Here is a 57,671-nt window from a genome sequence, read left to right as displayed (position 1 = left end):
TTCGTTTCACCGTTCGCTTACATTATTAGATGGTGCCCTGCTCGTTATCGGTTCTATGATCGGGTCGGGCATTTTCATTGTAAGTGCTGATATTTCCCGTACTGTCGGTAGCGCAGGCTGGCTCGTTTTCGTATGGCTGCTGTCCGGTTTTATTACGCTTTCCGCAGCATTGAGCTATGGTGAGCTGAGTGGCATGTATCCGCAAGCCGGCGGGCAATATGTTTATTTGCGCGAAGCTTATGGTAAGCTGTATGGTTTTTTGTATGGCTGGTCATTCTTCGGGGTGATTCAAACGGGTACGATCGCCGCAGTAGGCGTAGCTTTCGCTAAATTCACCGGCTATATTGTGCCGAGTCTTGGAGAAAATAATGTGCTGCTCGAAATAGGCAAATTTCATATAACAGCTGCGCAATTGCTGGCTATAGCGATGATTACGCTGCTCACCTGGATCAATTCTACGGGGGTAAAAAATGGTAAGTGGATTGGTTTCTTTTTCACTTTTGCGAAAATCGGCGCTATGGCCGCGCTGATTATTTTCGGTTTTCTCGCTGTAAAAGGCGGCTCTATGTGGCATGAAAACTGGATGAGTCCGTGGATGGCGATGAGGATTCAGGACAAAATGAACGGCGGTATCATTACACATGCGACGCTCGACACTAATCAGTTGATTATTGCTATTGGCGTTGCAATGGTGGGCGCATTGTTTTCCAGCGATGCCTGGAATAATGTTACGTTCATTGCAGCAGAAATAAAAAAACCAGAGCGCAACATTGGTTTGAGCCTGTTTATCGGTACGCTGGTGGTGACTGTTATTTATGTGTCGATGAATCTGATGTATCTCAATACGCTTTCCATCGGTGAGATTGCACACGCTCCGTCTGACCGTGTCGCACTGGCTGCCGCGCTGAAGATATTTGGCAGTTCGGGTACCTGGATGATTGCGGTGATGATTATGATCGCCACTTTTGGTTGTAATAACGGCTTGATTCTTTCCGGTGCACGCGTTTATTACACGATGGCTAATGATGGTTTGTTTTTGCCCGCAGCGAAAAAACTCAATAAAAACGGTGTGCCTGCAGTTGCATTGTGGATGCAATGTATCTGGGCGTCGTTGCTTTGCCTGAGCGGAACATATGGAAACCTGCTTGATTTCATCATTTTTACGGTATTGCTTTTTTACATACTGACTATTGCCGGTATCTTTGTGCTGCGCAAAAAAGCTCCGGATCATCCGCGTCCTTACAAGGCTTTTGGATTTCCGGTGATTCCTGTGATCTATATTGCGCTTGCGTCTTCGATCTGTGTGATCTTGCTGCTGAATAAACCTGAATATACATGGCCGGGCTTGATTATCGTGTTGCTAGGCATTCCGGTTTATTACTGGCTCAATCGCAGGCAAAATGCAGAGACGCCGAAAGCATAAGCAAAAATAAAAAGGAGTATATGGGTAGTTTGGACTTAAAGAAGATATTTGACGGCATGCAGGATATGCATGTAGTGGTAGTAGGCGATGTGATGTTGGATAATTACTGGTGGGGCGATGTAGAGCGTATTTCTCCAGAAGCGCCTGTGCCAGTGGTTACGCTGAAGCGTAGAGAGAGTCGGTTGGGTGGTGCAGCGAATGTAGCACTGAACTGCCAGGCTCTGGGTGCGAAGGTGACGCTGGCAAGTATTGTTGGAGACGATAACGAAGGTAAAATGCTGGAAGCGCTGGCAAACGACGCGGGTATTGATACGCGGCTCATCATGCATAGCAGTCAGCGTTTGACAACTACAAAAACACGCGTGATCAGTCGTAATCAGCAAATGATGCGATTGGATGAAGAAGTGAGTGAAGATTTGTACACAGAAGAAGAGCATCCGTTTATCGATCTGGTGTTACGTTTTTTGCAGCGGGAAAAACCGCAGGTACTCATTTTCGAAGATTATAACAAAGGTCTGCTGAAGGAAAACGTGATCAAGCGCATTACAGATCATTGCCGTGAAATCGGTATTGTTACTGCGGTTGATCCAAAGAAGAAAAATTTCCTGGCGTATAAAAATGTTTCCATTTTCAAACCAAATCTGAAGGAAGTCCGTGAAGGGCTCCATTTGTCTATCGCTCAGGTAAACAGTGAAGAGTTGGTTGCAGCACATGAAAAGCTGAAATCAATTTTACATCACGATATCACCTTCATTACGCTTTCGGAAAAAGGAGTGTTTTATAACAACGAAACAGAAAGCAAGATTATCCCGGCGCACTTGCGCAATATCGCAGATGTATCGGGCGCGGGTGATACAGTGATTGCAACGGCTTCTCTGGTGTACGCACTGACTAAAGATGCCCATCTGATGACTGCTATTTCTAACATTGCCGGTGGCCTGGTTTGTGAGCAGGTTGGGGTAGTGCCGATCGATAAAGATCTGCTGCTGGCAGAAACTGAAAGGCTTTTGACATTGTCTGAGGCTTTAAAGTAAATAGAAAAAACATTTGTTAAACCGGCCGGATGCGTTTGCTCCGGCCGGTTTTGTATGAGTACGAATTGGTATATTTGTTATAGATAAAACACCTCATCATGAGCTCTTATATCGTTAAGATTCTGGAGACGCACTACATCACACACGATGTAAAACAATTTGTAGTAGAAAAGCCGCAGGGCTATGTATTTAATCCCGGTCAGGCGACAGACGTGGCAATTAATGTGCCGGAGTGGAAAGACCAGTTAAGGCCGTTCACTTTTACGTCCCTGAATGTTTGGGATCATCTGGAGTTTACCATCAAAATCTATCCGGATCGTAATGGGGTGACGCATCAGTTAGGAAAAACGAATGCCGGTGCCGAGCTGATCATTCATCAGCCATTTGGTGCAATTCAATATAAAGGTCCTGGTATTTTTATTGCCGGAGGCGCAGGTATCACTCCTTTTATTGCTATCCTGAGGCAGCTTTCGCTAAATAATCAGATTGAAGGGAATGCACTTATTTTCTCTAATAAATATGCGGAAGATGTAATTCTGGACGAAGAACTGCGAAAAATGCTTGGCAACAATTATATGAGTTTGCTCACCAGAGAAAATCTGATTGGTTTCGATGAACGCCGTATCAGTCGTGATTTCCTTGTGGAAAATATCCGGGACTTTAGCCGCAATTTTTATCTCTGCGGACCCGACAAATTTGTTGAGGATATTAATGCAATGCTGGTTGATTTAGGTGCTAATCCTGAGTATCTGATTTTTGAAAAATGAACCCCCAGCGCCTGAAGGGGCGTTTCGGCGGGAGTACTTCGCACATTTTTTAGTTTTTCACGCGAAGGCGCACAAGTTTTTCTCACGGCGGCCCTACGACACGGGTATTCACCACTGACCATTCACCATTGACGAACCTATTTTTTGTTTAACCGCGCTTCTTCCAGATCGAGTTCTTGTTCGCGTTTGCGGATGAGCTCTTCCGGATAGGAGGCATCTTTTCTCATCTTAGCTAATGCTGCCCGTTTTGTAGAAACAACGCCCAGTAACATTTCGCGATAGCGTGGTAAAAATGATGCGGAGGACTGAGCGGCTTCGGTATTGGCCTGACGCTGGTTGGCGATTTCGATCATTCGGGCATAGCGTTCACGCACGCGGATATAAGCATCGTTGTCGGCTAGTTCTTTATAATTTGTGTCCATATAATCGAGCGAAGCTTCCGCCAGACAAATACGAATTGCCAGTTCCTGCGCATCCTCGTTTTCTACCACTTCAATTTTTAGCAGGCGAATAAGTAATGGCAGGCTTAGGCCCTGAAATACCAGTGTTACAAGAATTACTACGAAACTTATAAAGAGAATGAGATTACGATGCGGAAATGGTGTAATACCATCGGCAAGCGTCATTGGAATGGCTAATGCTGTCGCCAGTGAAACCACACCACGCATACCACTCCAACCGATAATAAACACGTTTTTCCAACCAGGATCAGGTTCTGTCGTTCTGATTTTTTTGCTCAGTAATCTCGGCAGGTAAGCACCTGGAAATACCCAAGTAATGCGGATCATGATCATGAATAAACTGATCAGCAAACCATAACCGATAGCTTGCCCCAGCGAGTAATCTTCCAGACCGTTTACAATTGTTTTCAGCTGCAGCCCTATGAGGATAAATACAACGCCGTTTAGCATAAAAACAATTGTGTCCCAAACATTGGAAGTTTGCAGACGCGAATTGTAAGAGAAAAAATCCTGCGACCGGAACGAAAGAAATAGTCCACCGCTTACCACCGCAAGTACACCCGAGTAATGAAAATGTTCTGCGGCGATGTACATGAGGTAAGGTGTGATTAAACTAATGGCAGTGTCAATGCTAGGCGTGGTGGGTAAAAATCGATGAATGGCATAAACGATGTGCGCGATAGCGAGGCCGATTACAATACCCATTACGCCGACAACGAGAAAATCCGTTTCTGCTTTTACCAACGCGAATTGTCCGGTAAGAATGGCGGCCAGCGCCACACGGAATATGATCAAACTCGCAGCATCATTGACGAGGCTTTCGCCTTCCAGAATGATATTAGTGCGTTTGGGCACTTTCAATCCGTGCATGATACTCGTAGCCGCAACGGCATCGGGTGGAGATATAATTCCACCTAGTAAAAAGCCTAACGCCAGCGTAAATTCAGGCAATAGATAATTGGCAAATAACGCTATGCCGCAGGCGGATACAATCACAAGACCGAAGCCCATCAGTGCAATGGGCCGCTTCTGTCGCCAGAACTCTTTCCAGGGGGTATTCCAGGCGGCTTCATAAAGCAATGGAGGCAAAAAGATCAGGAATACGAGGTCTGGTTCCAACACTATGTCTGGAACAGCGGGTACAAAACTGATGAGCAGACCGGCTACAACGAGAAAAATAGGATAGGAGATCCGAAACTTCGCACTCAGCATGGAAAGCATCGATACTCCTAAAAGCAATGAAATGATGAGAAGGATTTTGTCCTGCAGCATACCGAAAGATAGGAAAAAAAGCCTGCCTACTCTTAACTCATCCGAGGAAGGAGAAATGCTACCCGTTTCAATACGCTATAAAGAGAAAACGGTCAGACGACCTGGTGTCGTCCGACCGTTTTGTATATCCGTTATCAGGAAGTCAGCTATCGATTGCAATTATGCTTTTGACGCTGTTTTAATATTGTTTTTAGAGAGGTAATCTTCCCAGCCTTGAAGCTGCACGTTTTTCAATACACGTGGAAATTTATTCATCGCCCCTTCTTTACCGATTGAGCGCATGTAATCATAGAATACATGACTTGGCAGTACTTCGACAAATACTTCTTTCAAGGCAGATGTGCGTTCTACGGCGTAGTCGTCGTTGACTTCAGAAAGCGTTTCGTCAATGATTTTCTTCAGTGCCACTGCATCCGTTTGCGCACCTTCATCTACGCCAATATACCAGCGGTGCGCAAATAGGTTTTCGTAAGAAAAACCTGCAACTGTGAATTCGCGAATGGTAATGCCCAGTTTTTTAGAAGCGGTATCAATCGCCTTGTTCATGTTATCTACAGAAAGGTGTTCCCCACACAGGCTTAAGAACTGTTTGGTACGGCCTACGATGATAATTTCCCCTTCGGCTGCATCTGTAAAACGAACCACATCGCCGATAATATAGCGCCAGGCGCCGGAGCAGGTGCTCAGCATGACCGCATAATCGGTATTTTCGTTCACTTCATCGATCATGTAAGCTTTCGGATTCGGGCGAGGATTACCGTCTTCGTCGAAGTTTTCAGCATTGAATGGAACGAATTCGTAGAATATGCCATTATTCAAGACTAGCTTAATGCCCTGGCGGCCAGGTTTGGCCTGGAAGCCAAACGAACCTTCAGACGCCATATAAGTCTCAATAAACTGGATCGGCTTGCCCAATAGTTTCTTGAAACTTTCTCTGTATGGTTCAAACGAAACACCACCGTGAATGTACACGGAGAGGTTTGGCCAGATATCGTGGATATTATTTACGCCATGGTATTTGATGATTTGTTCAAAAACGATCTGCACCCAGGCAGGCACACCACAAACAGTGCCCACGTCCCATTGCGGCGCCTTGCGAACGATCAGTTTGATACGTTCTTCCCAATTCTGGCGTTTAGAGATTTTTTGTCCTGGTTTGTAAAAAAGCGACGACATCCAGCGAGGCATGTTTTTAGCACTGATGCCGCTCATGTCCCCTTCGTAATATTCGCCACGCTCAAATAAGCTGGTTGTACCGCCAAGCATGAGCACGCCTTTTTCGAAAGCTTTCGACGGAATGTCGAAATTGGTCATGCTGTAAAGTTGCTTAAAGCCTACTTTTTTGATCGATTTGATCATGTCCTGCGTTACAGGAATGTGTTTGCTGGCAGATTCTGAGGTGCCGGAGCTGAGCGCGAAGTATTTTACTTTTCCCGGCCAGGTTACATTTTCTTCATTGTTGAGACAACGGTACCACCATTGTTTAAACATTTCGTTATAGGTATGCACCGGTACATTGTTACGGAACGCCGTCACAAAATCAACCTGTTCACTGAGGATTTTATTAAAGCCGTAATGTTTTCCAAAAGCAGTGTATTGTCCGCGTTCCAGCAAATGGCGCAGTACATGGCGTTGGTATATCCGCGGTGCAGCCACCGGCGGGTTAAATTTTTTCCTGAGTCTTAACGAACGAGCTATAAGATTACCTAACAAAGCCATTTATATACCTGCAGATTAAATGAATTGATAATATATCATCGGAATGACGCCGCAAAAATAGTTTTATCAATTGACAATTTGTGATTTGGTATGATTTCTTGCAAAGTCGCTAACGTGCAACTCTGTTGTTATCTGAATTTTTATTAAAAGAATTACAAATATAGCAGATGCCCAAACATGAAATACTTGTGGAAATTTAAAAGGAATACCATGCCATAGCAGCGAGTAGACAAAAAAAATCCCGGACGGCAAACACGCCATCCGGGAAAAATAAAATGGGGCCATTAATAATCAGAATTTTAGCGTTTTACTATTTCTGAATTATATTTTACTGTGCCTTGGTTGTCTTTAATCACTATCCAATAGATGCCATCTTGCAGGTTGGTACAGTTTACTTCAGCTGTTTCTCCTGTTGCGTTTACGCGGTATAACATCCGTCCGCTCATATCGCCTATTGTAATCACATCGCCGTCTGTTACACCGGTGACATGCAGCATGTTGTTTACCGGATTTGGCGCCACATAAATTTTGCCATCCTGTTGAACAGTGCTGATGCGCACTATTTTTACCGGAGATATATCAGAAGAACCGTCTGTATTTACCATTTGCAAACGGTAGTAATGATTACCTGTAGTTGGCTGCGCGTGTGTAAACTGATAGTTCGTTGTTACAGTACTGTTGCCTTTTGCAGTAATAGTACCCAGCTTTGTAAAATTGTTACCGTCTGTGCTGTGTTCTACGTTGTAGTAGCTCAGATCTTGTTCTGTCGCACTTTCCCATTGTAGCAAAATATCAGTCCCTTTTTGTTCTGCGTTAAATTGAATCAGTTTTACAGCGAGTGGCGTTATCCAGTTGAGCGTATAAGTAGCAGGTGTTGGATCTGCGATGCCAGCCTGGTCTACCATGGCATAGTTAAAGCTTGTATTGATACTGCCTGTGTTCAATCCTGTAAATGATAGTTTGGTCGGGTCAAAATTGGTGATATAATACCCGTTGTTCGTTACGTCAGTGCCAGTAAGGGTATGGCTGTTGTATACCAAGCTACCGTTTGTTGGTAAAGAGGTAATATTAATGCCGCTGTTGGGACTAGTGCCCGTTAGTGCACCTTGTTCCGGATCAGAACCACTAACCTGCGTCGTAATTGTGCTTACAGCAATAGTTCCGTTTTTCGGTTGCGATACAGTTTGTCCCGCGTTATTGGTGTTAGGGGCCTGTTCAATACCAAAGTTGATGTTTGAAATATCAGTGGTATTTACAGTAAACACGTCTGACATGCCATTCGGATTACCATTGTTACCCGTATTCGGTGTACCAACGAAGCTACCTGTATTTACCCAGTTGCCTGGCAGTGCAACAGTCGGTGGCGTATTGCCAACTGCACCCTGTGTGGTGTTGATCTGTACCTGGTAATTACCCGGATAAACTTCTGTGAAATTGTAGGTGCCATCTGTATTTACCGTTGCCGTAGCTGCCACTTTATTATTGTTATCAATCAGATTGACATGGATGCCTGCCGGTATGGTATTGGCAGATCCTGTGCTGTTGTTTACATTTCCACCATCGGGGTCATGAAATACATTACCGGTCAGATTTACCGGAGCCGATAGTGATACACCTAAAGTCAAAACATCACCTGAGATCGCGGTTGTTTTTGCCCATACCAGTGAACTGGTACCAGGTGCTACAATATTACCCGAACCATCGGTAAATATACCACCGTCGCCCCGTAGGTACATACGCAATGTAAGTGTAGTAATATTAGTGCCGTTTACGACCACTGAACCTGCGGCTGCATAGCGTGTGATATAGCCATCACCGGCGCCGGCACTGCCAGCAATGGTAGCCCCTAGCAGTGTGGCGCTATTTGTTATCTCTGTTGGATTTGGTATAGTAAAATATTGACTACCAGAAAGTCGAGTAAGTGTAAGCCCTGGAGTAACGAGATCAAATTCCGTAGAATAGCCGACAGTTGCGTAGACACCTCCACTGCTATTTTGAAATGTGCCACCAAGGCCTGCTATTTGTAGCACAGGATTGTTTACCGGCCGGCTAAATGTGATTACCAAATCCGAATATTGTATTCGGCTATTAAACGGATAAAGATTCACACCACTATTATCAATAAGGGCGTCTGAACAATTATATACAAGAACGCTATGGTTGGCTGTTACATCTATACCGGTGCTCGCAGTACCGGTTGGAGTGGCAGAAAAGTAGCTGTTAACAGGCCCCCCCGCTGCATTCATAGCCGGAAAGAGCGGTTGTGGTTGAAATGCCGTGTTTGAGGCAGTGTTAGAGCCACTTCCAAACATGCTACCTGGCGAAGATGGTATCCCTTCTATGCTGGTAAATTGTTGGTTGGTGAGGCTGTATGTAACTGTTAATGGATTAGTCATAGCCGTACCGACATTATCGCTTGGATTGTTTTGATTTCGCGTAAAAGTTACCACCTGAGCCGATATCGAAGGTCCATTTCCTACCGGTCCATTGGTAAACATTTCAAGACTTGGCGTCTGAGCAACGGCAGTGCCTGTAATTGCTGCAACAGCTAAAGTTGTTATTAGATTTTTTTTTCATTTCTATCTACTTTATATTTTAGAATCTTCAATGCGTGACTCGCGTTTTCGCATTGATCTTATGGTGCAAAATTGTTATAGAACTGAAACTTGGACGAGTTTAAACGGACGAAAGAATAATCCAATAAGACATAGATTGAAAAATGTAAGATGGAATAAGTGTCTATAATGCCAACAAACACCTTGCTGGTTTCATCGATCATCATGCCTAAGGCATATTTTCTTATGACGGATATGCCTGCACATTAGCCTAATTAACTATTTAACCATTTAACCATGTAAGTATTTGATCAAAAAACTAACTTTGCCCGCATTTATGGCAATTCAAGTTCAGATAATAAACAAATCATCGCACGCGCTGCCTGAATATCAGACAGCAGGTTCAGCAGGTATGGATCTTCGTGCGTGGCTAAAAGAGCCGGTAGTATTACAGCCGCTCGAGCGCAGACTGATTCCTACGGGTCTTTATATCGCATTGCCGGAGGGCTTTGAGGCGCAGATTCGTCCGCGTAGCGGCCTGGCGATCAAACGTGGCCTGAGCCTGGTAAACACGCCTGGTACTGTTGATGCAGATTATCGCGGAGAAATTATGGTGCCGATGATCAACCTGTCGAATGAACCGCAGGAGATCAGCGACGGTGAACGTATTGCGCAGATGGTCATTGCCCGTTATGAACAGATCGACTGGGAACCGGTAGAAACACTGGAAGAAACTTTACGTGGCGCTGGCGGCTTCGGTCATTCCGGGACGCACTAAAAACTGGCAGATTTGTTGCCTTAATTAATAAAACCTGCTAATCATCAATTGCAAATCATTTTTATAAATCATAAGTAATGAACATCATTATTCCAATGGCTGGTATGGGCAAGCGCATGCGCCCACATACGCTCACTACTGCCAAGCCGCTGATTCCTATTGCTGGTAAACCGATTGTGCAACGACTGGTTGAAGACATTATCGCCACTAGTAATGAAAAAGTAGAGGAAATCGCATTTGTGATCGGACCTTCATTTGGTAAAGAAGTAGAAAAACATCTTTGTGAAGTAGCTGCTTCCCTGGGTGCAAAAGGTAAAATCTGCTACCAGGAAACGCCGCTTGGCACTGCGCACGCTATTCTTTGTGCAGCGGAGTCTCTGAAAGGAAATGTGTTTATCGCTTTTGCAGATACGCTGTTCAAAGCTACTTTCAGCATTGATGCTTCTAAAGATGCCATTGTGTGGACGCAGAAAGTAGCCGATCCTTCGGCTTTCGGTGTAGTAAAGCTGAATGGTGCCAATGAGATTGAAGCTTTCGTTGAAAAGCCAAAAGAATTCGTTTCTGATCTCGCCATCATCGGCGTTTATTATTTCAGAGATGGAGAATTCCTGCGTCAGCAACTGCAACGCCTGATTGACAACAACATTGTACAAAAAGGTGAATACCAGATTACTGATGCCATGGATCATATGCTGCAGAATGGTACTAAATTCTATACCGATCAGGTAGAAGAATGGCTGGATTGCGGTAATAAAGATGCAACCGTTTATACCAATCAACGCATTCTGGAAATCAAAAACGGCAAAGAAACATTACAGGCGGCCTCTGCAAAAATTGAAAACAGTATTATCATTCAGCCTTGTTTCATCGGCGAAAATGTAGTGGTACGCAACTCAGTTGTCGGTCCGCACGTGTCATTGGAAGCTGGAGTAGAGGTGATTGATTCCCGTATAGAAAACAGTATGATTCTGACAGATACAGTTGTAAAAAATGTACAGCTGGAAAACTCCTTATTGGGGAAAAACGTAACTTACATAGAGAAGCCAAAGCAATTAAGCCTTGGTGATTTTTCTACCCAATTATGAATTTTATAACCAGGATCTCTATAGTAGCTGTGGTGTGTTTGAGTGCCACAGCTACATCTTTTTATCGGGCTACCGCACAGCAGAGTAAAATGCCAGTGGTAACACCTGATGCTACAGACAGAGCGGACCAGGTATACTTTGACGCAGTAAAAGCGTTGATGTTGGGCGATGACAAACAGGAAGAAGATCTGATGTTGCAATTTGCCAAACTGAAACCGGATGAACCTGCTTCCTACTATAATCTTTCCCGTATCTATATTCGCCAGAATCGTCCGGACAAAGCACTTGAATACATAAAGAAAGCAATTGCGCTCGATGATGAAAACAAGTGGTACCGGGAACAATATGGCAATATTCTCGCCTTTAAAAATCAGTTTCTCGAAGCCGCAGATGTATTCGCAAGGCTGGCAAAAACTGAAAAACAGAATACCGATTATCTGCTGAAGGCCGCTTTGTTATATCAACGTGGTGGCAACAACAAAGAAGCGCTGGCTTTACTCGATAAGTTAATTGAACGTACTGGCGAGTCCGAAGATTATTTGTTGCAGAAACAGCAGATTTACCTGAAGATGAACGACGTGGAAGGTGCCGCACGCACCATCCAGCAATTGATCGATCAGAATCCGAAAGAAGCTAAGTATTATACATTGCTTGCGGAAGTTTACGACAACAATAAGCAACCGGAAAAAGCCACCGCGATTTACGAGAAGGCAGAAAAAATGTTCCCCGATGATCCTGCGGTGCAACTTTCTTTGGCGTCACACTACCATAAGCTGAAAAATATGGTGAAGTATGATGAATATGTGAAGAAAGTAATTACCAACAAGACGCTCGATGCGGAAACGCAACTAGGTTTATTGCTGCCTTATCTGCACGAACTGAATGATGATACGGCTCGCCGTGCGGAAGGTGTAGAGCTGGCAAGACAGCTGACTTTACAGCATCCGGATAACGTACAGGTAATTTCATTTTACGGAGATGTACTTTCCCTGAACGGTCAGCGTGATAAGGCAACGGAACAGTATAAGAAAGCGATTGATCTTGATCCTTCGAAGTATACAACCTGGCAGCAATTACTGTACAGCTATACAGACAAAAGCGGCGCAGATTCTCTAATCGCCTACAGTGAAAAAGCTGCCCGGCTTTTCCCGAACCAGGCTATTATTTACTATCTCAATGGCATCGGCTATTTCAACAAGCGTGAATATAAAACTGCAATAAAATCCATCAACCGGGCGGTAGATATGCAGCCGGATGATAATGGCGAATTGCTTGCGGAAATGTACTCTACATTGGGAGATATTTATTTTCTGCTAAAAGAAAATACGCTTTCGGACAGCAGTTATGAAAAAGCCGTGCGTGCTGATCCGAAGAATGCTTCGGTGCTTAATAATTATGCCTACTATTTATCAGTAAGGGGACAACGTCTGGAAGACGCAGAGCGGATGTCGAAACAATCGCTGGATCTACGTCCGGATGAAGCTACATTCTTAGATACTTACGGCTGGATTTTGTACAAAGAAGGTAAATACGATAAAGCCAGAGAATATATTCAGCAAGCTGTAGACAAGTCGGGCCCGAATGCTGATGGCACGCTTTTGGATCATTTAGGAGACGTTTATTACAAACTAAAAAATACCGAAAAGGCTGTAGAATACTGGAGAAAGGCGAAGGAGAAAGGGGCGGACAATAATTTGATAGACAAAAAAATTCAAGACCAGAAACTATATGAATAGACTAATTGCCGGAATAACGATGATGATGGTGCTGAGCGGAATGGCGGCATGTAAGATTGGTAAGAAACCGGTTAGAAAACAAGTAATGCAAGATACCGCGGTGGTGCAAAATCCGCCGCTGGCCGATACAACGGTGAAGCGTGGTGATTCGATTGCCGCAGCAAATCCGGCCAAACAATTATTGATCGACAGTTTGCAATCTGTATGGAAACAGGAAATCAATTTCTCGACTTTTAGCGGAAAAGCGAAAATGCATTTCGAAATCAAGGATGAAAAGCAAGATGTTGTTGCCAATTTCCGTATCAAAAAAGATAGTGCCATCTGGGTGGCTGTAAATGCAACGGTATTGTCGGTACAGGTAGCGAGAGTCTATGTTACGCCAGATAGCTTCAAACTGATCAATTACCTGCAGAAATATTCAATGGTCATGGCTATTTCGGATGCCAAAAAGTTCCTCCCTGCTGACGTAGATTTTAGTACACTACAGAATCTGATCATTGGCAACGCATTAAAAAGCTTGTCACAACCAACTGATGCGACTGATTTCGGTGGAACCTGGTCGGTGCAAATGGAAGGAGCGGATTATGTGCAGCAGCTGACTTACAATAAGTCGGACAGCACGATGCGCAGCAGCCAGCTTCGCACCAAAGCAGCAAATGGTCCGCAAGCAATGATTCAGTATGGCAACTATGAAAAAAAGGATGAACGAAAGTTTGCGAACAGCCGCGCCATTAACACAATAAACGGGCAGGAGCAATATTATATAGACATGAATTTCAGCAATGCCGTGTTTGATCAACCGGTCGACATGCCATTTACGATTCCTGCAAAATACACCGTTAAATAACAATCGTTGATTAAATAACTAAGCTTGGGCAGTAACTTTGTGTTGCTGCCTTTTTCTTTATCCGATGAAACGATCCCCACTCATATTCGCACTGTTGTTGTTCCCGCTTTGCGCTGTACTGGCGCAAAAGAAGAAGAAAAGTAAAGAGCCGGAGCTTCATATGATGACGCTCGATTCGCTAGGCAGCGAATACAAAGGACAGCCTTACCCCGACTTTAGTTTTACGACGCTCGACGGTAAAAGATATAATGCAGGAAATACCAGAGGTAAGGTGGTCTACCTGAATTTCTGGTTTGAAGCCTGTGTGCCTTGTCATATTGAGTTTGACGCACTCAATCACCTTTATGATAGTTTGAAAAATGATACCAGCGTGATATTTGCAGCGCTCACTTTTGAAACACAGGATCAGTTGCCTGCCATTGTTGCAAAAGAAAAGCTACGTTATCCGGTCGCTTCACTTTCAAAAGAAGAATGTTCCCGATTAATCTTTGATGTGGGCTATCCAACCAGTATTGTAATTGATAAAACGGGAAAGATCGCATTGTATGAAACCGGTGGTTTTTTGCAGAAAGAGAAAGCAGAAGATTTTGTTTTTAATAAGTTGTTGCCGACGATCAGACAAAACCCCTAGCCCCTGAAGGGGGATTCCAACGCGAAGGCCTCCTCTAGCTCCTCCAAAGGAGGAGAACTTTCGGCGCGAGGGGGGCGCGATTGCTTGTACCTCGCAAGCATAAGGAGCAAAGAAGCAAAGTTTTTCCGGCAACGCGCAGGATATTTCTCACGGCGGCACTACGGCACTATATTTTTGATCAGTTTCCGCGATTGCTGGTACCTCGCAAGCACAAGTAGTAAAGACGCACTCACCACTCACCACTCACCACTCACATCCTTCGACTCCGCTCAGGCATGACAATATATGTTGACGTTTGACCTTTCACGTTTCACGATCATTCACCCCTTAAAATCCCGGATTCGGAACATTATTTACGCCTTGTTGCGGTGCATAAGGATCTTCCAATTCAGGTAACTCAGAAAAATGTCTTTGTTCTATGGCGTCGATGGCAGCCTTGCGGTTGAGGTGCTGGCCAACGAGCGTTTTCATATGTTTTGCGGAAACCTGGATTACAGAATTTTTTAAGCGGATACGACGAACAGCACGTGCAAGGAAATAGAACAGTATGGACGCCAGTCCGATAAGTCCGATCACGACCCAGTAAAGCGCTTCCGTTTCGTAGCGGTCAAAATTTATTTTGTCGTAGCGAATACGTAGCTGACTGAGGAGATAAAAAGGGTAGAGCTTGTTGAAAAAAACAATAACCGCGATACCGCCGAGGGCAATCAGATAGTTGAGGATTTCTAAAAAGATGAGTGAGCCCTTGTGGACCAGCCTTTGCGCAGCGGGCTTGCGTAAAGAATCAGAAAGCGGATCAAATAGCTCCAGTTGGGTATAGATCAGATTTTTCTCTTCTTTAAATTCCTGTAACAGATCGTCTTGCAGACGCGAGAGTGCCATGAGGGGTGTGTGATTTAAGGCAAAAATAAGGTGTAAGATATACACATCAACCTTGTTTTAGACATTTTGTATCCACATTTTGCCAATATTTTTCCTTTAAATGCCTGAGTTTTCGCAATTTTGCGACTCAAACGCCAATGTGGTAATCCGATAAGGTGATGATGCGGAAATGTCTGGATTATTAAATTTTCCTCCATTATCGCATTTCCAGATTATCACATTGCCGAATTATTGAATTATGTACGAAAAAGAAATCGGAATACGCCGCACGTTTGCTATTATCTCGCACCCCGATGCCGGTAAGACTACACTGACAGAAAAACTGCTTCTGTTTGGGGGCGCCATTCAGGTAGCGGGTGCAGTGAAAAGCAATAAAATCAAGAAACATGCTACGTCAGACTTTATGGAGATTGAGCGTCAGCGTGGTATCTCGGTGGCAACGTCCGTAATGAGTTTTGAATATAAAAACACATTGATCAACTTGCTGGATACGCCGGGTCACAAGGACTTTGCGGAAGATACTTACCGTACGCTCACAGCAGTGGACAGTGTAATCCTGGTGATCGATAGTGTGAACGGGGTAGAAGAACAGACGCGCAAACTGATGGAAGTTTGCCGTATGCGCGATACTCCGGTGATTGTGTTTGTGAATAAACTCGATCGCGATGGTAAATATCCATTCGATCTGCTGGATGAAATTGAGAAAGAACTGAAGATTTCTCTGCACCCGCTCTCATGGCCCATCAACATGGGTAAAGAGTTTAAAGGGGTGTACAATCTGTACGATAAAAGTCTGAACATTTTTACTGCCAGCCAAAAAGCAACGGACGAAAATACTATTCCAATCCCGGATCTGAATAATGGTAAATTGGATGAAATCGTGGGTGATCGCGATGCCAATCAGCTGCGTGAAGACGTAGAATTGCTGGAAGGTGTGTACGGTGATCTGGATACAGAAGCTTATCTGGCTGGTCTGGTAGCTCCGGTTTTCTTCGGTTCTGCGGTAAATAATTTTGGGGTAAAAGAACTGCTCGATACATTCATTCAGGTAGCGCCAACGCCGCTGGGCCGCATGACCGACAAGCGTTATGTAACACCCGATGAGGCGAAATTCACTGGCTTTATCTTTAAGATTCACGCCAATCTTGATCCGCGCCACCGCGACCGTATTGCGTTCTTACGCGTATGTTCCGGCAAATTTGAAAGAAATACTTTTTATAAACACACTCGTCTTGAAAAAGACGTTCGCTTCAGCAATCCTTATTCCTTCCTGGCGCGTGAAAAAGATGTGATCGAGGAAGCGTATCCGGGTGATGTCGTTGGTCTGTTTGATACTGGTAACTTCAAGATCGGCGATACGCTCACACAAGGCGAGGTGATGCAGTTTACTGGCATTCCTACTTTTTCTCCGGAACTCTTTAAGGAATTGGTGAATAAAGATCCAATGAAAACGAAGCAATTGGAGAAAGGTATTCGTCAGCTGACGGATGAAGGGGTAGCGCAGTTGTTTACCCAGCACAATGGTAACCGCAAGGTGATTGGTTGTGTGGGCGAACTCCAGTTTGAAGTAATCCAATATCGTTTGTTGCAGGAATATGGTGCATCATGTGCGTTCGTTCCATTGAGTTTTTACAAGGCCTGCTGGATTACGGGTGACAAAAAGAAAATCGAAGATTTCGCGCGTTTCAAAACAGCGAATATCATGGAAGATAAAGACGGTAATCTGGTTTACCTGGCGCAAAGCGAATGGTTCCTCAATACGGAACGTCAGAATAATCCGGACATTGAATTCCACTTTACTAGTGAGTTTAAGACAGCGAAGGTTTAATTCAAAGTCAAAATTCAAAAAAATTCAGGAATACTGATAAAAAAAGCGAGCTAGATTTTCAGCTCGCTTTTCTTTTGTTTATGTTATGAAACATCTGATGTTTACTTCTTCGCGAAATCAGATGGCGACGTTCCTCGCCATGACCGTGTTTTTATATAACGTGATGGCTGCGCCGCTGTGTCGCCGCGAGAAAAATCAGACATCAGCGTTCGGCAAATCAGCGATTCTAGTTCTTCACTCCGTGATGAGTAATACTCCCGCAGGTCATGGCGATGACGAGGTACGAGGAAGTGGCCATCTGATTTCACGAAAGGATTTTCTCGCGGAGGGCACAACGGCACAAAGGTTTTTATTACTCGCGTCATCGCGAGGAACGAAGCGAGCTGCGCATGATAGGATTTCTCTCGCAACGAACACGATGTCACAACGGTTTTTATAGAAAGAAAAGCGAGCTGAATTCAGCTCGCTTTTCTTTTGTTTATGTTATGAAACATCTGATGTTTACTTCTTCGCGAAATCAGATGGCCACGTTTCCTCGCCATGACCGTGTTTTTATATAACGTGATGGCTGCGCCGCTGTGTCGCCGCGAGAAAAATCAGAAATCAGCGTTCGGCAAATCAGCGATCTAGTTCTTCGCTGCTGCTTCTGCCAATTCTTCTGCCAGATCTTTTTCTACACGCAGGTTGTCAATGATAAATGACTGACGTGCCGGCGTGTTTTTCCCCATATAGTATTCCAGCAGTTTCTGAATCTGCGCATCCTGACTCAGTAATACCGGATCTTTTCGCATATCGTCGCCGATAAACTGTGCAAATTCTTCCGGAGAAATTTCACCTAAACCTTTGAATCGTGTAATCTCAGGTTTGTTGCCGAGTTCTGCAATTGCACGCTGGCGTTCTTCGTCGGTATAACAATAAATAGTTTTCTGCTTGTTTCGTACCCGGAACAATGGTGTCTCGAGAATGTACACGTGACCATTTTTCACGAGATCGGGGAAGAATTGCAGGAAGAAAGTCATAATCAACAAACGGATGTGCATACCGTCCACATCGGCATCGGTGGCGATTACGATATTGTTGTAACGCAGACCCTCCAGACCTTCTTCTATATTCAGTGCGTGTTGCAGCAGGTTGAATTCTTCATTTTCGTATACCACTTTTTTCGTGAGTCCGTAACAGTTCAACGGTTTACCACGCAGGGAGAATACCGCCTGAGATTCTACGTTACGACTCTTAGTGATACTTCCGCTCGCAGAGTCACCCTCGGTAATGAAGATGGTAGATTCTAACTGGCGTTGTTGATAATCTTCTTTATTCTTTGCCGGCGGCTCGCTGTTCAGGTGAATGCGACAATCGCGTAGCTTTTTATTGTGCAGGTTTGCTTTTTTGGCACGTTCGTTGGCCAGTTTGCGGATACCCGACAGTTCTTTACGTTCGCGTTCACTCTGCTCGATACGCTTTTTCAGCGAGTCGGCAACAGCGGGATTTTTATGCAGGAAATTATCCAGCTCTTTGGCCATAAAGTCAAGCACAAAAGATTTCATGCTCGGACCATTTTCCCAAACTATCTGAGAACCAAGTTTAGTCTTGGTCTGGCTTTCGAAGACCGGCTCTTGTACGCGCACCGAAACAGCAGCACAAATGCTTTGACGTACGTCGGCAGCGTCATAGTCTTTTTTGAAGAAATCACGGATCACTTTTACATAAGCCTCGCGGAAAGCAGCCTGGTGTGTACCACCTTGCGTTGTATGCTGACCGTTGACGAAACTGTATAAATCTTCACCATAATCACTAGTGTGTGTGATCGCCAGTTCTATATCATTTCCTTTCAGGTGAATGATCGGGTAGCGCAGTTCTTCGGGATTGGTTTTGCGTTGCAGCAAATCCAGCAATCCATTTTTGGAAATGAAATTGCGTCCGTTGAAATTGATCTGCAGACCCGCATTCAGGAAGCAATAGTTCCAGATCTGGTTTTCTACATATTCATGAATAAAATGGTAGTGCTTGAATATGGTATCGTCCGGTGTGAACGTTACCAGTGTACCATTATTTTCGGTTGTATCTTTTTCCTTGTGATCGTTGGTCAATATACCGCGTTCAAATTCTGCGGCTTTACTGCGACCTTCGCGGAATGCTTCTACACGGAAGGTGCTACTCAGCGCATTCACCGCTTTTGTACCCACACCATTCAGACCCACCGATTTTTGGAATGCTTTGCTGTCGTATTTCGCGCCGGTATTGATCTTGCTTACTACATCTACCACTTTACCCAACGGAATACCGCGGCCAAAGTCACGGATCGTTACTTTGCCGTCTATGATTTTCAGTTCCACACGTTTACCGAAGCCCATGGTGTATTCATCGATACAGTTATCTATTACCTCTTTTAGCAAGATATAGATACCGTCGTCCATGCTGGAACCATCGCCCAGCTTACCGATATACATACCGGGGCGGAGACGGATGTGTTCCCGCCAGTCGAGCGACTTAATACTGTCTTCGTTATACTGATTTAATACTTCTGCCATATGTCCTTCTCTTTTCCGGATTGCAAATTAAGGGAACAATTCACAATTCTGAAAACGTTAATTGGTTAATTCAGTTAAAGGGTTAATTCAGTTAAGGGTTAAAAGATTAAGGTGTGAATTCAGTCATTTTCTCTGTTGACAGTTAACAGACTTATTTAACCATACCCGACTGTAGTTTAATGACTGTTTTAACTATTTAACCACTTGACCAGTTATCCTCGCGCTGACTTCTTTGTCATTAGTTTTCGAACAGTTGCGAAGTATTGACTGATTTAACCTTTTAATTTTTTAACGATTTAACCTGGCGCTGCCAATTTGGCAAAAAAATGACCTCTGGAACGTAAGTTGATCTGTATTCTTCAGACAAACCATTAAAACAATTATATTATATGCAAGAAAAAGGAACTATTTCGATACACACGGAAAACATTTTCCCTATCATTAAAAAATTTCTCTATTCTGATAACGAAATCTTTTTGCGGGAACTCGTTTCCAATGCGGTAGATGCTACGCAGAAAGTAAAACGTCTTTCGTCGCTTGGTCAGTTTAACGGAGAACTGGGTGATCTGAAAGTTTCTGTTTCCGTAGATGCCGAAGCGAAAACCATTACCATTTCTGACATGGGTATTGGTATGACGGCTGAAGAGATTAAAAAATACATCAACCAGATTGCATTTTCCGGAGCTACTGAGTTCATGGAAAAATTCAAAGAAGCAAAAGACGCAAACGAAATCATCGGACGTTTTGGTTTGGGGTTCTATTCGGCATTCATGGTTGCCGATAAAGTAGAAATTCAAACACTTTCTTACCAGGACGGCGCCGCGCCGGCTCGCTGGATTTGCGATGGCAGCACAGAATTTGAAATTACTGAAGGAAATCGCACTGAACGCGGTTCGGATATTATTCTTTATGTTAATGCTGAATCAGAAGAATTCCTCGCAGAAGATAAACTGCAGCAGATTCTGGATAAATATGCCAAATTTCTGCCGGTGCCGGTGAAATTCGGTATGCGTACAGAACATGTGGAAGATGGCGTAGACGAAGAGGGCAAAACAAATTATAAAGAAGTAGAAGTTGACAATATTATCAACAATACGACGCCAATCTGGACAAAAGCGCCGGGCGAACTAAACGATGAGGATTATCTGAATTTCTACAGAGAGCTTTATCCGTTCGCTGAAGATCCGCTGTTCTGGATTCATCTGAACGTTGACTATCCGTTTAATCTGACCGGAGTTCTTTATTTCCCTAAACTGAAAAACGATTTTGATTTTCAACGTAACAAAATCAAATTATTCTCTCGCCAGGTATTCATCACTGACGAAGTAAAAGATATCGTTCCGGAATTCTTGATGTTGCTGCACGGTGTGATCGATTCGCCGGATATCCCGCTGAACGTATCCCGTAGCTTCCTGCAAGCAGACGGCAATGTGAAAAAAATCAATAATTACATCACTCGTAAAGTAGCTGATAAACTTTCTGAGCTGTATAAAAATGACCGTAAATCATTTGAAGAAAAATGGAGTGATATCGGTGTGTTTGTGAAATATGGCATGATCTCTGAAGAAAAATTCTACGAGAAAGCTGTTGATTTTGTGTTGTTAGAAAACACGAAAAAGGAACTGTTTACACTCGAAGAATACAAACAGAAGACTGCAGGATTGCAAACCGATAAAAACGGTACGCAGATTTATTTGTACACCAATAATCCTGACAAACAAGACGCGTTCATTCAGTCTGCGAACAAAAAAGATTATGATGTGCTGGTGATGAATCATCCGCTGGATAATCACTTCATTAGTCATCTGGAACGCAAGCTGGACAAGATTTCATTGAAACGTGTAGATGCGGATATCATTGATCGTCTGATTGAAAAAGACGATGCTCCTGCAACTGTATTGACCGAAGATCAAGTGAAGACGGTGAAAGAAATTTTTGAAGGTGCGATCAGCAAGGCTAATATGGAAGTAACTATTGAAAGCCTGCATCCGGAAGAACTGCCAGTGGCGGTAACTATGGATGAATTTATGCGTCGCATGAAAGAAATGTCGCAAATGGGCGGCGGTGGCGGTATGAACTTCTACGGAGCCATACCAGAACGTTATAAAGTAGCAGTAAACGGTAATCACAAACTGATTTCCCGCATTCTGGAGTCATCTGATGTTTCCGTTCAGAAAGAATTGGCGCGTCAGGCATTTGATCTGGCATTATTGTCGCAAGGAATGTTGACTGGTGCGGATCTGACTGCGTTTGTGAACAGAAGCGTTTCACTGATTTAATTAATAATAGAAGGATAGGATTTAGGTTTTAGAAGAAGGATTGCAAAAAAGAGAAAAGCGTAGCGAGTAATCGTTGCGCTTTTTTGTTTAGCCTCTGGCTTGGAGAACTTCCAGTACGGTCCGAGACGTAGTTCTACTGTTTTGTTACGCTTTCGACAACGGGATCCCACTCGCGTCATTGCGAGGTACGAAGCAAACTGCGTATATTTTTGAGGCATTCGCGATTGTGACGTACTTCCCGGATAGTTAAATAATCAGGCATTTTAACTTACTACATATTATCGTGCAGCTTGCTTCGTACCTCGCAATGACGTGGGTATTAACCATTCACCAACTGTTTAGACTTCCTGTTCAAAATCACCAACAATGCCAGTGTCAGATAAAACATGGCGCCGATTTTGTGATTTTCCAACAATTCGGAGAAGAAGTTATTCATAAAGCAGGCTGCAAAAGACATGGCTAAAGCAATCGTAACGGCTTTGTAGAAAGGGTCTTTGAAGCGGTGATAGATTTTTTGCGCTTGCGCGAATATCAGTACCACAAGAATGGCGTATAGTATCATTGCCGGCCATCCCTGTTCTACGAGCATGTAAAGAAAATAGTTGTGCGTGGTAGAATGTTCCGGATTCTGACTGACGTATGTTTTGAACAGTGTGAGCGTATACGGTTTGTAATAATAATAGAATGCATGCGGACCATAACCGGTTACCGGTTCGTCACGGCTCATTCTTACAGCAGCAATCCAACGGTATAAGCGCTCCATAGAAGACATGTCCTGCCCACGGAAAGTAGCGATCAAGTGGTCTGCAAAATCAGTATGCATATAAGTGCGTTCATAGTTTGGTTTAAAATCAATGAACTTATTATAGCGCACCATGTAAACCATCAGCAATGCAATTAGTCCGTAGAATACAGGCATCACAAAATTGACGAGACGAAAACGGATTGCCCCTGCAATTATCAATGAAAATATAACGGCCAGCACTGCGGCACGTGCATAGGTAAGAAAGATGACAATCAGAAAAAACAGAATAGCCAGTATTAGTATTGTCCGCATCCATTTTGGTTTGCCCTTGAGGAACGGGTAGATTACCAGCAGAAATGGAAAGAACATAGAAACCACCGTCGAATAATCCACGTGATTATCATAAAATTCAGCAACAGCTTTATTGACTGTAGGGAAGGTGAAATGGTCTTGTGAATGTTTGATTGTTGCCCAGATCATGGTGAGCAGAAGTGGTATGGAAAAAAGCAAAAGCGCTTTTACATAGTCTTTCTTTTCTCTGAAAACCCAAAGTGGGAACACGAAGAAACATGCCAACATCCATGATTTTGCAATCAGGAATTTAACCGAAAGCAACAAAACCTTTGAATAGCATACGGCAACAATCAGCCAGAGGTACTGAAGGATAACCACCCAAACAAGCGGATCGGAAAACCACCACATTGGAATAACCGTTGGGCGGTACGAAACAAAAATTAAGAAAAGCAGGAAAAACACCCACATCATCGGTTCGTCGGGAATGGAAGTGGAAAGCGTGCCGTTCAATAATCCGATTTGCGATGACAGTGGAATGCAGGCCAGCATCAGCCAATAAGCCGTGCGCCAGTCGATACCCGCGAGCACAATGTAAAAAAGTGCCAGAGGTGCAAAAAGTAAGAGTGTAGTACCTGTAAAAATATAGGCAGCTATGCCGGCCAGAAAAAACAGCGAACTTACCGGTAACAACCATTTTTCATTAATGACAGCTTGCTTTTGCATCTACATTCTTTTTGACAGAATGTTCCGGTAAAAAGCGATTACCAGCGCATAAAGTATACTGAAAAACAATCCGCCTAGCGCGCAAACCACTATCGTGAGTTTGAGGCCTGGCCCCGTTGCTTTGATCGGCAAAGGGGTTATGCTTACGATTTTCGTGAGCGGCAGTTCATTCATTTTGGTGCCTGTTGTGTACTGATTGGCCAGCGTAATATTGTGCGCACGATCAGAAACCAGTTCATCTTTTACGGATTCTATATTCTGAATTTGCTCCACACCTCTTGCGAAACCGGGTTTGCCATTAGTTTTGAGCGAGCTGAGCATCAGATTATATCGTGACGGACTGAGGATATCATAGATGCCGTATTCATCGCGCAGCCGAGTCAGTGTATCTGTAAGAACATTGATGGTGCTATCTTGTTCATGAATTTTGCTTACGATGGAAGCATGCATATTTACACGCATTTCGTTGTAGAATCCACGAAGAGAGCTATCAAGCAGTCCAACGTAGCGCACCGCTATTTTGCGCGCCAGGGTATCATTCTTATCTGCGAAATTCAGAACCACATTTCTGTTTTCTGTCCGGTAAATGCGTAAGCGGTTGTTGAATGTTTTTTTAAGTACTACAGACGCATCTTTATCCAGGGTGTCAATTTTATACCGGGAAACAAGATTCATTTCTTTGATGATCTTGTTTTGTACGCTGTCAGATTGGGCCATTGTAATCAGGCGGTCAATATCTTCTTCATTTGCGAAGTAGTCGATAAATTTAGTCTCGTTGTTGTAGAGATTATTACGATCTGCATAGATTGGGTTTTTTAGCATGAAGGTTACTTCTGCTTCATATTTCTTCGGAGTTAGAAAATGTAGTATAACACCAATTATAATTGTGAGGATTGTAATATTTCTGATAAGGCGCTTACGCTCTCTTAATGTTTGGATCACTCCCGATAAATTGTTGGGTGGCAAAGTGGTCATCGGATTGTTTTAGGTAAATAACTTACTATTTTTCAATAACGGGAAAGTGCAAATAATATTTTTAGAATATATTTTTTGCTATGCCGCAAATGTAATTGTTATTCCGCGGTAAATTCAAAAAAAGAAAAATATATAGCGGGTTGTGTAAATAAAAAAAGTTCAAATCATTGATTTGAACTTTTTTGAGCGGAAGACGCGATTCGAACGCGCGACCCTCACCTTGGCAAGGTGATGCTCTACCAGCTGAGCTACTTCCGCTTGCGTCCCGTTTGGGATTGCAAAGATAATGCCGGTTTTGTGATTTGCAAATCCTTTTTAAAAAGAGTTTGAATATTTTTTAAGTAAATGTTTAAAAGCAAATCCCCGGCCAATTACGGACCGGGGACCAAGGTATATAACTGTTAGAGGTCTTAGCCTAGTTCATCAGGAAGCGGATCACGTTTTCACCTTCTTCTGTTTTTACACGCAACAGGTAAACACCTGAAGGATATTTTGCAGGAAGGTTGATTTGTTTGTTGATCGCGCCGTTATTTATTGAAGCGTTTTCACTGTAGATAATTTGACCTACCAGATTGCTGATTTGCAATGTGGCCGTTTTGCCCGCAAGTTCAGAAGCAATAATTGTAAAGTCTCCGCTGTTTGGATTTGGATACAGATTGAATACGCCATGAGTAGCATTTACCTGACTAACGCCAGTGCTTACATGAATGATGAGTTTGTTGCTGACTACAGAATCAGGACCACAAGGCGCATTAGAATGGATCACACAATAAACAGTGTCATTATCGATCAGCGTATTGGTTGTGAACGATGCAGCACTGTTACCTACATTAGTTCCATTTTTCTTCCACTGGTAAGTTGCGTTTGTGCCGGCATTACCGGTTGTTGCATTGAATGTTACACTTTGATTGGCGGAAATATTAGTACCAGGATTTGCGCTGATGCTGATAGTTGGATTAACAACCGCATTTACGGCAAGTGTAATGTTGGCGCTGGTGTCAGCCGGTTTGGTAGCACATGCAGCGTTTGTCGTTACAAAACAATTCACGATTTCGCCGTTTGTTGGCGTACTTTCTGTGTACACGCTGTTACTGCCAACGATCAGGTTATTTCTTCTCCAGGTATAAGTTGGAGCGGTGCCTATGCCTGTTGCTGCAGCTGTAAATATCACAGCGGTGCCTGAGCAGACTGTGTCGCCAGGTGTGCTGGAAATAGTGATCGCCGGGGTTACTGCCGGATTTACGTGAATTGTATCCGGTGCACTGTTGACACTTGTGCTTGTTACACAGGCTGCACTGCTTGTCAGCTGGCAAATGATCACATCGCCATCTGTAAGACCGTTATCTGTATAAGTAGGATTGTTGCCTACTACGTTGCCGCCTTTAGTCCAGGTGTATAATGGAGTGGTACCACCATTTGTAGATGCACCCGTGAATGTAACCGCAGTACCCGGACAAATAGCTCCCGCAGGATTAGCTGTAAGGGAAACAGTTGGCGTTACTGCAGGAAGCAGGTTTACAGAAATAGAGTTACTTGTTTTCTGCGGCGGATTCGGGCAAATCTGCGTCGTATTGATGGTACAAGTAATCACATCACTTGCTGTAAGATTGCTGATCGTGAGTGTGTCCTGGAAAATAGCGGTGTGCGTAGCGATTGTGGTAGTTCCTTTTTTCCAGGTATAAGTAGAGCCTGCAGCACCGGTACCTTGAGCTGTGAATAATACAGCACTGTTAGGACACGCGCTCACCGGGCTGGTGCCGTCGTTCGTTATACTTGGGTGATCTGACGTGAGTCCCATTGAGATCAACTGGGATTGCGTCATGGTAAAGTTTACCGCGCTGCTAGTAGCTGTTGTTGGGCTTACGCAAGTAGCGTTGCTTGTCATTGTGCAAGTAACAGCGTGTGCACCTGCTGTGAAATTGGAGTAAGAGAATGTAGGTACTGTTGTGGTACCATAAGTGACGAGACCTTCTTTCCAGACGTAGCTTGGCGAAGTTCCCTCGTTAGCCGGAGTGGCATTGAAAGTGATGGTTGCACCCGGGCAGTTTGTAGTAGTGGAATTAGGGCTGGCGATAGAAACTGCAGGTATTACGTTTGGTTTTACAAATACCATTTTTACCGGAGTGGAATCAATAGCCGTTCCGGATGCGCAGCTTACAATACATTTATAGTAAGTAGTAGCACTAAGCGTACCTGTATTGATATTCGTAGCATTGTTGCCTACATTGGTAAATCCTGATGTAGCATTTGTAGAAGATTTCCACTGATAATTCACACCAACGGCAGGGGCAGAATTGTTTAGCGTCAAGGTGGTGTTAGTGCCAGCACAGATCGTGTCATTTGCTGCGCTCAGCGTACCTGGTGTAATGCTGCTACATTGTGGGCCGGCAGCGGTAACGGTACCAGTTACCATAAGATCGTCACCGGCTGTGTTGGCATTGCCAAACCAGAATGCGTAACCAACGGCGATAATATTGGTTTGACCGCTTTTGTACGGAACGATACGGAACGTAACAGAGTCGGTAACATTCTGCAGATTTGCGAAGCTGCTCAACGAATGCTGGTAGCTATAATTAGCGGCGCCGCTTCCGATAGTACTCAGTACTACGTTTTCAATAGACTGGAAAGCGCCGTTGCCTACCGCATACTGCACCAGCATATTCATGTTGGTAGTTGGGTTAAAAGTCTCAATGTGGTAGCCCAATTGTAAATTAGACAACGACATTGAGTTTCCGGTGCCAGGCTTTACAGTAAAAAGAAAGTAGTAGCCGCCATTGATAGCCGTAGTGGAGTCGGCTGAGTTGGTAGGGTTGCCTCCGAAAGCATCGGTAGAGTAACTAAAAGCACTGCCACCCACACTATTGGTAAATGATTTAAAAACCGTGTAGTTGCCATGATGCAGGTTGGTGTTCGTAACGCCACCAGCAGTAGTTGTAGCTGGCATGCCGGCTGCGCCGTATCCGTTTCCGGAACTTGTGACACCGGCAAAGTCCCATCCTGCAATGGTTGCCTGCGCCTGAGAGGTAGAAGAGCAGAGGAGGCCTGCGAATAGGGAGAGCAGACTAAAGAGCTTTGTAATTTTCATTGGTTGTTGTTTAGATTTCCTAATGGTTTTGGATATAGAGAAAAAGCAAAATTATTTTTGATGTATTACTGGTATTTTTCGTTTAGGTTACCAAATGAATAAGTCAATGTTAATTGTCGCCATCGGAAAGAGACGACGAGTATCTGTAAACATCTGATGTTTATCTGATTGGCTGGAAGCGGATAGTGTTTGCTCCGTCTGTTGTTGATAATTGGAGTAAATACGTACCATTAGTGAGGTTTTCAGGGAGTGAAATTGTTTCTTTTATCGTATTGTTTATCGGTTGCAATTTCTGTCTGTAAATCATCTGACCAATTGTATTCATGATTTCAATTTGCGCATCTTTTCCCTGAATAGTTCCTTCAAGTGTGAAATTTCCTGTGTTGGGATTTGGATAAATCGTCACATTGTTTGCTTCTTTTCCGTTGAGTAAAATGCCCGTGGTAGAAAATACAACCGGTATTGTAATCCATGGGGATTGATTACTGCTGTTGCACACCGTTCTGATGTGAAAATACCAGGTACCGCTTTTGTTGTTTTCTCTATGAAAAGTGTCGACGGTTGTGATACCCGAGGCGTTGATGATTGTACTTTGCTGATCAAAGATGTATTCGTAGCCAGTGGCGCCGTTTACAGGATTCCACACAAATTCGGTGCCATTTGCAGAAAGATTCCACATGGTCAGTCCGGCTGGTGGTAGACAATTATTAATGGTAACGAGCAGTGGATTACTCCATACAGAATCGGGAACCGAACAAACTGTAGCGCTATGCAGCATGCAGCTGATGACATCGCCATCACTCAGTTGATTTGTTGTGTATGTATTTGTTGTAGGAGCACCTGGAATATTGGTTCCGTTTTTCTTCCATTCATAAGTGGCACCGGTACCAGCATTAGTTGCCGTTGCTGTAAATGTTACTGTTTGTCCCGGATTTATATTCGTTCCTGGTGCAGCCGAAATATTGATCGTTGGCGTTACAACAGGATTTACCGTGAGTGTAAACACCGGCGTAGAATCTGCAACGGTGCCGCTCACGCAAGTTTCTATGCATTTATAATAAGTAGTTGCGGTAATCACGCCAGTGTTCAATGTCGGAGTGTTTGTTCCTGCATTGATCCATGTTGTTCCATTGGTAGAGGATTTCCATTGATAGTTCACACCATTGATCGGTGCATTACCATTTAGCGATAGAACAGCATTGCCATTACCACAGATCTGATTGCCGATATTGCTACTGATGGTTCCCGGTGCGATAGGGCTACAACCTATGCCCACTGTGCCTTTGAAAAACATGTCGCAACCGGCATTAAAAGATGCGTTGGTATTACTATTGTAAATCGCCCATACTCCAGCGCCCGCACTCGGTGCAGTAACAGGAAGAATTGTTGTGGCGGTTCCAGAATAAACAGGTACCAGCCGGAAGTAAATAGTATGCGTGTAAGCTACATTTTGCAGCGCAGCAATATTGCCGAGATTCAGGCTGAAATTTACCAGATTGCCAATCACGCCTGTATTTGGTGTCAATACATTGGTGTAGATATTGGTGAAGTTCAAACTGTCGATGCCGTACTGAAGTGTGAGTTGTCTTGGACCATAGTTCGCGGCAGAGTAGAAGTAGATTGTAAATGAATCAAGCGATAACGTGTGGCCCGTATCAGCTTTCAGCGTGAAGTAAGCGAACGCATTATTGCCGATGACATTGGCCAGCGTATTCGGGATAGGATCCGTAGCAGTGCCACAAAAACCAAATCCACCCCAGCCGGCAAATAAGTTACCTGTGGCGCTGCCCACATTTGCGGTTCGCATTAATCCTCCGGCTACAACATTTGTTGCGCTTGCAGTTGCAGCAAAATTCTGCGGTCCCAGATTATTGAGTTGTGTTGCATTAATACTCGACACATCCCATCCTGCAATCAATACATTTTGTGCGTTTGCTTTGTTGTCGTTGAGCAATAGCAAGACAAAAAACAATTGTAAAAAAGAACTTACTATATTTTTCATAAGGCGCATTTCGGTTTTTCAGATAAAGGTTTTTTAGGGTGTTAGTGCTTGTATAATCCAATACAGTAGCGGATTGTACAAGTCGTTTTGACCTTGAAAATCAAATCTGGATGCAAAAGTAGAGGGGATGTATTACGAAAAATTTAAGGCAATATTAAGTTTTGCCCGGATCGATATATTCTTGTAAAACTTAATAATTGGTTGATTATTTCGTTACGGCCGATTAATGTCTTCTTAACACCGACGTGGTAGGTTTGCAAAGTCTTATCACCAACAATATTCCTATCAGAAAACGCCCAGGTCACCAACTCAGAGTCGGCACTTTGAAGCCTGTTCTTATGAAAACAAGAACGTACCACATGCAGGTTGGAAACCTATCGCTGAAAACTGAAAGAAACATTCTTGTCTGGTAAGGCACCACTGCAATCTATCTTTTTACAAAGACTACAATCCATCATGAAAAAAAGTTTATTAACCGCAGCAACAGCTGCTCTGGTTGCGTTCGCCTCTGCAAGCCACGCCCAGTCAAATCCAGCGGGTACGCTCCTGGTAAACGAAATTTCAAACGGTACAAACAGCAACAAAGAATTCGTTGAATTGCTCGTTGGTACAACAGATTCCAATTCCACTTTCGCACCAGTAGATGTTAGCCACTGGATCATCGATGACAACAACGGCATTTTCAGCAATGGCGTTACTGCTTCTGGTCTCGGTATCTCTAAAGGCCACTTCCGCCTGTCTGATGATGTATTGTGGAAAAACATGAATGCTGGTCAACTCATCGTTATCTTCAATGGTAAAGATTATGACACAACTTTATTCGCTACAAATTTCAATCAGGCTGTAGCAAACGCTGCTACTACTGGTTATTATGCTGATGCTAACGGTTCTATCTACGTAGCTGCCGGTCTGAGCAAACTGATCGAAGCAAATTATGTATCTCCTGATTTCAGCACTGCTAACTACTGCGGCGCTACTTATGTTCAGGATACTACATGGGATCCAATTGCACTGCGCAATGCTTGCGAAGGCGACGGTATCCAAACTCGTTGCCCTGGCTGTACTGATATCGCTGGTGAACCAACTTTCTACCACGGTATTTCTTATGGTACTGCAATGGCTGCTGTTACAGGCGGTACTTTCCTGAACGGTGCACACATCAACCTGCCTGATACAAGCAAATGCGGTACTGGTGGTGATATTTACATGGATAACGCTGCTTCTCTGGCTGATGCTGGTGACGGTGCTTTCTGGAAACTCGATACAGCTTCACTGGCTACTCCGGGTGCTGCTAACTCAGTTGCTAACCAGGCTTTCATTGACGCCGTTGCAGGTAACGCCATCGTATTTGGTCGTTGCGTAAATACGCCAATCGTTGTTACACCTCCTGATACTACTTCTCAGTCTGGTAAAGGTGTACTGATGGTAACTGAAGCTTCTAACGGTCCTGCAGGTACTTGCGAATACGTAGAAATGCTGGTTGCAAACGGTGGCGGCGAACGTCTGGATTCAGTAGACGTAAGCGGTTGGATCATCGATGACAACTCTGGTAATTTCAACGTTTCTGGTTGTGTATCTGGCGTTGGTATCTCTAAAGGTCACTATCGTCTTGCATTTGACGGTTACTGGAGCAAAATTCCAGTTGGTTCTATCATCGTAGTTTACAACGTTGGTGACAACTGCTATAACCTGCCTACAGCTACTACTTTCGATGCACTGAACAACACTTACTACATTCCTGTAAGCAACACTGGTACTGCTAATGCAAATACATTCCACCTTGAGTACTACAACGGTCTGCCTGATGTTGGTAACTGTGTTTATTGCTCTGGTTCTTCTACGTACACAACTGCTGCTAACTGGGGTAACTCAGTAGGTCTGAACAACAGCACTGACGCTATGCAAGTTCGTTGCCCTGGTTGTAACAGCATGTACTCAGGTGCTCCTACTTTCTACCATGGTATCGGTTACGGCCCTGCTACAGGTACTACAGCTTACGCTACAATCGCATCTACATCAAACAGCCTGGGTGGTGCAGTAGTAACTGGTACAGGTACTGCTTCTAAATTTGAATTCGTAGGTTCAGCAGTAGCTGATCTGGGTAACCCAACTTTCTGGACTAAATCTGCTGCTGATGCCGCTGGTACACAACCTGCTTCAGTTGGTTCAGTAAATGCTACATTCAGAAATGCAGTTATCACTCACTCACTGACATTCCCTACATGTGGTTCTGGTTCACTGGCTCGTTCTACTTACAACGCGGGTGTGAGCAATCTGGCTAACGAAGCTAAAGGTATCTTCGTTTATCCTAACCCTGCTACACAAACACTGTTCGTAGAGTTCCCAGCTTCACAAAACAGCACTACAGTTAAGATCCTGGATCTGAGCGGTCGTACAGTTGCACAACAACTGGCTAACGGTTCTACTAAAGTAGAATTCAACGTGAGCAGCATCGCTCCAGGTTTCTATGTTTATCAAGTAATCAGCAACAATACCATCACTTCAGGTAAAGTACTGATCAACAAATAGCCTCAGCTATAGTTTTTATATTCAGATAAAGAGAAGCGGTGACCTTTCCAGGTCGCCGCATTTTTTCTTTCACACACATTTTTTAACCCTTCAAATCATAAATCCATGGAAACGCTTTTACGCAAGAATGTCTATGAAGAACTGAGAATGCTTACCAACAATATGGTGTATGTCAGCCAATCGGAATGCGATATCACCGTGCACAACTGGGGTGGGATGAATATGCCTGAAGTCTACGATAAGATAGCGGAGATGAGCGGCGCAGCGGTAAAGGATTTTGAACATTCCAATATTGCAGATTTTTTCGAAAATGTTATTTACACATCCGGGGAGGACGTCGACGCGAAATCCTTAACCACCAAAAAGCTGATGACCTTTCAATATTATCTTGTGCGCACATTTCGTAACGTACTTGTGATTCGTGCAGGCCGTATCTGTGTACACATTTTTATTGTTGGACAAGCGCCCGACGGTTCCAGAGCCATGTTGCACACTACTGCAATTCAATCGTTGATCAGTTGAAAATGGACAGTTACTCGCGTTTGTCACCCTGACGAAGAAAGGATCCCGCGAAATAAGTGTACGAAATAAGTGTACGAAACAGGTGAGGAAAACATACCGGAATGAGCTGCCGTTGAGGCGGCTTTTGTTTTATATTATCAACGAAGAATAACACAGGGCATCGTTAATGGTTCATTGTCAATTAAAAAAGGGCGTGCCCCTCCGGGTCGGGCTATCCGCTGCAAGTCCTCACTGCGTTGCGGGCTTTCTGTTTATCTGCTGATAGAAAGTGTAATGAAGAATAAAAGCCCAAATGATAATCGTAAGTACTATGGCTGGAATGCTTCGGAACGATCACCGCATAGTATAGTTAGCGACGGCGCTTCTAAATAAGCAATGCGCGTTTGTCCGGAAAGTCTAAAGTCCATTTGTATTGCTCGATGTAACCGAGGTAGTTTTCATTTGAAACGCATCCGTATTCTGTAATTGCATGAATGGAACCGAGCTGTTTCAGTTCTTCTTCCTCCGTTCGAATTACATAATGCGATCGTAGTTGAAGTGTTTCAAAAGTTTTTCTGTAGACAAGAAAGGAACCGGAGGTAAGAAAAATTGCACCGTCGTAGAGTTCATAGCTGACGATGCTCAAATCTTCTTGTGGGATAAAAATATATTGTTGGATTTTTTCCGAAATTTCGCGTTCCATATGACAGATGATCCCGCTGTAATGTATGTCTATAGAATAGTCTTCAACATAAATCCATCTTTTGCCCCGAACAAATCCACATAAGACATACAGGTCTTCCGGATCCTTGTTCAGTCTGATAATAGCTTCCGGTGCAGCATTGCCTTCCAACGCTTCAAGGTAATGGCTCATTGCATTAATCATAAAAACCGGGAGCGAATCATTAGATTTGACTTCTTGTAGTACTTCGTAGAGCAGCGCATAAACTTTGCGCCGCGGCCAATCCAGAGCTACGGCTGTTGTTGTGAATATATTTGTGTCAAAGTTGTCGGTTGTATGTTTAAGTAGTGCATACACCTGTTTTTTATCAGTGGGGTATGATGCTTCTTTGTGTAGTAGGTTGGTTAGTGCTGCGAGAATGTTATCCTTCATCGTCTGATGTTTCGTTTATGGTTTACATAAGTTAGGACAAAAAAATAAAAATGGTGATAAAATGTCTGCGAACAAAAATGTGCTGTCATTTTGATGGATTGTTACTCGCATCAATAGCGACGAAGGAAGCAATCAATATTAGTTTTGAGATTGAAGAATACGAAAATGGGATCATTGGTTTTATTGCGCTAAGCAAGCGGTCGCAATCGCAAATGCAATCGCCATGATTTAGGAAACGGAAATGCGAATGAGGTATGATCATATTGATGAATTGGATTACGGCTGTGGTTTAACGGACGGAGACTTTGGCTATACCTGGGATTGGTTTCGGGATTCATTGGCATTTTGGAAGGAAGCAGCTTGAGAAAGATGATTTGTATTATTCACCGCAGACCAATAATTCGACAATAGTTTTAGCATGGGATTTATAAATAGAAATGAGCCGCCTGCGGCGAATGAAATAGCACTTTTTTTAGACACCGTCTCTTTCTCCGTTCCTCAGGATTTTCTTGATTTTTATACAAGGACAAATGGTGCGGATGTAAGTTCGGAAGAATACTATGCAGTGCTTTGGCCGCTTACGGAAATGGTACAACTCAATGCGGGCTATGAGGTGGAAGTCTATGTTCCCGGATTTTTTCTGTTTGGTTCCAATGGTGGGGATGCGGCTTTCGCTATGGAGCGCACAACCGGTCGGATATTTGAAATGCCTTTTATTGATATGTGGGAGGGGGAAGGTATTTTGATCGCGGACAGCTTTGATGCTTTTTTGGAGTTAATGATGATGGAAAATAAAGAAACGGTGAAAGAAATATTGAAGAGCTTGGGAAAATAGCCATGAAATTGCGCTCCAAGTTGCAATGCAGTGTTGCCCGCTGGCGCAGGAGTTAGCGTAGCGCTCCTGTGTCTGAAAATCTTACCAATCTCATGACCGGTACACAAAAAACAGCGGCTTGATAGTAGTACCAACGCCTTATTGATAGCCCCGATGGGAACGGTTACCCCGCAGCGAGGAACGAGCGAGGAGTAATAGTGTACAGCGGGTCTGGTGCTGAAATAGTGTCTGGACGTCCGGCTGCAAATAGGAGATAAAAAAGGAAAAGACCGGCCATCGCGCCAGTCTTTCTTTTATAAAATCTTATTTAACCTTTTAACCAATTAACTAGTAGGTCCATTATCCACAGCCGCTTCGATCACCGCCTGGATAGAGGTAGGTACGTTCGACAGGAAATCATAACCAGTGGCAGATTCAATAGCATCTACAGTGGTACGGTAATAATCCCAAGTGTGGGCGTTCACCGTATTGATGTTCGGCATATCCACCGCAATTACACGCGTGCTTGTGCTTACACGGCTTGCATCACCAGTGCCGATTGGTAGGATTACAATGATTTTCCAGCAATGTGCAGCAACATTAATAGAGCCGCTTGCAATAGTATTCGTAGTGCCACCGTTGCTGCCCGTACCACCTTGGCCGTAACCACCTGCGATAATATACATTTCATAACCGGAAGAAGTCAACAAGCGGCAATAGTCTTCCAGATTTTCCCATGGTTGTTGATTCAGCATCGGTGCCTGCGGCATAATATTCGACATCAGGAACGTCGCTGAGTTGTCAGTTGCGCTGCCGTTTCTATCAGCGGAAGGGCACATATGACCTCTGTCAAAACCAGTATTTGTATAATTGGAAGTAGTTGCCTTAAAGAATGTAGAAGGCAGTGTAGCATCAGCAGTGAAACAATCGCAACGCGTTGCGCTGCCCAGCCATGCGCTGCTCAAATGCCAGCTTACCCAGTTTGCTTCACCTTTTGAATTATTATAAGAAAGCGTGTATTGCGTTTTTGCAAGCAGATAGTTGTTTGGATTGGAAGTGCTGGTGGTGGCGCCGCTGGGATTACCCATGCCCATATTATCATCACGGGTTGCAGCGCCACCAGTAGTACCACCGCCTGTGGAACCGCCGCCAGTGCCGTCGTTGCTCGTGATATCAAAATCATCGATGTTGATACGGTTTGTGCCACCGGTTAGTTTGGTTACTTTGAAACGGACATTGCCTGTTACTGTGACTGGAAAAGTTGCAGTCGTAAAAGTAGTAGTAGCGGTAAGCGCGCTGCCTGTCTGTGTCCAGCTGCTGCCGCCATCTGTAGAGTAGTACAAGGCCAGAGTACTACTGCCATCAGAGCCATAGATGCCGTATTTGAATGTTACCTGCGTAGCGCCACTGGTTACGTCAAACAGCATAGCGAGTGTGCCGGTATTGCGAATACGTACAGACTGGCTGCCATTTTTCAAATCGCCGGACAGGTTTCCGATGAGGGCATCATCCATGTTCCAGCTGCCGGAAGCGAGGCTTACGCTTGCAGCGGCATAGGCAGTTTTAGAACCTGATTCAAATGTTTCCGGAAGACCAGTATAGGTCACTTTTGCAGTGCTGTGCAGTGCATGATTGTTGGCGCTGTTTGCCTGTGGTGCATTTTGTTCATCATTTTTTTTACAGCCCGTAAAGATGCTGCCAAGCGCGATTGCGCAGAGAAGTAACGTTTGTTTTTTCATGGGTGAATTTGATTTCCGCTATGATACATGACAAATATTATCCAATGGTTAAAATGGTAATACTTCACGATAAGTTAATACAGGTAGGTACTAAAAAGTTAAGTGGTTAAGAGGTTAAAACGGTCGGTATTCAGGCAAAAAATTTGGGATGACTCGCGACGAATTAACCCTTTGTCTTTTTGACGAATTAACCTTGTGGAAACATTGAGATCATAGTGTGCGGATACTTTTGAGGTCTTTTACCGAGACTATTACCAAAAAGGAAGCAACCATGCGCAAGCAGATCTTTATCACTTTTCTGACCCTTCTCATTACATGTGTCGCTCAGGCGCAATTGGTGATTAATGAATTTTCGCAAGGCAGCGGCGGTGCCAAAGAGTATGTGGAATTAGTGGTAGTCGGCACACGTCATTGCAACGATACGGCTGCCGATCTTCGCGGCTGGATAATTGATGATAACAACGGCTGGTACGGTGCTGGTGCAGGGCAGGGGATTGCCACGGGTTGTATGCGGCTCGCTAATGTTGCAAATTGGGCGAATGTGCCTTATGGCTCTATCATTCTCATCTACAACAGTGGTGATAAAAACACCAGCATTACACAAGCAGACGATCCAACCGACAGTGATCATGATCATGTTTACATTGTTCCGTCGTCTTCTCAGATGATTGAAAAAAACGGATCGTCACCAACTTCTCCTTCTTCTTCGACCTATGTTTATCCCACAACAGGTTTCAGCGCCGGCGGTAATTGGGATTATATTGGTTTGCGTAATGACGGTGATGCAATACTTGTAGCTGCGCCGACAAATCTGACACAAGCCTATCATTCTATTTCTTATGGGGATGTTCAATCAGGAACGCCTACTATTCATCAATCTCAGGCAGGCGCCAATAAAGTATATTATCTCAATGACGCACAATATGCCGTTACGGCCAGTTGGATAACAGGCAATGCACCGGGCAACGAATCTCCGGGCGTGGCAAACAGTTCGGCAAATGCGCTTTGGATTAGCAGTATGCTGAATCCTGTTGCCGGCGGCGGTGGTGACACTAATTTATATCACTGCATGCTCGCGGGACAAACTTATGCGTTTAATGGTCAGTTGCTGACTGCGTCCGGCGTTTATCACGATACAATTGGAAATGGTACGGGCTGTGATAGCCTGGTGCATCTTCATTTGCAGGTATTGAGTCCACAAGCTGTTCATGATACATTGCGTGGTTGCAATCAGGTTAATTACAACGGACAACCGTATACTACTGCAACAGTACTTTCAGATACGATTCATAGCGTGCTGGGCTGTGACAGTGCGTATCATTTCGTGCATATTTTACTGCATCCGATAGCACCGTCATTAGTTTTTGACACAGTTTCCGGTTGTCAGGCATATGTGTATAAAGGGATGGTCTATGACAGCAGTCAGATTGTTGTGGATACATTGGTGTCTGTTTATGGTTGCGACAGCGTGTACAAAACTATTTACATTAATGTGCTCGATCGGCCGGTTATTACCACTTCTGGTGATAAGGATATTTGTTCTGGTGATTCTGTAATGCTTGCTGCGTCAAGTTCTTCGCCTGTTATCTGGATTGGTTTGTCTAATTCATCAGATGTTTCTGTCTTTCCTTCCGGAAACACAACTTATATCGCTGCTGCAACAAACGCACTCGGGTGTACGGATACTGCGTATGTAAAAGTAACAGTGCATAATTTTCTGCTGAATCTCGTATTGGATGCACCTTCTTATCTGGAAGAGGGGGTGAGTTTTGCACTGAAGACTTCTGCTTTTGAGCCATACGTAATACAGAAGTGGTTGCCTGGAAATGAATTTGCGGGAAGTACAGCACCATTACAAACAATAATGGCAGGAGAAAGCAAATGGTATTCTGTTGTTGCTGCTAACGCTATCGGCTGTGTGGATTCGCAGTCAGTTTTTGTAAATGTCAATCCGAAGTATCCCGACATATTTATGCCGTCTGCTTTTTCACCGAACGGCGATAACAGGAATGATTTCTTCCGTCCGGTATTTAGCGGTCCGTATATAATAGCAGAGTTTTCTGTGTTTAACCGATGGGGACAAATGGTCTATCATGTTTCCGGAAATGGTGCATTAAAAGACGGTTGGGATGGCACATATGGTGAAAAGCCATGTGAGGTTGATACCTATTTCTATACGCTTACTGCATCAAGTCCTTCTGGTAAGCCGGTTCATACGAAAGGCGATGTGACATTGATTCGATAGCGTTCAGCGACGAATGGTCAATGCTTAATGCCAGTGAAACGTCAATTTCGTCGAGACGTTGCATATTATGTGTCCTGATTTCGCGTCTTCACACTAACATCAGATGTTTAAGAAAACAAAGGCTTCGCTTTGCGAAGCCTTTGTTTTGTGATAAGAGGTGCGTTCTGTTGATAACTTATGATTCATATATCATAACTAATATCGTGTTCCCTGGGCTGCTTCTGCCTGTTCCTTCAATTGTTCTCTCAGTACCGCTTTTTTCTTTTTGTAAGCGGTAAATTGATCTTGGGTGAATATCTTTTGTAGTTCCGCTTCTTTGGCATGATCGTTTGCTTTCGCCTGATGCATTTTATCGGCATGCGTGCCGGCAGAGTAGGTAAGATCGTCCATCATCTGTGCATATCTTCTGTTGATCTCAGTTACAGGACCTATCTGGTCTTGGGTCAGGTGTAGTGTTTCTTTCATCCATTCGGTAATCTTAGCGGCACGTTCGTCTGCCGTTCCCACACGGTGAATTTCCTGCGCTCGCGCTGCAGTAAAAAACGATAGTGCCACAATGAATGTGCTGAGTAAAAATTTTGACATGCTGTTTTGTTTTGAGGGTGAATAATTATTGCAATTATAAATTCTTTAGTTTAAATTACGAATAATTATAATGAATGAGCTATTCTAAACATCGGCCCGGCATTTGGTTTGGTATCGCAGCGATCGGATTTGTGCTTTTAATGTTTTGCTCTACAGCGGTGTGGGCACAGGAAGACACTGCGGCGAAATCATCTGACGAATGGGAGCTAAATGGCCTTTTGCTAGTGTATATGGCTAAAGACTATGCGCTGCCGATGGGTGTTTTCAGTGCTGCTAAAGGACATCTTTTTTTGCAGGAGCGCTACAATTATGAAGATGTAAAAACGCTGTCGCAATTCGGTGGGTATCGTTTTCAGGGTGGCAATAAATTTGAGTATTCGATCATTCCGCAGATTGGATTTCTGGTGGGTCGCACAGACGCCATCGCCAACGACAATAATATTGATCTTTCCTACGGAAGCTTTGGCCTGAGTAGTGAAGTAGAATTTCTATACAATCTGAATTTTCCCAAACTCAGTTATATATACACCTGGAATGAGCTTACCTACTCACCTACAGACTGGCTGTATGTTGGGCTCACAGCACAACGTAGCCGCATTTATCTTACAGGCCTCGATCTGCAAAGGGGCGTTGTAGTTGGCGGAAGTCTGGGTAATTTCACTTTGATCGGTTATCTCTTCAATTTTCTGAGTGCAAGCCACGATATATTCGGCATTCTTGGTTTGAACTATTCTTTTCAGTAAATCAATCCCCAATCCTAAAAGGAGTCGCTGCGCGAAGTATAAGAAAAACTGAGACGGGAGACTTATAACGTCTTTTTTCAGTTTTTTACCTGCGTAAATACCGTAAAAAGCCCTCCGCCTTGGGGTTTTGCCTGAATTGGAGACGCTGCTTTTTTTGTTGTTTTTAACTCTTGAATACCGCTGTAATCAATCATTCTTATTTAAAAAGAAAAATTAATATAAAAAACATTTTGTTTATAAAACTATTATATATTTTTATCATGTGAACGACATCTCAATGTCTGCTCGTTGTGGAGAGTTATATCATCTTTTTATGTACCGAATGTTTAATCGACAATTAAGCCACCATTAATTGCACGAGGTTTTATTGTAACTGAAAGCTAACTCAATCATCATTTAATGTATGTGCGATGATTCGTACTGCTCTTGAATTTATTCAGAAAGAACTGGACGCGTATATCACGGACAGGGAACAGGATCCCTCCAATTACGCAGCTGGAGGAAATGTAGACTTAAAGTCTATTGTAAAACCGGACGGTACTATTGATGTCACCGAAACCTCACACGTAACCATCATGCTGGTTGGCATAGAAGAGGAGCGTCGTGAAGGCAAGAGACCATATTACACGCCAACAGACGATAAACAATTTATGCGGCTCAACCCACCGGTGGAGCTCGACTTATCTGTACTATTCGTAGGCCACAATTCTGATTATCCGACTTGTCTCCGCGACATATCGGATGTGATCGCCTTCTTTCAGGCAAACTCAGTTTTTGACGCACAGAAATACCCCGGACTCAACAGTACAGTTGCAGATCCGGTCAACAAACCATGGCAAATGATTGAACGCCTGAGCTGCCGCTTGTGCAGTCTTTCTTTCGAACAGCAGAATAACCTGTGGGCTTTGTTGGGTAGCAAATACATGCCCAGCGTGGTTTACAAGATTAATATGCTGACGATATTCGATACTAAGGGCGGAGATAAAACACCTTCCATTAACGAAATTAATTACACCGAAAATTAATTAGACCACCACACCAACCCGCGTAATCATGAGCGTTTTACAAGTTAAATACGCAGAGCTCCTGTCTCTGTCGGTTACACAACTGTTTTATCAAAACAAAGTCTGCAAAAAATACCAGGCGGAGCCGATATTGGATTTTCAGATCGTGCCGACGCAAGAAACGATAACCTTGCTGCGCCGGCTTGACTGGGTTTACAAGCCGACTGATACAAACGGTGGATTTGTAATAATGGCGCGGGTTTCCGGTGACAATGGCAGTGGTAATGATTTGCTGCGTTTTATTCCGAAGAAAGGCGAAAAGCTAACTTTTGGTGTTACGCTCCGGAATTATGATGTGATCAATTTCAACGATCTGCCGATACAGCAAACATCAGATGAATTATATTATTTCAGTAATCAGATCAGCGATAATACAGCTGCACGATCCAGTTTGCATCTTACACATGATACAACCGGAGTGAACAGCAACGATATTGTGAAATTCTCGACCAGTGCTTATAGCTTTCACAGTACCTCACCGATAGGTGCGGGAACCGCTGTGGTAAAGCATCTTTTAACTGGCGCCACTGTTTTTGCAAAATCACTGGCTAACCAAAACGGACAGGCAGATGTAGCTTTTGATCTGTCCGGATTCGCTTCAGGAAAATGTCAGCTGCTTATCAGTAATGTAGTAGCTGATGAGTTTTACTATCTCGGTAGTTCTTTTATACAACCTGTGTTCGGTGTAATAGAAATTAATCTTTCGGATGCTCTTGATGCTAATTTCAGAGTCGTAGAATCTGATGGGTCCATTACACCAGACAGGCCACAATATAATATTCTATACACCAACCGGAAGACCTTCTGGCGGTATAATATATTCTTGCAGCCGAATAGTCCGATAGTGCAGGAAATGAACCAGTTGAGTGCTGCAGATAAAACTGATTTTTTGAGTAGACTTAATGTAGTGACCAATGATACCAATATCAGTTTTACAGCGGTAACAGTAAATGATTCGCAGCTGGTTTTTGTTTCCGCGCAAGCGCTCCCACTACAGGAAAACTATATGTCGGGCACATCGTCTACACCCGCTACGCTGACAATGACGCTGAAAAAATACATTGGCAATAACGCAAAGGAGGCCAGTGTGAAAACCAATCTTTCTTTTCCTCCTACCGAAACCATTGATGCGACGAACCTTCCGAACATCTATTCAAATATTTTTCTAACAATTTAAATACATAACCAATATGGCAAACTACCGATCACCAGGTGTCTATGTAGAAGAAATTTCTCTTTTGCCACCATCCATTGCAGAAGTAGAATCTGCAGTGCCGGCCTTTATCGGCTACACTCAGCAGGCAACGAAACTGATTGCTGATGATCTGCATAATGTGGCTACGCCCATTTCCAGTCTGTCCGATTTTATTACGTATTTCGGCGGGCCGGATACCGAAAGCGTAAGCAACATTACGGTGAACGTCAATGAGCTGAAAACAGGTAGTGTGACTACCGGCTTTAATGTGACAGTGACACCCACGGTTGCTAATCTGAGTAAGCATATCCTGTACCATGCGATGGTCAATTTCTTTGCAAATGGCGGTGGCAGTTGTTACGTCGTTTCCGTGGGCAAGTATAGCTCTGGTATTGTACAGGCCGATCTGGAAACAGGTATTGATCTTATCGCCAACGAAGATGCACCAACGATGCTTGTTGTTCCGGAAGCGATCTATCTCAGTAGCAATGCAGCTTTCGATAGTATCAATCAGCGTATGATTAATCAGGCGGCGACGCTGATGGATCGTTTTGCAATCATTGATACCTATGCTTCTACGGCCCCGAAAATGCCGGGAACCATTCCTTCTGATGTAGCGACAGCGATCAATAATATTCCAACGGATGAAAACATCAGACGTTTCGGTGCGGTGTATTATCCGTATCTCGAAACTGTTTACAATTACAATTTTGATTTTGACAGTATTATTCTGACGAGTCATACAGTGAATGGTGGTACTCCTGCATCCGGCGACCAGACTGGCAATGCGCTTTCTGTTGTAAAAACAAGTGCATCGGCTATGTATAATGCAATTGCAGCTGAATATGCAAAATACCACATTATTCTTCCGCCTTCAGCTGCTATGGCTGGCGTGTACACACGTGTGGATGATACGCGTGGTGTATGGAAAGCGCCCGCAAATGTGAGTGTGATGGATGTGGTAAAACCAGTGATCTCGATAGCAAGAGCAGAACAGGATTTGCTAAACATTAATACCGATACCGGAAAATCAGTAAATGCGATACTCAATATGCCGGGCTATGGCACGGTAGTAATGGGCGCCCGTACGCTGGACGGCAATAACAACGAATGGAAGTATATCAATGTTCGTCGTTTCTTTAGTGTGGTAGAAGAATCTATCAAGAAATCTACTAACTGGGTTGTTTTTGAACCGAATACTTCTCAGACATGGGTGAAAGTACAGGCGATGATTGAAAACTATCTGTTTCTGAAATGGAGAGATGGTGCATTGGCTGGCGCAAAACCGGAGCAGGCTTACTTTGTAAACGTCGGCCTTGGTACTACAATGAACTCTGTGGACATTCTGGAAGGCCGTATGATTGTACAGATTGGTATGGCTGTTGCAAGACCTGCTGAGTTTATTATCCTGCAGTTTGAACAGATCATGCAGACATCGTAGTGTGTGGGCTTTCTCGCGGCGCATACGGTAGCACAAGAGGATTGCTAAAAAATTACAACGCAGTTTTTGATCCCTGGCGTGTTAAGTAGAGAGCAGAACGCTGAAGCGTGCGACGCAACGAATGTCAAATAGTAGTGCTAAAGCTAAGTGCAAAAAATAGATGCATGAGCGTGCTTTTCTAAACAATCATTCAACCAATTTCTAACACAACAAACAGTTTATAAAATGGCAAATTATCCTCTACCGGTCTTTCACTTCAGCGTATCATGGGGCGGAGACAATATCGGTTTTTCTGAAGTAAGCGGGCTTTCGCAGGAGATTCAGGCGATCGAGTACAGAGATGGACTGATGACAGCGACGACACTGCCGCTGAAAAGACCCGGCCTGAAAAAAGCAGGTAACATTTCGCTGAAAAGAGGTTTGGTCACTTCTAATAACGATCTGTACAACTGGCTCAATAATAACGGACAGCCAAATGTAGAACGCCGTGACCTCACTATCACGCTGCTCAACGATGAAGGCAACCCTGTATTTATCTGGAGTATTTCGCAGGCATGGCCGGTGAAATGTGAAGGTCCGAGTCTTAAAGCTACAGGCAACGATATCGCAATTGAATCAGTAGAACTGGTTCATGAAGGAATCACTTTAAAAACAGCATAAGCTATGCCCGCATATTATCCACCGGTCGGTTTTCATTTTAAGGTCGAATTTATTGGCGTTGACGGTATGGATTCAGACACAGAGCAGCGCTTTCAGGAAGTGAGTGGTCTTTCCTTTGAGATAGAAGTGGAAGAACTCCGTGAAGGCGGTGAAAACCGGTTCACATACAAACTTCCGAAGCGTGCAAAGTATCCAAACCTGGTACTGAAGCGCGGTTTGCTGAAAGGCACGGCGCTGCTCGATTGGTTTAAAGACGCGATGAGTACGTATTTCACGGTAGTCATCTATAGTTTTAAACCTGCTGATATGGTCATCACGCTGCTCGACGAAACAGATCAGCCGGTGGCAGTGTGGAATGTAGTGCAGGCGTATCCGCTCAAATGGTCTACGACCGATTTTAAATCGACCGATAATTCAATTGTAGTGGAAACGCTGGAAATGGCTTATCAATATTTTGAACGAATCATGTAATCGCTATGCCTGTACAGATCAATGAAGTTGTTATCAGGACGGTTGTCGATCATACACCGGCAGCGGCCGGTGCTGTGAATGATCCCGCACCTGCACCACCACCGGTGGCGAATGTGGACGACAACGAACTGGCTGAAAAAATATTAGCAATCATCCGTGAAAAGAAAGAACGATAATGGATACGCAAAGCGCGGCGAAACTGCCATTTAACCTCAAGATCATCCCGATGAACAAGGATGGTATCCCAATGGGATTACCTTTTCTCGCGATGTTCAATCCTGAAAACATCACCATCAGAGAACAGCTTGTATGGCATGAAAATAATCCGCCTGGCGCGGAAGGCAGCGATCCGACGTATACGAAGACACAGCCGCGGACGTTTACGCTTGAGTTTACGATAGATGGAACGGGCGTCAATACAAATGGTGTGAAGATTCCGGTAACGGCGCAGGTTTTGCTGTTTCGATCCGCCACCACGCATATTGCAGGTGTGTTACACCGGCCGCCGTATCTGCTTGTTCAGTATGGTTTGTTTATCAGCACTTGTGTGATCAACTCATCGAACGTAACGTATACGATGTTCGATATGTTCGGGCTGCCGATAAGGGCGAAGATCTCTGCGACGTTTACAGAGCGGACGGTAAGTGGCCTGAGCAATGTATTGAATATGCTTTCGTCACCAGATCTTACGCACAGCGTGACAGTGACAGAAGGCGATCTGTTGCCATACCTCACTTATCAGACGTACAATAATCAGAATTATTATCTCCAGGTAGCGAAAGTTAATAAGCTGAAAAATTTCAGAAAGCTGCAGGCAGGATCCACATTGGTTTTTCCGCCGATCAGCAGTAAATAGAACGGACCTTTAAAAGCAACGTATTTTATGTTAGATAGTTTACCTCCCGGAACGGCGCCGGCCACAGATGTTGTCAGTGCCAAAGTGTTCATCAACGAAACCGAGTTGAGCGGCGAAGTTTTGGTGGCAGAAATTTCTGTCAGCAAGCAGTTCAATAAGATTGCGTCTGCCCAGGTTGTGTTTATGGATGGTTCTGCTGCTGACCGCGACTTTCCGCTGAGCGATGATGATACCTACAAGCCGGGAAATCTGATCAGGATACAGCTCGGCTATCATGGAGATGTAACTACTGTTTTTGAAGGTGTGATTGTAAAACACGCCATCAAAATAAAACCCAACGGCGCGTCAAGGTTGATTATTGATGCGAAGGATAAGGCCATTGCACTGACTGGCGCGCGCAAGAGCGCATACTATACTGATAAAACAGATAGCGATGTAATTACGCAATTGGCCGGAGCATTGACACCAGATGTAGAAAGTACCACCATGTCGCACAAACAACTGATACAATACGATGTCACCGACTGGGATTTTTTGGTAACACGTGCAGAAGCCAATAGCATGCTGGTTTTGACGGATGATGGAAAGCTGATCGTGAAGAAACCTGATACATCAAGTACAGCGGTTTTAGTGGCTACTTACGGAGATAATATCTGGGATTTTGATGCTGAAATGGATGCGCGCCGGCAGGTAGTTTCTGTGATGAGTACATCCTGGGATTATACGCAGCAGCAGATTGAACAATCAGATAAAGGTCAGGCAAACTTTACAGAAACCGGAAATCTATCATCAGATGATTTGGCAAGCGTGCTCGGCGCTGAAGTGAATCTGATACATCCGGGTCATTTGACACAAGAGCAATTGCAAAACTGGTCAGATGCCTACGCCATGCGCAACCATCTTTCTAAAGCGGTTGGTCGTATGCGGGTGAATGGGAATTCGGATGTAAAACCTGGTACTATGGTGACTTTGGCGGGTGTAGGCGATCGTTTTAATGGAGCTGTTTTTGTGACTGGCGTATTACATCATTTTGACGGGAGCTGGTATTCTAATATTCAATTCGGTTGGAACGAAGAATTGTTTGTGAAGAAAGAAGATGTGATGAATAAACCCGCTTCAGGATTACTGCCGGGCATTTATGGTTTGCAGATTGGCGTGGTGCTTGATCTTGACGATCCTGAAGGGCAATACAGAGTAAAACTTACAGTACCTACTATTACTTCCGGCAATGACGGTTTCTGGGCCAGAGTGGCAACGCTTGATGCCGGTGCCAGCCGTGGTGTGTATTTCCGCCCGCAGATAGGCGATGAAGTGATTGTGGGATTTCTCAACGACGATCCAAATGAACCCATTATACTCGGATACCTGCACAGCAAGGATAATAAAGCTTCTCCTTTGCCCGAGCAGGAAGGACAATTACAATACGGTTTTGTGACGCAGGAAGGACTGAAACTTGTTTTTGACGATACGAACAAACGGCTCAGTATGACTGTGCCGACTGCTTCGGGCGAGAAATCAATCGTCATCAATAATGATTCAGGCGCATTTGAAATGAAAGACGAAAACCAAAACACCATTACAATGGATGCGAGCGGCATTACGATTCAGGCGGGTGCCGGAAATGTGACCATCAAAGGTGTTACGGTGATGATCAATTAGAAAAACTATAGCAGTAAATATAGCCTTTACCCCAACTGAAACCAGAAAGCAATTAAAAACGAAAAAGTTATGCCTCCAGCAGCAAGAGTCGGTGACAATCATGTTTGCCCGATGGTGAATCCAAACGGGAGCCCGCATACCGGAGGCCCTATCCTGCCGGCGGGAGCACCTGCCGTATTGATCGGCGGACAGCCGGCAGCGGTTGTGGGTGGCATGTGTACCTGCGCAGGTCCGCCGGATAGTATTATTAAAGGTTCGGCCACGGTGCTCATTGGCGGACAACCTGCAGCTCGTATCGGAGATAGTACCGCACATGGCGGCAGTGTAGTAGCCGGATGTCCTACCGTAATTATCGGTGGATAATGGCAAATAAAATTTTTAAAAACAGAAGACAATGGATAACCAAACAGATAAATCGTTTTTAGGAACCGGTTGGAGTTTTCCGCCAACGTTCCGCAGAGAATGGTATGGTGTGGAGATGCTTTCGGAAGAAGCAGACGTGTACAGCAGTATTGGTATCATACTCGCCACGATGACGGGTGAGCGCGTGATGCTTCCGACATTCGGTTGTAACCTTCGTCCGTACGTGTTTGAACCGATGAATGTGCCTAACATCGCGATGATAGAGAAGATTGTGAAAGAGGCGCTGGTTTTGCATGAGCCGCGGATTATCGTCGAAAGCATCGCGTCTACGCCAGATCAGAATAATGGAGTATTATCAATAGATATACAATACTCCATTATTACTACCAACACGCGTTACAACTATGTATTCCCATTCTATATGAATGAGGCCACCAATATCGATCATTGATTAAAGCCAGTTTGACGAGCTACCATTTTTACCAATTACCAAATCACCGAAAAGATATTTAAGATGAGTAACTGCCATTGCCACGATGAAGTAAAACGGGATGGGTCGGCACAGATTAACCGATATCTGAAAGCCTTAGATCCGGCCTACGCACCCGTTGACGGACGCAGTCTCGAGGACTTGCTGGTGTTTGCCAAAAGATATGCGGCACAGATCCGCTTTTATGATATACCCGAAAGCAAAGTAGAACCGGGAGCAGATCCTGCAAAGATCAGCTGGCGTGAATTTTTCCGCAGGGACATGGCTGTGATTGCTGCATCTATTGCTGTGACTGATTTGCAGCAGATCAAGAAAGATTATGATGAAATCCGCGATCGCCTTGATCTGGATCCTACCAACGACGCTTACGGTGATCTTTTTGACCCGATACTCGGCATTCTGAAAAAAACGGATCGCTGGTATTCGATCGCGATTCCCGAAAATCCACTGCATGCAGATCTTGTTTTGGCGATCAATTCCAATCTCAAAGATTTAGTAGGGAAAATGATAGCTTATGAAGAAGGTTTTACAGCCGTAGATGTAAAGCACCCGCTGAAGCTAGACTTTACCGATATAGAAAATCCGGACGTATGGGGCGTAAATGATAAAATTGATGCAGACGATACTATTTACGTGGGCGCAGACGCTGGCGATAAAATAAAAAATGCAGCTCTTTATGTTGACGATATCTTCAACGGTTTTTATGGTTTCATCAGTAAAATGGTGGACAATGCCGAAGGTTATCTTCAATATGCATTGACGCAATACCCGGCGCATCAGCCGCACATGGCATTGTTCATTACGTTCCTGCAGTTGTACCGTCTGGCGCAGGATCAGATGAATGGGATTACAGAAGGTATTCTTAATTTTTACTATCGTGATGTATTGCACCTTGCCGAAAAGCCATCAATACCGGACAAGGTATATGTGGTACTGGAACTGGCGAAAGATGTAGCTGCTTATGATCTTGCAGCAGGCACCGAATTTAAAGCTGGGAAAGATGCTTCCGGAAAAGACATGTTTTACAAAACATCTGATGATTTTGTAGCAAACCAGGCAAAGGTAAAAGAACTCAAAACGTTATTTATTGAGAAGTCTAGCGCGGTACTGGATAATGGTTCCAGCATTGCAACGATACAATCTGTGTTTGCACGACCCATTGCTAATTCCCTGGATGGTTTCGGAGAAAAGATTACCGACCCGAGTGGTAAATGGATGACTTTTGGAAAAGGTGCTGCTGTTGTTCCGAATAAACATAATCCTTGTGAAATATTGGCAACAGCGGGTGATGAGAAATTTAGAAAAGATCAGGCACAGCTTGGTTTTGCCATTGCATCGCCACAGTTTTTGCTGCAGGGTGGAAAGCGCCTGATTAGTCTTTCTGTTAGAGGATTAAGTGTAATGCTTGCAACTGCCAAAGGAGGCGCTGATCCCTTTGAAATATTGCTGACCGGCGAAAAAGGCTGGGTCAAAATAACTCAGGTAATGAAAGAGGCTGAGTTTACTGCGCTTTCAAACAGTATCAGCAACGGTGTTTTTGGCACTGACACTTCAGGTATCGGCACTTCATACTATATCGGCACTAATGCATTAATGATTTATTTACCGGTTGCAGAGCAGGCCATTGTGCCATACAGTGCCAAGTTGCATCCTGGTATTGTATTTGGTACGGAGCAGCCAATGATGCAGGTTTTACTCAATAAAAATCTGCAACTGTACGAACGGGTATACAACCTGATTAATATCAACAATATGTCCGTTGATATTAAGGTCGGTTCTATTAATCCGAAGGATAAGGAAGTAAATTATTTCTTCGATGGATTGAAAACGTTGGTGATACAGAACGATGACGGCACTGTACAACCAAACAAACCGTTTGATCCGTTTACCGCTTATCCGACACAGGGAAAGTCTTTGTACATCGGCAGTCAGGAGGTATTTAATAAACCGCTGGATGAACTTGCTGTTAATATTCGCAATACATCAGACATAGCGCTGCAGGCGATGCAGCTTAAAGTAGCTTCTGAGCTAAGCATGTCGACTTACAATCCGCCAGATTATAATGTTTCATTGTTGCAGGGAAAAGAATGGCAGCCATTGAGTACAGACAGTGGCAATACACAGTTTCAGCGGTTGCAACTCACCAGCGATATACTGTACAAAGCAAATTATGATTCCACCGGGCAGGCGAGCGGCGTGAAATTTGATATAGAGGAGCGTAAGCCCATTCGCACGATTACTGCGTTAACGCCGCAAACAGACAAGGGTTTTATTCGGCTGGATAATCTGCGTGCTGTGACCTACGGTGAAAATTCCAGCTTCCTTCAGGCATCGCAAAATATGGCGGCTGATCTGCAGGTGAAAGAAATTTCGGTAAGCTATCAATCCTCGTTGAGTCAACTGGAATCAGGTGTGGATCAATTTTTTCACGTCTATCCTTTTGGTGTGGTAGAAACTTATTTAGATAAAACAGTGCGGAACGAACTTCGTCAGAACGTGCTGTCTGTGCTTTCAAATAAGCTGCTCGCGCCTACACAGGAACAGATCCGCTGGGATAGAAAACAAGGCGGCCAGCTGGTAGATGCTCATAATTTGTTGTTTCCGCAGTTCACCTGGCTCGGCCCGTATTCCGATTTTGCACCGGCTCCAAAAATCAGTACCAATATCAAACTGGGCGGTATGGTAAAAGAATACCAGGAACTGCAAAAAATTGGTTTACTGGTGGAAGGAACGGACACCGGCAGTACCAACCAACCACCATTTAACTACGACAACGTAGTAGCATATAGTACACATTTTACGAACGATGCTTCTGGTGTCAATCAGTATTCCGGGCATGTAGAAGAACAAGGCTCACTATTTATCGGGCTGGAAAACCTGCAGCCATTGCAATCTGTATCACTGCTATTTCAATTTGCAGAGGGGAGTGCGTTAGATGAAGATGACGATCCGCCGCAGATACATTGGTCGTACCTCAGCAATAATGAATGGAAACCGCTGAAAGGTGAAAACCTCATTTCCGACAGTACGCAAGGTTTTCAGACGACAGGTATTGTTAAGATAGATGTGCCCGATGATGCAACAACACACAATACCATTATCACGGATGGATTACTTTGGTTTTGCGCCAGCGTTACATCAGATTCAGATCGGATTCCACAATTGATTGGTGTCGTTGCACAAGCGGTGACTGTTACATTTGAGGATAAAGGAAATGATCAGTCTCATTTTGATGCACCATTGCCTGCGGGAAGTATTAGTAAGCTTGCTGTGACTGTAAATGAAGTGAGCAAAGTAACACAGCCTTATGCTTCCTTTGATGGCAAGCATACTGAAGTGGGTAAAGAATTTTATACAAGAGTGAGCGAGCGGCTCCGTCATAAAGGCCGTGCGATTACAGCGTGGGATTATGAACATCTAGTGCTCGACCGTTTTCCGGGTATTTATAAGGTAAAGTGTCTGACGCATACTGATCCCAATTGCCTTTGTCGCCATACCACAATAACGCAGACCGTACAAGCAACACGAATTGGTAATGCCGATAGTGTCGGAGGACGTGAAACGCTTTCGAGTGGTCTGGCTTCTGGTCAGCATCCGCCGCACAGCGAATGTTGTGGTCCGCAGATTGCGCCCGGGCATATTTTAATCGTACCGATTTCGGATCTCAAAAACAGAAATGCAGCAAATCCGTTGCAACCGAAAACAAGCAGGAAAACATTACTTGATATTGAGGCTTATTTGCAGACGCTAACTTCTCCTTTTGTGAAAGTGCATGCAAAAAATCCGGTTTACGAACAGATTATTTGCGCATTTAGAGTGCAGTTTACTGAGGGGATTGACAAAGGTTACTATCTGAAAAAATTGAATGAAGAGCTGGTGCATTATCTCACGCCATGGGCATTTGACGCTGCTGCAGAAGTGAAATTTGATGAGAAAGTATATGCTTCGTCTATTATTGCCTTCATTGAAAGTCGCAGCTACGTTGATTTTATCACAGATTTCTTTATGGGCGTATGCCGCAATGAATGTTGCCCGGAAATTAAAGTAAGCAAGCCCAAAGAAAGCGGTGATGGTAATGAAATAAATACATTGACCGACTGTGATGATCTGGAACGACTAATGAAGTCGAACGCCAAGTTTATCGGTGAAACAGAAGTGGCACCGTCTACGCCGAGATCGATACTCGTTTCTGTTGTGCAGCATGTGATTATACCATATGAAGCACCGGACATACCTTCTCTATGTGACCGACGTAAGATGAATAATGTGGATAACACTCCGGTGATTATTGCTCCGGCTCCGGAACAACAACAGGCACAGCCAACACAGCCTTCGCAGCCAACCTTTCAGCCTAAACCAATGCAACCGGTACAACCAGCTCAAACTGAACCGATGCAGCCAGTACAGCCAGCGAATACAGCGCCGATGCAACCGGTACAGCCAACAAAAAATGAGGTGGTGGCAAATCCGCCGAAGCCGGTTGCAGTAGTAACAGCCGCTGATAATGTAGTAAAACCTGCAACTGTGGACACCGCGTTGAAGAATGCCGACAATCAGGTATCAGCTAAGAACGCTGCTGAGGCTATAGTGAAAGCAGACGCAAACCCACCGGCAGATGTAAAAACAACAACAGCTACAAATGAACCGGTGAAAAAGGTAGTGACAAAAAAAGCAGCCACATCTGCGAAAAAAACCGCGACGAAAAAGACGAAACCATCAAAATAGTATCAGCGACACATTTTTCATGAAACTGTACAATAATAAATTTTAGCACCATGGCAGACCCAATTTCATTGATCAAAGCCAATCCACTTCTTCCTGCAGAAGATTACGTGGCATTGCGCAAACAAGGTTTTAAAGGTATAGAGCAGCTGGGCAGTGCCATCTGGACTGACTATAACAATTCCGATCCCGGTATCACGATGCTCGAAGCAGTTTGCTATGCTATTACAGATCTCGCTTACCGGAATGGTTTTGAGATTAAAGATCTGCTTGCGCCTGCACAATTAACCCCGGACACCTGGGATGAAATATTTTACACAGCGCGGCAGATTCTGCATAACAGCGCGCTCACATTAGATGATTACCGGAAGATGATTATAGATGTGACAGGTGTCAGGAATGCCTGGATACAGCCGAGTAAAGATTACGAAGTGCCGGTATGGATTGATTATAACGCAGTGCAGACGAAAGTTGAGAGTGATTGCCAGTGTGATGATAAAGAAGAAAAAACTTGCTTCGGACAGCTTGGTTTAAATCCTACTGACGAATCAAAATACCGTACTGATTGGGATAACCGCATGCCAGGTATCATTCAGGAGCTGGGAAAAATTAATCAGCCGACAGAGGTTTTCGATCTGCAAATCGCTAGCCTGAAAGCAAAGATTTATAATGGTGATGATTCTGCAGCAACGAGGCAGGCGCTGAATGACGCTACAAATAAACGTCACCAATACGAACTGAGTGTGCACGATAAACGTCAGACGATGATTGATGACCTGCGTCTGGTGTCGCGCCCTACTTATCCATCCAAGATTGTGGAGTTTGAGGGTTTGTACAATGTGATGGTAGAATATGAAGAAGATATTTTAGATGAAGGTCAGCGGGAAAGTGTTCGTCAGCTGGTGATAGAACGGTTGGCACAGCACCGCAATCTCTGCGAGGATTTTCTCGCCGTAAATGCAGTGGAGTACGAAGATTTTGGTATCGGCGCTACTATCGTGCTGGAAGAATACGCGGATGCAGATCAGGTGCTGGCGCAGATTTTCTTCACCATCTATCGTTATTTCACACCGTCTATTCCTTTTTATACCATTGCTCAAATGATGGCGAAGGGTTACCAGGTTGATGATGTTTTTAGCGGTCCTACGTTAAAACACGGCTTCATTGATCAGGTTGATCTGGATAATACAGATTTGTTCCGCGATATTCATTTGTCGGATCTGATTGCGAATATTGCGGCGATATCCGGCATTAAAGCGATCACTTATCTGCATTTGCCGTTCCGCGGATTTGATAAAGAAACACCGCGTTTTTACTTTAATAAATGGATCGAATTTCTAAAGGAAGAACAAAAGATTGCACGTATTCAGCCGTCTATGTCGCAAATTATGTTCTGTAAAGAACGCGATTTTATCAGCTACAATACTGGTGCCGCCAAGGATCGTAAAATGGACCGGGTGCTGAAATTATTTAAAGATCTGAAGGCTGCAGATCGTAAATATAAATTGCAAGGCGCCGACAATGATTTTCCAATTCCTACGGGCGAAAATATGGAGCTCGAAGATTATTATCCGGTCACTTATTCGTTGCCTGATTGCTATGGTGTGAGTGACAGAGCCGGGCTTCCGGCTGATGCCGATGATAAAAGGAAAACACAGGCTCTACAGTTGAAAGGTTACCTGCTTTTCTTTGAGCAAATACTGGCGGATCATTTAGTGCAGCTCAATCACCTTCGGGATCTGTTTAGTTTCGACGATAAAATAAAACACACCTACTTTACACGCGCGCTCACAGAGATTGAAGATTTACAATCTTTATTGATCGATCATGCTAATCGCGGTGCTGACCACTTTGATCTTATCTTGAAAGATTTTACGCAAGTGCTGCAAAATATAACTGAGACACCGGCACTTTTTCATGAAAGAAGAAATGGTTTTCTCAATCATATGCTGGCGCGATTCAGTGAAGATCTTTCTGAATACGAAACTATCAGTCGCTGGTTGACGCCTTATAAAGTCGACGAACGCATGATCCGCGATAAAATCGCAATGCTGAAAAATGGTGAATACTATAAGATCAGTACCAATCGCGGAAAAGCTTATGATTATACAAATGTCAAGGTCTGGAATACGGATAATGTTTCCGGAGCAGAACGCCGCATCAGCCGTTTGCTTGGCTTTTCAGATATCACCCGCCGCGATCTGGCACCGGCAACGGTTGTAACCGAACCTGTCATGATTACAGATCCGAAAACCAACACACCTGTTCGTAAAACAGATAAAGCGGGCAACAATTTAAATGTTGTAAAACTGCTCGATCCGGATGATAAGAAAACAGTATTGTTTACCAGTGTAGAAGTTAAAGACGGTTGTTGCACCGAAGAATTGATTTATGATATACTCGAACATGCTGATAGCCGAAAATATTTCAAATTTCACGACGAGCTGAAACAACGCAGTAGAAAATCTGCCGGGCTGATTGGGTCGTTTTGGTTTGAATTGTATGATGATACAGATCCCGCAGTAGCTGTGTTATTAGGACAAGGCGAAGCGTTTGAAAAAAGGGAAACACGTGAAGCCTCTTTCAAACAACTGCAGAAGCTGATGCGAGAGATTAACGATAATGAAGGACTACATTTAGTAGAACACATTTTACTGCGTCCGAAATTTGATGAGATGCAAGACGAAGTAGGAACGGATATTGCAGTTCAGTTTCTCGATATCTGCCTGGATAATTGTGATCGTGGAATAGGTGTAGATGAAGGGACTCAAATACCGCTGTATCGGATCAAAACAAGTCGTGTACCGGCTAGTAAATGCTATGATATGATGCCGTGGATTCTGGAGTTTATGCGTTATAACGTGGCGACGAAACAATACGATCAATCATTCTTATTTCAACAGGTATTTACAGATGGAACGGCGAACAAACCGCTGAAGTTTCGTAAGTACGAAGATCTGTCTAAACGTTTGTGTGATATTCACGAGTTTGGATCAGAACGGGTGAATTATGAAATCGTATCCAATCAGAATACAGATCCGGCGCAGCTGAAATATGGTTTTATTATCCATGGAAATAATGAGGAAGTACTGGCGCAAAGTCTCTTCATGTTTAATAAGCGCACTGGGAGCCAGCCAACGACAGACGACATAGAAGTAGAGATTCAGAATTTTATGGATTGGTGCAATTTTGAACTTGATCTGTATTGCGCTGCCAATCCTTGCGATAATAATGAAGATCCATATTCATTCCGTACCACAATAGTATTGCCTTGCTGGCCTAAACGTTTACGGGACGCTACTTTCAGAAATCTGGTAGAGAAAACAATTCAGACAGAATCGCCCGCCCATGTGCATACGCGCGTGGTGTGGATCGGCATAGCAGAGATGCAGCGGTTTGAAACAGCGTATAGTGACTGGCTATTGGAACAAGCACAGACCGAAATGCCGAGCTATGATAAAGTGAATCCTTTGGTGGATGTACTGAATACGCTGCAGCCTTGCGGTACTTGTGATGACGATTGTCACAGCGATAATCCGCCACCACCACCACCGCCACCACCGGTTCAGGTTGTAAATCCGCCATCATCGGCGCCTGCGACTAACCCGAACGGAAGCACTGCCGTAAAATGATATGACAATCCGAGCCTAACTGACAACTGACAATGCAACACTTAATCAATACACTGAAATTCCAGATGAACTGCTCCGATGAGTGGCAGGCATTGAATCTGCGCTCAAACTTTGCGCAAACGTTTCAGTTGCAGATTCAGGAGATCATAGATAAGGTCTGCTCGGAACTAGTACCAGAAGATCAGTTGGTGCGTATTGATTCGCTGCAGATAGAAATGGGGAAGTTTAGCCAGCATTCATTCCGAACCGATTTTGAAATTGTTTTTGCTTACAAGTTTGAACAGGCACTCCGGGAGCAACTCGCTAAGAATTCGCCGGAAGAAAAGCGGATAGCTATTCAGTTCGCGAATGAGGAAATATTTGAGTTTTTCTTAGAGACGGGTAATCTGCCCTGGTGGATTGGTGAAAAAGATATTGACCTGACTATGTTTAGCCTCGCAGTATTTGAGGGGAATATGATATTCCGATTTTTCGACACACAGCGTGAGGATGTGGTGATCTGGAGACGGGCCGCCTGGCAAATGCCGCAGGCTACGAAAATTGCATTAATACAGTTTTTTCCGGAACTGCTGACCGCTTTGGATTTGCTGAAACAGTGGATAAATGATATTTCCGGATTACAGACATCTGAAATTAGCTTTTCGGGTGAAATGATAGAAGAACTGGTACTGATGTGTGCGCCTGCAATATTTAAAACATCGGATGTTTCAAGCGTTCTTTGGCTGCCATTTGCAGATGCAATAAGAAGACAGGTACGGGACGAAAATGTTGCTGATGCGGTTATTCAAAACTTGGTTTCGGCGTTGGCATTGAAAGAAAATATACCGGAAACTGTATCCGCCGGACAACATGCGCTCATTGTTGAAATGCCGGCGGAAAAGGTATTTGATGCAGCCAATGAAAAATATTTTGTAAGCCACGCTGGTATCATCTTGCTGACGCCATTTTTTAAGCAGCTTTTCGACCAGCTAGAATTATTTAAAGATGGTGAATGGACCAGCTTTGAAGCGCATATGAAAGCAGTACACATACTGGGTTTCCTTTCAACGGGGCAGCAACGTTTACCAGAGTATTCACTAACACTCGAAAAAGTGATTTGCGGAATGCCAGAGGCAATGCCTATTCAGCGTGATATCGATTTGACTGAGACAGATGTTGCGAACTGTAACGAGTTGCTACAGGCCGTAATCAGTCACTGG

40 protein-coding genes and 1 tRNA gene (2 of these 41 cut by a window edge) are annotated in these 57,671 nt (G+C 44.0%); 28 read left to right on the top strand and 13 right to left on the bottom strand.

The annotated features are described in order from the left end of the window. From DN068_RS08515 to DN068_RS08505, 3 genes are all read left to right on the top strand, one after another. On the top strand, window positions 1-1,423 hold the 3' portion of the coding sequence (locus DN068_RS08515) for an APC family permease (protein ID WP_207798880.1). It extends 14 nt beyond the left edge of the window; the window shows 1,423 of its 1,437 coding nt (coding positions 15-1,437); its start codon lies off the left edge, out of view; its stop codon occupies window positions 1,421-1,423. Window positions 1,424-1,443: 20 nt separating this feature from the next. Next, window positions 1,444-2,457, top strand: coding sequence for a bifunctional heptose 7-phosphate kinase/heptose 1-phosphate adenyltransferase (locus tag DN068_RS08510; RefSeq protein WP_110998485.1), 1,014 nt, complete (start codon window positions 1,444-1,446; stop codon window positions 2,455-2,457). Window positions 2,458-2,555: 98 nt separating this feature from the next. Next, window positions 2,556-3,224 carry an FAD-binding oxidoreductase gene (locus DN068_RS08505; protein ID WP_110998484.1) on the top strand — a complete coding sequence of 223 codons (669 nt, stop codon included), beginning with the start codon at window positions 2,556-2,558 and terminating at the stop codon, window positions 3,222-3,224. Between the two features lie 137 nt (window positions 3,225-3,361). Here DN068_RS08505 and DN068_RS08500 read toward each other — a convergent pair whose 3' ends face one another. From DN068_RS08500 to DN068_RS08490, 3 genes are all read right to left on the bottom strand, one after another. Further along, window positions 3,362-4,957, bottom strand: coding sequence for a Na+/H+ antiporter (locus DN068_RS08500; protein WP_110998483.1), 1,596 nt, complete (start codon window positions 4,955-4,957; stop codon window positions 3,362-3,364). 159 nt (window positions 4,958-5,116) lie between these two features. Further along, window positions 5,117-6,676, bottom strand: a complete 1,560-nt coding sequence (locus DN068_RS08495) for a GH3 family domain-containing protein (protein WP_110998482.1) — start codon at window positions 6,674-6,676, stop codon at window positions 5,117-5,119. A 299-nt stretch (window positions 6,677-6,975) separates the two neighbouring features. After that, window positions 6,976-9,174, bottom strand: coding sequence for an SdrD B-like domain-containing protein (locus DN068_RS08490; protein ID WP_110998481.1), 2,199 nt, complete (start codon window positions 9,172-9,174; stop codon window positions 6,976-6,978). Between the two features lie 394 nt (window positions 9,175-9,568). On the opposite strand from DN068_RS08490, the gene dut reads away from it, so the two are divergent. The 5 genes from dut (at window position 9,569) to DN068_RS08465 (ending at window position 14,308) form a co-directional block, all read left to right on the top strand. Continuing rightward, the gene (gene dut, locus DN068_RS08485) at window positions 9,569-10,009 is read left to right on the top strand and encodes a dUTP diphosphatase (protein ID WP_207798879.1); all 441 of its coding nucleotides are present in this window, start codon (window positions 9,569-9,571) and stop codon (window positions 10,007-10,009) included. Between the two features lie 77 nt (window positions 10,010-10,086). Then, window positions 10,087-11,094, top strand: a complete 1,008-nt coding sequence (locus tag DN068_RS08480) for a sugar phosphate nucleotidyltransferase (RefSeq protein ID WP_110998480.1) — start codon at window positions 10,087-10,089, stop codon at window positions 11,092-11,094. Continuing rightward, entirely contained in the window at window positions 11,091-12,830 is a 1,740-nt protein-coding gene (locus DN068_RS08475; protein WP_110998479.1) for a tetratricopeptide repeat protein, read from the top strand. Before DN068_RS08480 ends, DN068_RS08475 begins: the two co-directional genes overlap by 4 nt. Beyond that, window positions 12,823-13,677, top strand: coding sequence for a DUF4292 domain-containing protein (locus tag DN068_RS08470; RefSeq protein WP_110998478.1), 855 nt, complete (start codon window positions 12,823-12,825; stop codon window positions 13,675-13,677). Before DN068_RS08475 ends, DN068_RS08470 begins: the two co-directional genes overlap by 8 nt. Before the next feature lie 64 nt (window positions 13,678-13,741). After that, a complete protein-coding gene (locus tag DN068_RS08465) occupies window positions 13,742-14,308 on the top strand; it encodes a TlpA family protein disulfide reductase (protein ID WP_110998477.1) in 567 nt (188 codons plus the stop codon). Window positions 14,309-14,635: 327 nt separating this feature from the next. Here DN068_RS08465 and DN068_RS08460 read toward each other — a convergent pair whose 3' ends face one another. After that, window positions 14,636-15,190 (bottom strand): hypothetical protein, encoded by a 555-nt coding sequence (locus DN068_RS08460; protein ID WP_110998476.1) that lies wholly within the window; start codon window positions 15,188-15,190, stop codon window positions 14,636-14,638. A gap of 238 nt (window positions 15,191-15,428) precedes the next feature. Between DN068_RS08460 and DN068_RS08455 the strand changes: the two genes are divergently transcribed. Then, entirely contained in the window at window positions 15,429-17,018 is a 1,590-nt protein-coding gene (locus DN068_RS08455) for a peptide chain release factor 3 (RefSeq protein ID WP_207798878.1), read from the top strand. 626 nt (window positions 17,019-17,644) lie between these two features. Here the strand turns inward: DN068_RS08455 and DN068_RS08445 are convergent. After that, window positions 17,645-19,546, bottom strand: a complete 1,902-nt coding sequence (locus DN068_RS08445) for a DNA topoisomerase IV subunit B (RefSeq protein ID WP_110998473.1) — start codon at window positions 19,544-19,546, stop codon at window positions 17,645-17,647. Window positions 19,547-19,935: 389 nt separating this feature from the next. Here DN068_RS08445 and htpG point away from each other — a divergent pair, with 389 nt between their 5' ends. After that, complete coding sequence (htpG, locus tag DN068_RS08440) at window positions 19,936-21,825, top strand: molecular chaperone HtpG (protein WP_110998472.1); 1,890 nt, start codon at window positions 19,936-19,938, stop codon at window positions 21,823-21,825. A gap of 319 nt (window positions 21,826-22,144) precedes the next feature. On the opposite strand, the gene DN068_RS08430 is transcribed toward htpG, so the two are convergent. From DN068_RS08430 to DN068_RS08410, 5 genes are all read right to left on the bottom strand, one after another. Continuing rightward, window positions 22,145-23,587, bottom strand: a complete 1,443-nt coding sequence (locus DN068_RS08430) for an O-antigen ligase family protein (protein ID WP_110998470.1) — start codon at window positions 23,585-23,587, stop codon at window positions 22,145-22,147. Next, window positions 23,588-24,529, bottom strand: a complete 942-nt coding sequence (locus tag DN068_RS08425; RefSeq protein WP_165836325.1) for a Wzz/FepE/Etk N-terminal domain-containing protein — start codon at window positions 24,527-24,529, stop codon at window positions 23,588-23,590. A gap of 218 nt (window positions 24,530-24,747) precedes the next feature. Then, a tRNA-Gly gene (locus DN068_RS08420) sits at window positions 24,748-24,820 on the bottom strand. Between the two features lie 157 nt (window positions 24,821-24,977). Continuing rightward, a complete protein-coding gene (locus DN068_RS08415) occupies window positions 24,978-27,647 on the bottom strand; it encodes a T9SS type A sorting domain-containing protein (protein ID WP_110998468.1) in 2,670 nt (889 codons plus the stop codon). 160 nt (window positions 27,648-27,807) lie between these two features. Beyond that, entirely contained in the window at window positions 27,808-29,649 is a 1,842-nt protein-coding gene (locus DN068_RS08410) for a T9SS type A sorting domain-containing protein (protein ID WP_165836324.1), read from the bottom strand. Between the two features lie 456 nt (window positions 29,650-30,105). On the opposite strand from DN068_RS08410, the gene DN068_RS08405 reads away from it, so the two are divergent. Both DN068_RS08405 and DN068_RS08400 read left to right on the top strand, forming a co-directional pair. Next, window positions 30,106-32,178, top strand: a complete 2,073-nt coding sequence (locus DN068_RS08405; protein ID WP_110998466.1) for a T9SS type A sorting domain-containing protein — start codon at window positions 30,106-30,108, stop codon at window positions 32,176-32,178. 105 nt (window positions 32,179-32,283) lie between these two features. Further along, window positions 32,284-32,700 (top strand): nuclease A inhibitor family protein, encoded by a 417-nt coding sequence (locus tag DN068_RS08400; protein ID WP_110998465.1) that lies wholly within the window; start codon window positions 32,284-32,286, stop codon window positions 32,698-32,700. A 364-nt stretch (window positions 32,701-33,064) separates the two neighbouring features. On the opposite strand, the gene DN068_RS08395 is transcribed toward DN068_RS08400, so the two are convergent. After that, on the bottom strand, window positions 33,065-33,793 hold the full coding sequence (locus tag DN068_RS08395) for a hypothetical protein (protein ID WP_110998464.1): 729 nt from the start codon (window positions 33,791-33,793) through the stop codon (window positions 33,065-33,067). A 418-nt stretch (window positions 33,794-34,211) separates the two neighbouring features. Between DN068_RS08395 and DN068_RS08390 the strand changes: the two genes are divergently transcribed. Next, window positions 34,212-34,628: an SMI1/KNR4 family protein gene (locus DN068_RS08390; RefSeq protein WP_110998463.1), complete on the top strand. Its 417-nt coding sequence runs from the start codon at window positions 34,212-34,214 to the stop codon at window positions 34,626-34,628. A 323-nt stretch (window positions 34,629-34,951) separates the two neighbouring features. Here the strand turns inward: DN068_RS08390 and DN068_RS08385 are convergent, their stop codons facing one another. Continuing rightward, window positions 34,952-36,346, bottom strand: a complete 1,395-nt coding sequence (locus tag DN068_RS08385) for a DNA/RNA non-specific endonuclease (RefSeq protein WP_110998462.1) — start codon at window positions 36,344-36,346, stop codon at window positions 34,952-34,954. A gap of 271 nt (window positions 36,347-36,617) precedes the next feature. Between DN068_RS08385 and DN068_RS08380 the strand changes: the two genes are divergently transcribed. Further along, complete coding sequence (locus DN068_RS08380) at window positions 36,618-38,591, top strand: gliding motility-associated C-terminal domain-containing protein (protein WP_110998461.1); 1,974 nt, start codon at window positions 36,618-36,620, stop codon at window positions 38,589-38,591. A gap of 195 nt (window positions 38,592-38,786) precedes the next feature. Here DN068_RS08380 and DN068_RS08375 read toward each other — a convergent pair whose 3' ends face one another. Next, complete coding sequence (locus DN068_RS08375; RefSeq protein ID WP_110998460.1) at window positions 38,787-39,176, bottom strand: hypothetical protein; 390 nt, start codon at window positions 39,174-39,176, stop codon at window positions 38,787-38,789. Window positions 39,177-39,250: 74 nt separating this feature from the next. On the opposite strand from DN068_RS08375, the gene DN068_RS08370 reads away from it, so the two are divergent. From DN068_RS08370 to DN068_RS08310, 14 genes are all read left to right on the top strand, one after another. Beyond that, window positions 39,251-39,919 carry a hypothetical protein gene (locus tag DN068_RS08370; protein WP_110998459.1) on the top strand — a complete coding sequence of 223 codons (669 nt, stop codon included), beginning with the start codon at window positions 39,251-39,253 and terminating at the stop codon, window positions 39,917-39,919. Window positions 39,920-40,329: 410 nt separating this feature from the next. Continuing rightward, window positions 40,330-40,944, top strand: coding sequence for a DUF4255 domain-containing protein (locus DN068_RS08365; RefSeq protein ID WP_110998458.1), 615 nt, complete (start codon window positions 40,330-40,332; stop codon window positions 40,942-40,944). A gap of 28 nt (window positions 40,945-40,972) precedes the next feature. Then, window positions 40,973-42,160, top strand: a complete 1,188-nt coding sequence (locus DN068_RS08360; RefSeq protein ID WP_110998457.1) for a hypothetical protein — start codon at window positions 40,973-40,975, stop codon at window positions 42,158-42,160. Between the two features lie 13 nt (window positions 42,161-42,173). Then, complete coding sequence (locus tag DN068_RS08355; protein WP_110998456.1) at window positions 42,174-43,619, top strand: phage tail sheath family protein; 1,446 nt, start codon at window positions 42,174-42,176, stop codon at window positions 43,617-43,619. A gap of 225 nt (window positions 43,620-43,844) precedes the next feature. Beyond that, complete coding sequence (locus tag DN068_RS08350) at window positions 43,845-44,279, top strand: phage tail protein (protein WP_110998455.1); 435 nt, start codon at window positions 43,845-43,847, stop codon at window positions 44,277-44,279. 3 nt (window positions 44,280-44,282) lie between these two features. Further along, on the top strand, window positions 44,283-44,750 hold the full coding sequence (locus tag DN068_RS08345; protein WP_110998454.1) for a phage tail protein: 468 nt from the start codon (window positions 44,283-44,285) through the stop codon (window positions 44,748-44,750). A gap of 5 nt (window positions 44,751-44,755) precedes the next feature. Next, on the top strand, window positions 44,756-44,926 hold the full coding sequence (locus DN068_RS22050) for a DUF5908 family protein (protein WP_165836323.1): 171 nt from the start codon (window positions 44,756-44,758) through the stop codon (window positions 44,924-44,926). Further along, on the top strand, window positions 44,926-45,606 hold the full coding sequence (locus tag DN068_RS08340; protein WP_110998453.1) for a CIS tube protein: 681 nt from the start codon (window positions 44,926-44,928) through the stop codon (window positions 45,604-45,606). Before DN068_RS22050 ends, DN068_RS08340 begins: the two co-directional genes overlap by 1 nt. 27 nt (window positions 45,607-45,633) lie before the next feature. Next, window positions 45,634-47,265 carry a type VI secretion system tip protein VgrG gene (gene vgrG, locus DN068_RS08335; protein WP_110998452.1) on the top strand — a complete coding sequence of 544 codons (1,632 nt, stop codon included), beginning with the start codon at window positions 45,634-45,636 and terminating at the stop codon, window positions 47,263-47,265. Window positions 47,266-47,334: 69 nt separating this feature from the next. Next, entirely contained in the window at window positions 47,335-47,628 is a 294-nt protein-coding gene (locus tag DN068_RS08330; protein WP_110998451.1) for a PAAR domain-containing protein, read from the top strand. Window positions 47,629-47,659: 31 nt separating this feature from the next. Further along, window positions 47,660-48,079: a GPW/gp25 family protein gene (locus tag DN068_RS08325; protein WP_110998450.1), complete on the top strand. Its 420-nt coding sequence runs from the start codon at window positions 47,660-47,662 to the stop codon at window positions 48,077-48,079. A 63-nt stretch (window positions 48,080-48,142) separates the two neighbouring features. Beyond that, window positions 48,143-52,843, top strand: coding sequence for a hypothetical protein (locus tag DN068_RS08320; protein ID WP_110998449.1), 4,701 nt, complete (start codon window positions 48,143-48,145; stop codon window positions 52,841-52,843). Between the two features lie 50 nt (window positions 52,844-52,893). Then, the gene (locus tag DN068_RS08315; RefSeq protein WP_110998448.1) at window positions 52,894-56,472 is read left to right on the top strand and encodes a hypothetical protein; all 3,579 of its coding nucleotides are present in this window, start codon (window positions 52,894-52,896) and stop codon (window positions 56,470-56,472) included. Window positions 56,473-56,504: 32 nt separating this feature from the next. Further along, window positions 56,505-57,671, top strand: partial view of a contractile injection system tape measure protein gene (locus DN068_RS08310; protein ID WP_110998447.1) — the 5' portion only. 198 nt of this gene lie beyond the right edge of the window; the window shows 1,167 of its 1,365 coding nt (coding positions 1-1,167); it begins with the start codon at window positions 56,505-56,507; its stop codon lies beyond the right edge, outside the window.

The sequence above is a fragment of the Taibaiella soli genome (assembly GCF_003236175.1).
Lineage (GTDB): Bacteria > Bacteroidota > Bacteroidia > Chitinophagales > Chitinophagaceae > QKTW01.
The sequence above is the reverse complement of the archived record's forward strand: the minus strand, read 5'-3'. Positions and strand labels throughout refer to the sequence as shown.

Bases quoted from the DNA above. Each gene is read 5' to 3' on its own strand.
- DN068_RS08510 (WP_110998485.1), top strand. From the start codon at position 1,444: ATGGGTAGTTTGGACTTAAAGAAGATATTTGACGGCATGCAGGATATG.
- DN068_RS08505 (WP_110998484.1), top strand. From the start codon at position 2,556: ATGAGCTCTTATATCGTTAAGATTCTGGAGACGCACTACATCACACAC.
- DN068_RS08500 (WP_110998483.1), bottom strand. From the start codon at position 4,957: ATGCTGCAGGACAAAATCCTTCTCATCATTTCATTGCTTTTAGGAGTA.
- DN068_RS08495 (WP_110998482.1), bottom strand. From the start codon at position 6,676: ATGGCTTTGTTAGGTAATCTTATAGCTCGTTCGTTAAGACTCAGGAAA.
- DN068_RS08490 (WP_110998481.1), bottom strand. From the start codon at position 9,174: ATGTTTACCAATGGACCGGTAGGAAATGGACCTTCGATATCGGCTCAG.
- dut (WP_207798879.1), top strand. From the start codon at position 9,569: ATGGCAATTCAAGTTCAGATAATAAACAAATCATCGCACGCGCTGCCT.
- DN068_RS08480 (WP_110998480.1), top strand. From the start codon at position 10,087: ATGAACATCATTATTCCAATGGCTGGTATGGGCAAGCGCATGCGCCCA.
- DN068_RS08475 (WP_110998479.1), top strand. From the start codon at position 11,091: ATGAATTTTATAACCAGGATCTCTATAGTAGCTGTGGTGTGTTTGAGT.
- DN068_RS08470 (WP_110998478.1), top strand. From the start codon at position 12,823: ATGAATAGACTAATTGCCGGAATAACGATGATGATGGTGCTGAGCGGA.
- DN068_RS08465 (WP_110998477.1), top strand. From the start codon at position 13,742: ATGAAACGATCCCCACTCATATTCGCACTGTTGTTGTTCCCGCTTTGC.
- DN068_RS08460 (WP_110998476.1), bottom strand. From the start codon at position 15,190: ATGGCACTCTCGCGTCTGCAAGACGATCTGTTACAGGAATTTAAAGAA.
- DN068_RS08455 (WP_207798878.1), top strand. From the start codon at position 15,429: ATGTACGAAAAAGAAATCGGAATACGCCGCACGTTTGCTATTATCTCG.
- DN068_RS08445 (WP_110998473.1), bottom strand. From the start codon at position 19,546: ATGGCAGAAGTATTAAATCAGTATAACGAAGACAGTATTAAGTCGCTC.
- htpG (WP_110998472.1), top strand. From the start codon at position 19,936: ATGCAAGAAAAAGGAACTATTTCGATACACACGGAAAACATTTTCCCT.
- DN068_RS08430 (WP_110998470.1), bottom strand. From the start codon at position 23,587: ATGCAAAAGCAAGCTGTCATTAATGAAAAATGGTTGTTACCGGTAAGT.
- DN068_RS08415 (WP_110998468.1), bottom strand. From the start codon at position 27,647: ATGAAAATTACAAAGCTCTTTAGTCTGCTCTCCCTATTCGCAGGCCTC.
- DN068_RS08410 (WP_165836324.1), bottom strand. From the start codon at position 29,649: ATGAAAAATATAGTAAGTTCTTTTTTACAATTGTTTTTTGTCTTGCTA.
- DN068_RS08405 (WP_110998466.1), top strand. From the start codon at position 30,106: ATGAAAAAAAGTTTATTAACCGCAGCAACAGCTGCTCTGGTTGCGTTC.
- DN068_RS08400 (WP_110998465.1), top strand. From the start codon at position 32,284: ATGGAAACGCTTTTACGCAAGAATGTCTATGAAGAACTGAGAATGCTT.
- DN068_RS08395 (WP_110998464.1), bottom strand. From the start codon at position 33,793: ATGAAGGATAACATTCTCGCAGCACTAACCAACCTACTACACAAAGAA.
- DN068_RS08390 (WP_110998463.1), top strand. From the start codon at position 34,212: ATGGGATTTATAAATAGAAATGAGCCGCCTGCGGCGAATGAAATAGCA.
- DN068_RS08385 (WP_110998462.1), bottom strand. From the start codon at position 36,346: ATGAAAAAACAAACGTTACTTCTCTGCGCAATCGCGCTTGGCAGCATC.
- DN068_RS08380 (WP_110998461.1), top strand. From the start codon at position 36,618: ATGCGCAAGCAGATCTTTATCACTTTTCTGACCCTTCTCATTACATGT.
- DN068_RS08375 (WP_110998460.1), bottom strand. From the start codon at position 39,176: ATGTCAAAATTTTTACTCAGCACATTCATTGTGGCACTATCGTTTTTT.
- DN068_RS08370 (WP_110998459.1), top strand. From the start codon at position 39,251: ATGAGCTATTCTAAACATCGGCCCGGCATTTGGTTTGGTATCGCAGCG.
- DN068_RS08365 (WP_110998458.1), top strand. From the start codon at position 40,330: ATGATTCGTACTGCTCTTGAATTTATTCAGAAAGAACTGGACGCGTAT.
- DN068_RS08360 (WP_110998457.1), top strand. From the start codon at position 40,973: ATGAGCGTTTTACAAGTTAAATACGCAGAGCTCCTGTCTCTGTCGGTT.
- DN068_RS08355 (WP_110998456.1), top strand. From the start codon at position 42,174: ATGGCAAACTACCGATCACCAGGTGTCTATGTAGAAGAAATTTCTCTT.
- DN068_RS08350 (WP_110998455.1), top strand. From the start codon at position 43,845: ATGGCAAATTATCCTCTACCGGTCTTTCACTTCAGCGTATCATGGGGC.
- DN068_RS08345 (WP_110998454.1), top strand. From the start codon at position 44,283: ATGCCCGCATATTATCCACCGGTCGGTTTTCATTTTAAGGTCGAATTT.
- DN068_RS22050 (WP_165836323.1), top strand. From the start codon at position 44,756: ATGCCTGTACAGATCAATGAAGTTGTTATCAGGACGGTTGTCGATCAT.
- DN068_RS08340 (WP_110998453.1), top strand. From the start codon at position 44,926: ATGGATACGCAAAGCGCGGCGAAACTGCCATTTAACCTCAAGATCATC.
- vgrG (WP_110998452.1), top strand. From the start codon at position 45,634: ATGTTAGATAGTTTACCTCCCGGAACGGCGCCGGCCACAGATGTTGTC.
- DN068_RS08330 (WP_110998451.1), top strand. From the start codon at position 47,335: ATGCCTCCAGCAGCAAGAGTCGGTGACAATCATGTTTGCCCGATGGTG.
- DN068_RS08325 (WP_110998450.1), top strand. From the start codon at position 47,660: ATGGATAACCAAACAGATAAATCGTTTTTAGGAACCGGTTGGAGTTTT.
- DN068_RS08320 (WP_110998449.1), top strand. From the start codon at position 48,143: ATGAGTAACTGCCATTGCCACGATGAAGTAAAACGGGATGGGTCGGCA.
- DN068_RS08315 (WP_110998448.1), top strand. From the start codon at position 52,894: ATGGCAGACCCAATTTCATTGATCAAAGCCAATCCACTTCTTCCTGCA.